Raw genomic sequence first — 57,285 nt, forward strand, 5'->3', positions numbered from 1 at the left:
CCAAGGAAGAAAAGGCAGAGGAAAAGAAGGAAGAGCCCAAGGCTGAGGAGAAGAAGGAAGCGTCGAAGGCAGAAGAGAAGAAGCCTGCTGCTTCCCAGTCCTCCGAGCCGAAGACTTCTGAGACTTCCACCAAGGTCAACAACGGCGATAACGTCCCGTACGTGACCCCGCTGGTGCGCAAGCTGGCTGAGAAGCACGGCGTTGACCTGTCCACCGTCTCCGGCACTGGCGTCGGCGGCCGCATCCGCAAGCAGGACGTCCTGGCCGCTGCTGGCGAGGGCGAGGCACCGGCTTCCTCCGCTAGCGCTTCCTCCAGCAACCCGCGTGCTCGCTGGTCCACCAAGTCCGTGGATCCGGAAAAGCAGGAGCTCATCGGCACCACCCAGAAGGTCAACCGTATCCGCGAGATCACGGCGTCCAAGATGGTTGAGGCCCTCCAGATCTCCGCTCAGCTGACCCACGTCCAGGAAGTCGATATGACCGCCATCTGGGATATGCGCAAGCAGTCCAAGCAGGCGTTCATTGACAAGTACGAGGCCAACCTCTCCTTCCTGCCGTTCATCGTGAAGGCAACCGTCGAGGCTCTGGTCTCCCACCCGAACGTCAACGCGTCCTACAACCCGGAGACCAAGGAGATGACCTACCACGCTGACGTCAACGTGGCCATCGCCGTAGATACTCCGCGCGGCCTGCTGACCCCGGTCATCCACAAGGCTCAGGAGCTGACGCTGCCGGAGATTGCCCAGAAGATCGCCGAGCTGGCTGACAAGGCACGCAACAACAAGCTCAAGCCGAACGATCTGACCGGTGCAACCTTCACCGTGACCAACATCGGCTCCGAGGGCGCCCTGCTGGATACCCCGATTCTGGTTCCGCCGCAGGCCGGCATCCTGGGCACCGCCGCTATTACCAAGCGCGCGGTCGTCGTCACCGAGGACGGCCAGGACGCGATTGCTATCCGCCAGATGTGCTACCTGCCGTTCACCTACGACCACCAGGTGGTCGACGGTGCCGACGCTGGTCGCTTCATCACGACCATCAAGGACCGCCTCGAGACCGCTGATTTCGAAGCCGACCTTGACCTCTAAGTCTTTACAAGACTCCAACTCTTAAGAGGCTGCTCCCCCGCCACTGCGGCGGGGGAGCTTCGTCGTTGTGCGCGCTGATTCTCTCCTCCAACGCCGCACAGCGGCCCAGGGCGGCCCAGCGACAAGCGCTCTCATGCCAGCACCCCGCCTACCTGACGAAAGTTGCCGCAGATGCTGCGGCGAGTTCAATAACTTTGGCAGATAGGCGCCTTCCGAGCCCCGCTGCTCCATTTCCATGCCTAGCTGTGACTCAGCACACTAGACTGTGGCGCATGGTTTCTCAGAAGTGGTTCCGCGTCGCTTTAGGCATGTTCCTCGTCGCGTGCGGCGCCAATCTTTTCGCCCCTATGGTCGTGGTCTACCAAGTCACCACGGATCTGGGAGTTCTGCAGACGACCTTCCTCTTTGGCATTTATGCCCTCGGCATCATGGTGGCTCTCTTCATTGGCGGCCCACTCTCGGATTCACTGGGGCGCCGCGCCGTCATGCGCCCAGCCGTCCTCACCACCACTGCTGGCTCACTGGTCTTCCTCGCTGGCGCAGGCGGTGCCTTCCTCCCCTTGTTGATTGGCCGCCTATGTGCCGGGGCTGCGGTGGGACTGGCCATGTCTTCCGGCGCTGCGTGGATCAAGGAGCTCAGCACCCACCTCAGCGTGGGCGCCAAGCGTTCCTCCATTGCGTTGTCAGCTGGTTTCGCATCCGCGCCTGGCGCTGCCGGTATCGCCGCAGAGTTCCTCCCCTGGCCCACCGTCCTTCCTTATCTCTTGCACATCGGCCTAGCGCTCGTCGTGGTCCCACTCGTGTGGACGGTGCCCGAAAAGCAAACAAGAACACCGCGGACGCAGCGGCGCACCTTCATACCGATAAGCCTGATTACTCCTAGCTACCTACCCGTCGTGGCCTACGCGCCGTGGGTCTTCGGCTCCGCCACCACCGCTTTCGTGTTCCTGCCCGCACAGCTCAGCGAGCATCTGCGCCACCCCATTCTCATCGCCGGATTGTGTGCTCTCCTCACCATGGGCAGCGGCGTGGTGATCCAACAGCTGGCGGGGCGTATCCGGGTTAACGCTTTCCACGGCATGGTGCTTGCCGCACTAGGAATGGTGCTGTGCCTCGGCGTGCTCGTCGCAGCGGAGTATAGCTGGGCGGTATTCCTCCTGCCCCTCGCAGCCATCATCATGGGTAGCTCCTATGGAATTGGCATGCTGAGCGGGCTCGCAGAAACCCAAGCCATCGCCGACCCAGCGGAACTCGGTGCAGCGACGGGGGTGTTTTATTCGCTTACGTATCTGGGTTTCTTCGCCCCCTTCATCCTCTCCCTTTTGGGCCCTATCACAGGCTATTCCACCGCCTTCATCATTGGACTCGCGGTCGCGGCATTAACTGCCGTGGCGCTACATCTCCGAATCAGGGGTACCCGGGGTTAATGTCATGGCATACGCCTTATACTTGGGGGCAGTTTAGGTCACACAAACTAACGCCACGAAGGAGATTCACCATATGGATTTCATCTCTCGTCACCTCGGCCCGGATGCAGCCGAGCGTGAGACGATGCTCAAGGCAGTGGGCTATGACAGCGTGGACGCGCTGGTCGATGCCGCCTTGCCTACCTCTATCCGCGCCACTGAGGCGCTGAACCTTCCGGAGGCCTTGAGCGAAGATGACGCGCAGGCGAAGCTGCGCGAGTACGCCTCCCAGAACGTCGTGCTGAAGTCCTTCTATGGCCAGGGTTACTCCGATACCCTCACCCCAGCGGTCATTCGCCGCGGTCTGCTGGAAGATGCCGGCTGGTACACCGCCTACACGCCCTACCAGCCGGAGATTTCGCAGGGTCGTCTCGAAGCCCTGCTGAACTTCCAGACCATGATTGAGTCCCTGACCGGCCTTCCTATCGCCAACGCCTCGCTTCTCGACGAAGCCTCTGCCACCGCCGAAGCCGTCGGCCTGATGGCCCGAGCGGTCAAGAAGGGCCGCCGCGTGCTGTTGGATTCGCGCTTGCACCCGCAGGTGCTGGCCGTGGCCGCCGAGCGCGCCCGGGCCATCGAGCTGGAGGTCGAGATTGCTGATGTCCGCGATGGCATCGTCGGCGAAGACCTCGTCGGTGCAGTTCTGGCCTACACGGGAACCGAGGGCGATATCGTCGACCCTCGCGCCGCCATCGAGGAGCTGCACACCCGCGGCGCCCTAGCTGCCGTCGTGGCTGACCCGCTGTCGCTGCTCCTTCTGGAAGCCCCGGGGTCGATGGGGGCAGATGTTGTCCTCGGCTCCTCGCAGCGCTTCGGTGTCCCACTCTTCTTCGGCGGCCCGCACGCAGCCTTCATGTCCGTCACGGATAAGCTCAAGCGCCAGCTGCCGGGCCGCATCGTGGGCGTGTCCAAGGACGCTGCCGGCCGCCCCGCTTACCGCCTGGCGCTGCAGACCCGCGAGCAGCACATCCGCCGCGAGCGCGCCACCTCCAATATCTGTACTGCCCAGGCCCTCCTGGCCAACGTGGCCTCCATGTACGCGGTCTACCATGGCCCGAAGGGGCTGAAGGAAATTGCCCAGCGCGTGCATGACCGCGCTTCTGCTTTCGCCGCGGCAGTCACCGGCGCAGGCAAGGAGATTGTCTCCCGCGACTTCTTCGACACCGTCACCGTCACCGGCGTGGATGCCGCCGCTATCAAGACCCAGCTGCAGGAACAGGGCTACCTGGTGCGCGTCATCGGAGCGGATAATGTTTCTGTTTCCTTCGGCGAGTCCGCCACCCTTGAGGACGTCAACACCTTGGCCGCTGCCTTCGACGCCGCGGACTCCGCTGCGGCGACCGCCGCCTCTTTCGAGATTCCGTCCTCCGTCCAGCGCTCCGAGGAGCCGCTGCAGCACGAGATCTTCAACTCCATCCACTCCGAGACCCAGATGCTGCGCTACCTGCGCACCCTGGCGGATAAGGACTTAGCACTCGACCGCACGATGATCCCGCTGGGCTCGTGCACGATGAAGCTCAACCCCACCTCCGCCATGGAACCCATCTCTTGGCCGGAGTTCGCGGGCATTCACCCCTATGCCCCGGAGGAAACCACCGCTGGCTGGCGCGCGCTGATCGACGAGCTCGAGTCCTGGCTCGCCGAAATCACCGGCTACGCGCAGGTTTCCATCCAGCCAAATGCTGGTTCCCAAGGCGAGCTGGCAGGCCTGTTGGCCATCCGCCGCTACCACGTGGCCAACGGCGACCATGGCCGCGATGTCATCCTCATCCCTGCCTCGGCACACGGCACCAACGCCGCGTCGGCGACGTTGGCCAACCTGCGCGTTGTAGTGGTCAAGACCGCTGACGACGGCTCCATTGATGTTGCTGACCTCGACGCCAAGCTCGAGCAGCACGGCGAGCACGTCGCCGGCATCATGATTACCTACCCCTCCACCCACGGCGTCTTCGACCCGGAAGTACGCGAGGTCTGCGACAAGGTCCACGCAGCCGGCGGCCAGGTCTACATCGACGGCGCGAACATGAACGCGCTGGCCGGTTGGGCCCGTCCGGGTGCTTTCGGTGGCGATGTCTCCCACCTCAACCTGCACAAGACTTTCACCATCCCGCACGGCGGAGGTGGCCCGGGCGTGGGCCCGGTGGGCGTCGCCAAGCACTTGGTACCTTTCCTGCCGACGGATGCCAACGATCCCCAGCTGGATCCTGCGCAGCCGGCTGTGGAGGGCACCGGCGTGCCGTCCACAGCATCGCGCTACGGCTCGGCCGGCGTGCTGCCAATTTCCTGGTCTTATCTGGCCATGGTGGGCTCGCAAGGGCTCACGGAGGCCACGAGCCATGCCATCCTCGGCGCGAACTACCTGGCGCAGAGCCTGAAGGATTCCTTCCCCGTTCTCTACACGGGTAATGCCGGCCTGGTGGCGCATGAATGCATCTTTGACCTGCGCGAGCTGACCGACGCCTCCGACGTCACCGCCGCTGATGTGGCCAAGCGCCTCGTGGACTACGGCTTCCACGCGCCGACCCTGTCCTTCCCGGTGGCCGGCACCCTCATGGTGGAGCCGACCGAGTCCGAGGACCTAGGTGAGCTGGACCGCTTCATCGAAGCCATGCGTTCCATCCGCGCCGAAATCCAGGAGATCATCGACGGCAAGGTGGCCTACGAGGACTCCGTCATCCACCACGCGCCGTTCAACGCCGAATCCGTCGCTGCCGACGAGTGGAACTATGCCTTTAGCCGCCAGCAGGCTGCCTACCCGGTGACCTCCCTGCGCGCTAATAAGTACTTCCCGCCGGTACGCCGCATCGACGAGGCTTACGGTGACCGCAACCTGGTGTGCACCTGCCCGCCGCCAGAGGCTTTTGACTACTCCGACGACAACCAGGAGGTTTAATCAATGACTGACTACCTGCACTCCCCGTTGCATGCCGAGCACGAGAAGCTCGGCGCTACCTTCACGCCCTTCGGGCCGTGGGAGATGCCGCTGAAGTATGACAACGAGCTTGAGGAGCACCGCGCGGTGCGTAATGCCGCTGGTCTCTTCGACCTCTCCCACATGGGTGAAATCTGGGTCAACGGCTCAGACGCCGCCGAGTTCTTGTCCTACTGCTTCATCTCCAACCTCGCCACCCTCAAGGAGGGCAAGGCAAAGTACTCCATGATCTGTGCTGAGGATGGTGGCATCATCGATGACCTCATCACCTACCGCTTGGAGGAAACCAAGTTCCTCGTCGTGCCCAATGCCGGCAACGCCGACACCGTGTGGGAGGCGCTTAACCAGCGCGCCGAGGGCTTCGACGTGGACCTGAAGAACGAGTCCCGCGACGTGGCCATGATTGCTGTCCAGGGCCCGAAGGCGCTGGAGATCCTCGTCCCTTTGGTAGAGGACACCAAGCAGCAGGCCGTGATGGACCTGCCCTACTACGCCGCGATGACCGGCAAGGTGGCCCGTAAGTATGCCTTCATCTGCCGCACCGGCTACACCGGCGAGGATGGTTTCGAGCTCATCGTCTACAACTCCGATGCCCCGGAGCTGTGGGAAGAGCTGCTCAAGGCCGGCGAGGAATACGGCATCAAGCCCTGCGGCTTGGCAGCGCGCGACTCCCTGCGCTTGGAGGCTGGCATGCCGCTCTACGGCAACGAGCTCACCCGCGATATCACCCCAGTGGAGGCCGGAATGTCCCGCGCCTTTGCCAAGAAGGAGCAGGACTTCGTAGGCGCTGAGGTGCTGCGCCAGCGCGCTGAGGAGGGCCCGCAGGCCGTTATCACCGGACTTGTCTCCTCCCAGCGCCGCGCCGCCCGTGCCGGCTCCGAGGTCTACGTGGGTGAGAACAAGGTGGGCACGGTGACATCTGGTCAGCCCTCCCCCACCCTGGGGCACCCGGTAGCACTCGCGCTCATCGATACCGCCGCTGGACTCGAGCCGGGTGCGGCCGTCGAGGTGGATATCCGCGGCAAGCGCTACCCCTTCGAAGTCTCCGCGCTGCCCTTCTACAAGCGCGATAAGTAAACTCCACTACTGAAGTCAACTACCGAAAGGACACCCCTTCTCATGGCTAATCTTCCTTCCGATTTCTCCTACTCCGAGGACCACGAGTGGATTAACGCCACCGCTGACTCCGTCGTTGGTTCTACCGTCCGTATCGGCATCACCTCCGTGGCCACCGACCGCCTGGGGGAGGTCGTCTTCGCTGAGCTGCCTGCCGTGGGCGATACCGTCGAGCACGGCGAGACCTGCGGCGAGGTCGAGTCCACCAAGTCCGTGTCTGACCTCTACTCCCCGGTCACCGGCACCGTGACCGCCGTCAATGAGGGCGTGCACGATGACTACGCAGTCATCAACAACGATCCCTTCGGTGAGGGCTGGCTCTTCGAGGTAGAGGTCACCGAGGCCGGCGAGCTGATGACCGCCGACGAGTACGCCTCCGCCAACGGCGTTGACTAAAACAACGCTTGAGCAGCGCAGACTCAGCCCCTTTCGGGCTGATATCTCGCGGGGTTTAGGATCGGGTTCATGACTGCTCCCCGCGAACCTTTCTTTCCCGCGGATCGCTCCATCCGCGCGTCCGATAAGCCACTGGAGATCCGCCGCTTGGGCCGCATGGGCTACCAAGAGGCCTGGGATCTGCAGGCTGAGCTCGCGGCGGCGCGGGCGGCGGGTACGCAGGGTGATGTCATCCTCGTGGTGGAGCACCCCAACGTCTACACCGCCGGCAAGCGCACGCAGCCGGAGGATATGCCTGATAATGGCCTGCCGGTCATTGATGTCGACCGGGGAGGACGCATCACCTGGCACGGTGAGGGCCAGTTGGTGGTCTACCCCATTATCAAGCTGGCCGAGCCGGTAGACGTTGTCGATTACGTCCGCCGCCTTGAGGAGGCCATCATCCAAGCCGTCCGCGAACTCGGTGTGAGCACCGCTGGGCGCATCGATGGACGCTCTGGCGTATGGGTTCCTTCCACCACCCAGGCTGCCGACCCAGCCGCCCCGAAGCGCGACCGTAAGCTCGGTGCGTTGGGTATTCGTGTGACCCGCGGCGTGACCATGCACGGCCTAGCGCTCAACTGCACCAACACCTTGGAGTACTACGAGCACATCGTGGCCTGTGGCATCGATGATGCGGATGTGTCCACGCTGTCGCTGGAGCTGGGCCGCCCGGTGACTATGGAGGAGGCAGAAGCGCCGCTTCTCGATGCCCTCCTCAAAGCCCTTTCCGGCGAACTCACCGTGGCCGACCACACCTTTGCCTCGGCCCCTGATCCCATCAAAGTGGCCAACGAGAAGGCCCGCCAAGCCCGCAAAGCCGCGCAAGAAAAGTAGCGGCTACCCTCGGTGGAATAAAGCAACCACCCGCGGGGCTTGTATTAGAAAGAACTAGTTCAACACCTAAAGTGAGGTTTCGTGACTGTTAAGCCTGAAGGACGCAAGATGCTCCGCATTGAGAAGAAGAATGCGGAGTCTCCCATCGAACAGAAGCCGCGTTGGATCCGCAACCAGGTTCGCACCGGCCCTGGGTATGAGGACATGAAATCTCGCGTGTCTGGTGCTTCCCTGCACACCGTGTGTCAGGAGGCTGGCTGCCCCAATATTCATGAATGCTGGGAATCGCGTGAGGCTACCTTCCTCATCGGCGGCGACAAGTGCACTCGCCGCTGTGATTTCTGCGATATCGCTACTGGCAAGCCGGCGGAATTGGACCGCGACGAGCCGCGTCGTGTGGCAGAGAGCATCCAAGAAATGGATCTCAACTACACCACAATTACGGGTGTTACCCGCGATGATCTGCCCGACGAGGGCGCCTGGCTCTACGCCGAGGTGGTGCGCAAGATTCATGAGCTCAACCCGCACACGGGCGTGGAGAACCTCACCCCGGACTTCTCAGGTAAGCCGGACCTGCTCCAGGAGGTCTTTGAGGCCCGCCCCGAGGTCTTCGCTCACAACCTGGAAACCGTGCCGCGCATCTTCAAGCGCATCCGCCCGGCCTTCCGCTATGAGCGTTCGCTCGACGTCATCCGCCAGGCCCACGACTTTGGTTTGATCACCAAGTCCAACCTCATCCTGGGTATGGGCGAAACCGCCGAAGAAATCGAGGAAGCACTGCGCGACCTGCGCTCGGCAGGCTGCGACATCATCACGATTACCCAGTACCTGCGCCCTGGTCCGCGTTTCCACCCGATCGAGCGCTGGGTGCGCCCGGAGGAGTTCGTGGAGCACTCCAAGCTGGCCAAGGAGCTGGGATTCGGCGGCGTCATGTCTGGCCCGCTGGTCCGCTCCTCCTACCGTGCTGGCCGCCTCTACGTGCAAGCCATGGAGGCACGCGGTCTCGAGCTTCCGGAGAACCTGAAGCACCTGGCGGAGACTTCCCAGGGCGCTACCGCCCAAGAAGCTTCCACTCTGCTGGAGAAGTACGGCCCCTCCGAGGAGACCCCAGTGACGACCCGCATGGTCAAGACCCCAGCCGGTGCAGCGAACCGGAACTCGGCGGCGTCCACCATTCGCTAGTTCGATTCTCTTTTTCACCCTCTGACCTCTAAAGTAGGAGCCATGGCTAACGACGACAAGGCATCGCTCAAGGAAGCGAAGAAGCAAGAGCGGGCAGCCAAGCGCGCCCAGCGCAAGCAGCACTGGTCACAGATGTGGCAAGCGTTCAACATGCAGCGCAAGCAGGACAAGGCTCTCATCCCCATCATGCTGGCTGCATTCTTGGGTGTGGGCTTGCTCTTCTTCCTTATCGGCCTGCTCTTCAACGGCCAGTGGTTCATGCTCATCATCGGCTTGGGCCTTGGCGCAATGCTCGCTATGTTCCTGTTCACTCGCCGCCTCGAGCGCGACATGTACAAGAAGGTGGAGGACCAACCTGGTGTCGCCGGTTGGGCTTTGGAGCAACAGCTGCGCAACACCGTGGGCGTGGTGTGGAAGGTCAAGCCGGGCGTGGCGGCGACCCGCCAGCAGGATCTGGTGCACCGCGTGATTGGTAACTCGGGCGTCATCTTCGTCGTCGAAGGTGACCGCAAGCGCGTCGCCCCTACTCTCAACCGTTTGAAGAAGCGCGTTGACCGCCTAGCTGGCGGCGTGCCGGTCTACGAGGTCTTCGTGGGCAGCGGTGAGGATGAGGTGCCGGTGTCCAAGCTGCGCACTCACATCATGAAGCTGCCGCGCAACTACAATAAAAACGAGACCTACGAGAACATTCGCCGCATCGAGGCCATGGATGATCTGCCGGGTACTACTCCGGGTCTGCCGAAGGGCCCGATGCCCCGCCAGGCTCAGAACATGGCGGGCATGAACCGCCGCATGCGCCGCATGCAGGAGCGCAAGGGCGGCAAATAAACCACCTCGTTCCATACCAAAGGGGGTCCCTTCCGAGATTCTCGGAAGGGACCCCCTTTTTCATTGGCTTTAAGGACGTCCCTGGGCCTTGTTCCCTGCATTGGCCACAGCAAAATCTTCTGCTCAGCAAGCACCTTCTACTTGGCATCTCCCAAAAGGCATCTACAGCCCTGAAAACGCCATTTGCACAGCCTAAATGGCGTTTTTAATCCTAAAAACGCCATACAACAGATGCCTTTTGTCAGGTGCCATTTGCCAGATACCGTTCACTGAAAGCCATCCGCTCCCATACCCTGCGCGAAGCTTGTAGTGGATACGACCGGCTGGCGCTGAACAAGCTTTAGGCCATGATGACGGCGGTGCCGGTGGCGCGGTCGTGGAGGCCGCGGCCGTCGGCATCGACCATCGCTGCGGGGAAGAGCACAGCAGTCAGCAGCGTGCGGACCGCGGCCCGCCACAAACCGACAGAGGTACCCGGCACGTCGAGGCGGGCCACGCCCATACCCAGCATGGCCATTCCCGGGGTGCGAGCGAAGAGCCATCCGCACACGATGCCCATGACTACCCACACTGCATAACCCAAGAAGGCTGGGCCGCCGAGCGAATCCGTAAAGAGCTCAAGAAGATTGGCAATGATCATCGCCAAGATCCAGTCAATGAGCACGCCAAGAGTGCGCCGCATTACAGAAGCCAGGGCACCTGGCCCCTCCTTGGGCAAGCCCATTGTTTGCCCAGGCCACTGCCCGTGCTCAAAGCCGTCGTTGTTATCTGCCATGTTCACCAATCTAGCCGTCGGCTCCGCGAAGCAGAAAATTTACATCTAGGTGCCCCAGGCACCCCAGTGAAGCAGCCAATACCTGTAAACTAGTCGGGAGTACTACACGTCAACCAACAGGAGACCACCGTGTCCTTTGAGACAATCCAGGACGTCATCACATTCATCAAGGAAGAGGACGTCAAGTTCGTTGACATCCGGTTTACGGACGTCCCCGGCACTGAGCACCACTTCTCTATTCCGGCCGAGGAGTTTACTGAAGACGCAGCCGCCGAAGGCCTCGCTTTTGATGGTTCATCCATCCGTGGATTCACCACCATCGATGAGTCCGATATGACGCTGCTGCCGGATCCGAAAACCGCCTTCGTGGATCCTTTCCGCACCGCGAAGACCTTGAACATCAAGTTCTTCGTCCACGACCCGTTCACCCTGGAGCCTTTCAGCCGCGACCCGCGCAACATCGCGCGCAAGGCTGAGGAGTACCTCGCCTCGACTGGTATTGCGGATACCTGTAACTTCGGCGCCGAGGCTGAGTTCTACATCTTCGACTCCGTTCGCTACGGCACCGACGTACATAATGGCTTCTACGAGGTTGATACCGATGAGGGCTGGTGGAACCGCGGTTCTGAGACCAACTTCGATGGCACCCCGAACACCGGTTTCAAGACTCGTGTGAAGGGCGGCTACTTCCCTACGGCACCCGTCGACAAGCACGGCGAGGTCCGCGATGCCATGGTGGAGCAGCTGCAGAAGGCCGGCTTTGTTATCGAGCGCTTCCACCACGAGGTGGGCAGCGGCCAGAACGAGATCAACTACCGCTTCAACTCCCTGCTGCACGCGGCTGATGATATTCAGACCTTCAAGTACATCATCAAGAACACCGCTGAGCAGTTCGGTAAGTCCGTAACCTTTATGCCGAAGCCACTGGCCGGCGATAATGGTTCCGGTATGCACGCCCACATGTCCCTGTGGCAGGACGGCAAGCCGCTCTTCCACGATGAGGCTGGCTACGCCGGTCTGTCTGATATGGCTCGCTACTACATCGGCGGCATCTTGACCCACGCACCGGCTGTGCTGGCGTTCACTAACCCCACTCTGAACTCCTACCACCGTCTGGTTCCGGGCTTTGAGGCACCGATTAACCTGGTGTACTCGCAGCGCAACCGCTCGGCTGCTATCCGTATCCCGATTACCGGTTCTAACCCGAAGGCCAAGCGCATTGAGTTCCGCGCGCCGGATCCGTCGGGCAACCCCTACTTCGGCTTCGCTGCCATGATGATGGCAGGCCTCGACGGCATCAAGAACCGCATTGAGCCGCACGCTCCGGTGGATAAGGACCTCTACGAGCTGCCGCCGGCAGAAGCTGCGTCCATCCCGCAGGCGCCGACCTCCCTGGAGGCCTCCATCGCAGCGCTTGAGGAGGACAACGAGTTCCTCACTGAGGGCGATGTCTTCTCCGAGGATCTCATCGAGACCTACATCAACTACAAGCGTGAGAACGAAATCGCACCGGTCCGCCTGCGCCCGACTCCGCAGGAATTTGAGATGTACTACGACTGCTAAAGGATATGTGGGTATCTGCCCCATTCTTTTAGCACTCAGTGCAAAGACACAACCCACGGTGTCCTTCACGGATTCCGTGGGTTGTGTCATGTTGAGCCCAGCGCGCGGAAACCCAATGGCACAGCTTCTGAAACTAACTACAGGGGCTACCGGCTACGCAGGCTAATGTTCCACCGACTAATGAAGGCGCCCTAATTCAGCGAAGATACCCGAATTAAAGTTGAAAGCCCGCTCTGCCTCCGAGAGCATAGCTTCACGCTGTTCAACGTTTAGCTCCAGGCTATCCACGCGCTCGCGGTATCCCGTACGATAAGGCGGGATTTTTCCAATCGAAGTGAAGTCATAGAAGTTCAGTGCCTCAGGAGGAACTCCGTAATGGGCTCCCAAACGCGCTGCAATCACCTGCCCACCGGAAATATCACCGAGATAGCGCACGTAGTGATGGGCTACCACTTCTACTGGCTTGCCCACAATTTCTTCTAAGCGCGCGCTATAAGTCCTCGTCGCTGGAAGAATGCGAATCTCCTCACGCCAGGTTTCGCCGACGAGCACCTTTAGATCTACCTCCAGAGCTTGACGACGTTCCAGCCGTGGATCCGCTACCGCACCGGCAATGGGAGTAGTCGCCACGCTGCGAACGGCGTTCTCGAGAGCTCCATATACAAACCACAATTGGCCGGCCAAATCAGCCACGGCTGACTTGTCGAGCTCCCCTGACAACAGACGCTGCATGAATGCCGAATTCTCCGCATTCTCATGCGCACGCGCAGTCGCCTCACGCAACGCAACGGACAAAGGTTTATTGAGAGTGGTACTCACTGTTCTTCTCCACGGTGTTATTTAAAAACTACAAATCAGTTGAGGTTAGAAAAACTCAAAATCGAAAATTAAGGGGATTAGGCCGACGTGGGTGTGCGGCGCCAATTCTTATCGGCACCCCACACCCGTTACGTCGCTCTTGAACTGTCAGCGGTGTGCTTTAGCGCTTATCGCTGAAAGAAGGCACGGGCACTGTCAAAAGCACCGGACTTAACAAATGCTTGCCACAGAATTGCGATCATGCTGCCGATAGCCGCAATGCCTAGGAAGTAGTTCCAGAAGTTGGTGGTCTTCGAGCTAGAAGAGGAGCTCTCACCCGAGCTAAGGTTCTTATCTTCCGAAGGCGTCTGGGGCTTCGGCTTCTCCCCCTCGGACGGAACCTGGGGATTCGGCTTCTCCCCGTCGGACGGATCCTTGCCATTGTCCTTCTTCTGGCCACAGCCCGGGGCGAGCTTGAGGGTCAGCTGCGCGCTATCCACCTCGGGGTTGTAGTCATGGCTGTACATACCCATGAACAGGAAGTCAACGCCCTCGACGTCACCAGAATCGTTCGTTCCGGGCTGCCGCTCGTACATAACGTCGGAAGCCGAAAGCGTGAGAGTATCCCCGTCCTTGTTCCACTGTGCCTTACCGTGACCGAATGCCCCTTCACCTGTGCGCTTGTTGGCCTCAACGCGGTCCTCCGGGGTGTACTGCGTCATGTGCTTGCCTTCAACAAAGTAGGCCTCGTAGCCGGAGCCGAGCTGGGCCTTATCGCCTTCGGTCTGCACGAATGGGTTGGTCATCTTGGAGTACAGTGCTCCGTGGTGGCCAGTGAACGTAATCGAAGAATCTTTAGCCTTGATCTTCGATGCAGTCACATTTCCTGCCTCGTCCACCGAGACTGTGGACGCTTCCGGATCGACTTCGAAACCGAAGGTGAAATCACCGCCCGTAGGGTCTCCGTTTTCCTTCACCGCTCCGGTCGTCTCCCAGCCACCGTTAGCAATTCGTCCCTTGATGTAGGAGCGCCAGGAGTGCTTGACACCCCAATTGAAATTGCCGGATTCGATGGTGCAGGATTCTGCTTCTGCCGCGGTAGCCTGCGGCACGGTAATCGCCGTCGCTGCGATAGCGGTCACCAGGATTTTTTTAAACATGGAAGTCCTCCAGTTGATGCGAGAAAAGTGGATTGATTGTGGGCGTGGCGCGCTGCGGTTGCACCTGCAGCTCGTTGACGGAGATTGGCCAGCCGTACACCTCAGACAAGGTGGCGCCGGTAAAAACCTCCGCCACGCGCCCTTGAGCTGCGATCCCCCCGCATGAGACGCACACGATGTGATCGCAATATGCAGCTGCCGCGTTCAGGTCATGGAGCACCACAACTGCGGTTACTCCTGCCTCACGGGACAGGGCTTTTACAGAGCCCAGGAGCTGTTCTTGGTGGCGGATGTCGAGGGCCGCTGTCGGTTCATCCAACAGAACTATCGGTGCATTCTGCGCAAGGACACGTGCAAAGGCCACCCGCGCGCGTTCACCACCGGAAAGCGTGCTGATATCTCTTCCTGCAAGATGAGCAACGCCCGCTGTTTCGAGGGCGGCTTCGATAAACTGATCGTCGAGTTTGGCCTGGGGCGTTCCGCCCCACGGGCGTCGCCCCATCGCTACGACATCGCGTACCAGAAATTCGAAGGACACCGCGACATCCTGAAGCATCACCGCACGTTGACGTGCAAGCTCACGGGGTGGGGCTTTAGGCGACAGACCACCGATGCGAATTTCACCGGAGAAGTCGATATCACCCGCGACCGCACCGAGGACCGTTGACTTCCCTGCACCATTCGGGCCAATCAGACCGGTAACCTCGCCTGGTTGGGCTTTAAAGGTCACGCTGTCAACGAGGGTATGTCCATCCACGTGGACAGTGAGGTTGTCTACGCTCAGCATCAGTGCACCCCCTTTCGCATCATGCGCCGCAACAAGACAAAGAAGGTCGGTCCACCAACGAGAGCGGTAAAAATACCGATTGGGAGGTCTGCAAAGGGAATCAAGGTTCGTGCTGCCACATCCGCAAAGCCGATGAGCACCGCGCCGCCTAGGGCGGATGCAGGAATAAGGATATGGTTTTGCGGTCCCACGATGCTGCGCAACAAATGGGGAACGATGAGCCCGACAAAGCCGATGAGACCAGCGAAGGAGACAGCCGCTGCGGTAAGCACTGCGGATGTCACAATTGCCACTATGCGCAACATAGGCACATCTACTCCAGTGTGTGCAGCGGCGCGTTCGCCCAGCGCAAGAATGTCAAGCTGCCTTCCTAAACACAGGGCTACCGCAAGACCAACGAGGACGACGGGAAGAACTACCCATACGTGCTTCCACTGGGAGCCGTTGAAGGAACCCATCTGCCAGAAAATGATGGCTTCCCGGTTGGCGGTCGGTGCTAGGTACACCATGAAGGAGATGATGGCATTGCACACGGCATTAATGGCGATACCCGTGAGGATCAGGTTAACCACCGTGACGCGGCCATTGTGGCGTGCAAGCTGGTAGATGATGAAGGTAACTAGTAACGCACTTAAGAAAGCCAACGCTGGCGCAGTGAAAGTTCCCGCGAAGGTGAGGTTGAAGACGATCGCTACAGCCGCCCCCACACCTGCACCGGAGGTCACACCGATGATGGATGGCTCCGCCAAAGGATTGGCAAAGATGGCTTGCATCAATGTGCCCGCGACGCCTAGAGCAGCACCTACGAGTAGCCCCAGAACTAACCGCGGTAGGCGAATACTCCAGACCACGCTGGCTGTGAGGGACTCTTGGCTCGGCCCAAAAGCGAGAATCGGGAACAGATCCGAAAGCGAGATGTAGTACTGTCCGAGGACGATCGAGATGAGCCCTGCTAGAACAGCAAGCACTGCTAAAAGTATGAAAACTGATATCCGCTGAGTACGGCGCCGTGTGAAGACGTCGCTATGCATTATCTGGGTCATAGACAGCCTTTGCGAGTTTGACCAACGTCTGACCGGTCATAGGGCCGAAGGCCAAGGATTGACCGTCGGGGATGGTGACGATGCGCTGCTTTTGGCCAGCGATGGTCTGAGCCACACCAGGGCGTTCCAGCAGACCGTCAATTCCCCCTGTGGATTTCAATCCATCGGTCATCATGATGATGACCTCCGGGTTGATGCGGGCCAGCGCTTCTGCATTAGCAGGTTCGGCATAAGAAAGGTGGTTCTCCGCAGCGAGGTCGACTCCTCCAATTCCTTCGATGAGGTCCTGGGCACCGGTCCCCTCCCCCATGATGAAGAACACGCCGCCGTTTCCACGGGCGTAGAGGAAGGCCATACGCATTGGTTCCTCAGGGGCAATGGTCTTAATGGCTTCCTTCGACTCATCAATTTCCTTGATGGAGCGCTCCGCCAGCTTGCGTGCTTCATCTGGGAGCCCCAGGGTGTCACCCAGCGTGATGATGTCTTCGCCCACCGAGTCAATGGTCCGCTGCGGTTCCATGACCACAGTTGTCACACCTGCTTCACGGATCTGATCGATCGCATCACGGGGCCCAATGGAGTGGTCCACGATAACGAGCGTCGGATTAAGCTCTAGAACTGCTTCAACATTGATATTGTGGCCGCCTTCAGTCACGACGGGACGGTCCGCCAGATTCGGCTCAGTGGAAGAGACGGTGCGACCAACGATATTGTCCGCGAGCCCCAAACCGCTCAGCGTTTTGGTATAGGTCCCGTAAATATCCAGCGCTAGAATCCGCGAGACGTCCGTGACGGTGACGTCATAACCATCGGCGTCAGTAAGTTCCACTGGAAGTGCAGGCTGGACTTTAGAGCTTACGGGCTCGATATCGGCGAAGTCACTGACCTCGGTAACACCTTCGAAGGAGCGCGGGTCGGAGAGGTCCTGCGGGTCCGGTAGCTGGTCTGTATAGCTTCCTTGCACGCCACAGGCAGTCAAGCCCACGATGCACAGAAGCGGGATAAGGAAACGTAGGAGTAGTTTCACGGCCATCTTTCTAGGAGTTGTTCATAATGAGGCGGCTGGTGGAGCCTCCGGCGATAATGAGCCCGGCGATGAACAGGAGGAGGTAGGTAACTGGGTCATCTGTGGTGCCGTTCGCGGAGCTCGCGGACTTGATCTGGAATTTCTTTGAGCCATCTTCATAGCCCTGCGAGGAGTCACTGGCTAGTGCGTTTTCCACAGCGTCGGAATTGACGCCACCGTTGCTCTTCGCCCCAGAGCCGGCACTATCTCCCGCGCTGGACGAGCCTCCGCTGCTAGTGCTGCCGTTAGCGTCGTTGCAATCAGCGTTTCCGCCCAGGCTGGCGTTGAAACTTAGCGGATCGAGCTGGGTTCCAGGCTCATAGAATTCGGCGAATGCCTTGGAGCCAACGTCAGTCAGGGATACTGTTGCTTCACCCGATACGGCATCTGTTCCCACATCCAGAGACGTGAAATTCAAGTCGGCGATGGCGGTGCGTCCGAAGTCCTTCTTCTCGCCTTCCATGTTGGAGGAGCGCACGTCGCCGATTAGTTTTCCGGTTTTACCGTTGAAGGAGATTTCTAGGTTCGCAATATTGAGGTCGAGCTTGCCGTGGTGGCCGGTGAACTGGATGCTTCCGCCGTAGCGCACGGAACCCGCGCCGTCCTTAACTGCGCCTGAGTTGCCGGAAAACTGGAATCTACTATTGCTGTATCCGACTCCCGAGAGTTCCCATTTTCCTTGCGCAATGGAGCCGGTGATATAGGACTGGAATGACTTCTTCACTCCCCACTGCGCCGTAGCTTGGGTCACACCGGTGGCTTGGCAGGTTTCGTTGGCTGCACCGGATGCTCCAGACGAAGAGTCCGCCGAGCCCGTCGCACCCGTAGCGCCGGAGTTCGACGCGCCAGCTGTTGATGCTCCACTACTGTTTCCGCTGCCAGCTGCCACTGTTTCTGGAAGGTCGTTGCCGCTGAGGCCCGAAGTAGTGGTGCTACCAGTGGTGGAGGTTCCAGATGATGCGCTAGCCGACGCTCCGGAAGCCGCCGAGTTGGTGTCGCCCCGCTTCTTGAATGAGTCCAACTCATCCAAGAAAGCCTGAGTATTGCCCATAAACGTGGTGATACCGTTCATGGTGTCATTGGTTTCGGACAAAATAGCCATGGCTTCCTTGTTGAAGCCCGTAAAGGTGCCGGTAATAGAGTTCAGCTTCCGTTTCGAGCCAGATCCATTGCCGCCTGAGCCGCCAGAACCAGAGCAGGATCCATCCAACGCAATGGTGCCTGAGGAAGGATCGAGTTTTTCACCCTGCTCATAGAAGCCCGTGAAAAGCTTGACTCCCCCGGCACTAAGGGACGTGGTTCCTGCCAGGTTCACTGCCGAGCCGTTGTCTTTGACAGGCTCCTGCAGATTAATGGTGGCGATGACCTCATCGTCGCCTTGAATCTGGGCCCCGCGGGTGTAGTTGCTTCGGTTCAGTTCATAAGAAACGTAGTCAACCGTCACTTTTGCTTGGTCACCGGAAGCAATGACCTTGAAGTCCGACATTGTCATGTCGAGAACCCCGTCATGTCCTGTGAAGTTCAGCGTGCCTTGGAACGGGATGGTGACTGTACCGCCAGAGGCCGTGGGCGCGCCGGCTTGGAACACAAACGCACCGTTGCCTTTTTCATCACCGCTAAAGCCGATACCGCTGGCGCCCCAGCCGCCGCGGGCGATATTGCCCTTGATGTAGCTTCGGAAGGATTGCTTGATCCCCCAGTTCCACGTGCAGGAAGTCTCTGCGTGGGCTACTGGGACAGTGTTAAAAAATGGAACGGCACCGAGAGCGAGGGGAGCTGCGATTATCACACCGCATGCTGAGCGCCAGAGATTGCGAATCATGTTGAGAACCTTGTTTCATCCAGATAAAGCTATAGGCTAGGCTTACCTTGGTTAGGTAATCCTGGCCTAAAGTAACAGGTTTGTCAACAAATCAACCAAACGGGAGAAAACAGCATGCACAGCCACCCCCACACAGCTATCTTCAGGAGCATCTACCCAGACGTAGATCCGACCCAAAAGTTCCCCCCTACCTTGTCGGAACGCGTGGCTTTAGCATTCGCCGTCGGCGTTTTCATGTTCGGCGGAGTGAAGGGAGACCTACTCATCGCTGGCGCAGGGCTGGTGTTTGTTGTCGGCTGCGTTTGGGCGCTTTCCCGAAAAACTCCCCGGCGCATCCGTACCGAAGCGCGTAGCCGGTTCCCCCAAGAACCATGGGCGGAAAACCCTAGCCCCCTTATCCCCGCTTTATGGCTCGTGCTCGGTGTACTCGCTGTAACCGCATGGTGGTTTACCCCAGATGAGTTTCTCACATGGAGCGCTTCCGCAGTGGCTATCCTGGCAGCCGTTGTAACGTGGTACATGCCGGCTATACAGGCCCGACGCGCGGATGTGCCTGAAGGACCTGACTCAAACCTATAACAAACCCAAGCTTCCGTAACCCCGCGAGCCCGATCCTCAAAGCTAGCAGGCATATACGGGCAGGTTGCCCACCCCACAAGAGACCGATTCCGCAAAGTTCAGCACAGCAATAGGACAGTAGTTGGTGGATGCAGCTACCATGCCAGCTGTGACTGAGAAATTCCGCCAACTGCCACCGCCCGGCCCCGCGTGGGGCGGCAGCCTCATGGGCACCTCCATCGTCTCCCGGCTGCTCGTTGAGGAAGGCATGCTAACAGGTTCTGCTATCTTCGCAGCACTGTCCTGCGTCATCCTCCTCGTGCTGACAGTAGGTTTCGCGGTCTACCGCCAGCCCAGCTTTGCCCGGACCTCCATGGCGGAATGGTCCATGTACTTCATCGGCATCCTGGCGCTCGGCGCAGCACTGTCGGGTTTGACGGATATCGGAACATTCCGTCTAGTGGGCTTTTGGATAGGCGGCCCCGTCACCGTCATCACCTGGGCTATTCAGCTCACCCGCTTCGACGGCCAGCCGCGGTTTACCTGGGGCCTGCCGCTGGTCGGCCCCATGATTTCCTCCTCCGTAGCCGGCTTCCTCGCCTTGGACTATGGCCATGCATACCACGTCATGGGCACGGTTCTTTTTGTCATGTCGCTTTCTACGGCGGTCCCCATCTTCATCCGCGTGTACTGGGCCGCCTGGCAGGGCAAGGTCAATCTCACCGGCGCCAACTCCGCGACGGCCTGGGTTCCGCTGGGCGTGGTGGGCCAATCCACCACCGCGATGCAGATTCTCTACCCCGGCACTTTCTCTGTCTATTACGGGCTGACCGCCATGGTGATCGCCATTCCCCTCGCGCTCTATGCCATGGTCACCTTCTACCCCAACGTGGCTCGCTGGGTGGACTACTCGCCCGCGTGGTGGGCGTGCACCTTTCCGCCGGGAACGGTCAGTATGGGCGGGCACCAGGTAGCGCTGGTGAATGGCTCTGAGCTCCTAGACCTCATCGCGCTCAGCATCCCGGTACTCCTCATCACGCACTGGTCTGCCTGCTCCTGCCGCTTCATTAGCTGGCTCATCGAAGGCCGGCGCGCACAGCGAAGCGGGGCCAGCCCAGTCTCGGACTAGCCCCGCCACGCGAAAATCTGGATGCTTAGGAAGCCTTAGTTCTCGGTCTTCTCAAACTGAATGACCTGGCCCTGGCTGCCCAGCGCAAAGGTATTGCCCTCTACGGGGATGACCACTGGCTTGGCGGAGAGGATGGCGTTGAGCGCATCGGCATCAGCCATCTCATCCGGGCCGCAGGCACGCATCGTAGAATTCAGGTTCTCCACCACGATGGCATCGGTCTGATCCAGCGTGTAGCTACCACCACCGGAATTGCAGCCATCGTTGAAGTTCAGCGTGCCATCCTCATTGAAGGTCACGGAGATATCCGGGTTCTTCTTTGCGGTGAAAGTACCGTTGAGAACCTTCTGGGCCTCGTCAGCCGGCAGCTTCTCCTGCAGGCCGTCAACGTCTTCGTACTTCTCAATCAAGCCAGAGCCTTCCGGTGCTTCCGAATCCTTGGAGGAGGAGAAGGAGTCACCGAACAGACGCGAGCTCAGCTCCTGAATCTGGCTGTTCTTCACGGAGTCGACGGAGGACATCTCTTGCGCACCGGCGGTACCGGCACCCAGGACGCCGCCGGCGAGAGCGACGAACGCGGTTGCAGTGGTTACTTTCTTCAGTGTGCGTGAAATCATGGCCCCGAAGCTATCGAGCATCACCGGCAGCATCAACCCATATCATGCGTTTCTGATGATATTTTACGGCAACTCCAACACTCTAAACCCACAGGCAAGCTCCTCAGAAAACGGCACTGCGCTGGGGTTTAAGTGCGCTTAACGTAGCCCATCCGCGGGCGGAAGCCCTGCGGGTGCTTCATCTGCGCCACTGCATCCCCGATGATCATGCGGTGGCGGGCACTGACGGACGTCGGCATCTGCGCCACGGAGAACCACTGCGCGTCAAGGTTCTCTTCGTCGGAGACCACCGGCTCCGCATCATCCGGCACGGAAACGCGAATGGCGGTATCCATGAACATGCATTTGTCCCCATTGGGGTAGACCACGGGGCCCACCTGCCCCACCCCAAGAAGCGCTTCGATGCGCCCGTCAAGACCAATCTCTTCTTTAACTTCACGCAGTGCGGTCGCCGTAATCTCCTCACCTGGCTCACAGATACCGGAGATAGGACCCCACGCACCAGTATCGGCACGCTGAGCAAGCAGGACCGATGGCAGCTCCCAGATCGCGGAGCCGGTAGGCACGGCCCGCACAATAACCGCGGTCACGCCGGGTAAAAAGAGCTGCTCGTGGCCGATTTTCTCACGCAGGGACACAATATAATCAGGAGTGGGCATGGGCTTTATCTTAGCGTCTTAGAGCTGCGCCAGAATCTCCGGCAGGAGCGCCTCAATGTCAGAGGCGGGAGTAAAAGACATCTCTGCCTCCGAGCCGTGAGCACAACTCTCACTACCCGCGGCCGCTTCCGTCGTACCGGACAGAACTCCCACAATCACGCCTTCATAGGGGCTGCCCGGCGCGCCAAAGACCGGTGCGCCGGAATCACCGTGTGTGGAGCAGACGTGGGCGCGCGCAGAGATAGTATCCACAGTGCGCTCACCAAACTGGAGTTTCCCGTTCCCCTCTCCGTGTGTGAGCGGGCCGCAGGTCTGACCGGTGATGCGCCCCAGCTTGCACACCTCATCGGGAAGTTCCTCCTGCTCGGCCGCGACCACGCTGGTGGGCATGTCCTGGGGAACATAGAACTCAGCCTGCCGCGTTATCTCCACCAAGGCGAAATCAAGCTGGTGCGTGTCCGGTGCGCTGAGGTCGGAGTAGATGATGCTGCCAACGGGCTCGGCCGGGTATATAAATTCCCCGTCCGCGGCACCCGCCCACACCGTATCCCCGGGCTCACCGCAGTGGGAGGCGGTAACGGCGATGGTGCGGCCGTCGTCAAGCACAAAGCTCCATGCCACTGTGCAGAGGTTGAAGTCGAAGGCTTCGCCGGGAACGGGCTGCATGCTAGAGATATCCAATGCTGCCCCCGGCGGCACCGGAGACGCACCCGGAGTGTGTGTTTGCGGCGGGGGCGGCTCAATAGTGGCGTTCTCGGAGGTGTTCGAGGCGGCCTCGGGAACGGGCTCAACGCCCGTGTGCACCGTGCACCCAGCCGTCGCCAGAGCTGCTGTGCTGAATGCCCCAAGCAGGAGAAACCTAGGCATCCTCTTCTGGTGCAGCCTCACCCGCGTTCGCCTTATTCTCCTTATTTTCCTTCTCCATCTCCGCGACCTGCTTCATGTCACGGATGAACTTTTCTGGGTCAAATTCGGTGAAATACTCCGGGCCCGAGAACTGTTCCTGTGCCATGGGCTTAAACCTCCGTGCTCTTGATGTACTGCGTGATGTAATCCTTCACCGCCGCGGCATCGTTTGGCAGGTCGGTGACGTGACGCTCGGCTTCAAGGATTTCGGCGAAACGCTCCGGCACCTCCGGCTCGCTGCCAATGGCTTCCTTGATGGTCTCCGCAAACTTCACCGGCAGGGCGGTCTCCAGACAGATGATTGGGGTATCGACCCCATACTCTTCCTGTACCGCGCGGGCAACCTTGATGCCGTCGGCCGTGTGCGGATCCACCAGCACGTCGTAGCGCTCGTGGACATCCTTAATGGTGGCGAGGCGGTCCGCGTGGGTGGAGGAACCGGACAAGAAACCGTACTCCGCGTGGGCGGCGTCGAGCGCCTGCTTGTCGACGTTAAACCCGCCTTCCTTCACCTTTGTCCCGAAAAGCTCCTTAATCTGTGCGGCATCGCGGCCCAGCAGATCAAAAGCGAAGCGCTCAAAGTTGGAGGCGCGGGAAATATCCATCGACGGCGAGGAGGTTTTGTACGTCTGCTCCGAGGAACGCGGGCGGTAGCTGCCGGTGCGGAAGAACTCATCGAGCACGTCGTTTTCATTGGTCGCGACGATGAGTTTGTCGATGGGCAGGCCCATCTGGCGGGCGATGTGGCCGGCGCAGATATCCCCAAAGTTGCCAGTCGGGACGCTGAAGGAGACCTTCTCGGTGTTTTCCGTGGTGATCTTGAGGTAGCAATTGATGTAGTAGACCACCTGCGCCATGAGGCGAGCCCAGTTAATGGAGTTGACCGCGCCGATGCGGTTCTCTGCCTTGAAGTTGGCATCGGCCGAGACCGCCTTGACCACGTCCTGGCAATCATCAAACACGCCATCGAGGGCGATATTGCAGATATTCGGATCATCCAGGCCGAACATCTGGGCCTGCTGGAAGGGAGTCATGCGCCCAGCCGGGGTCAGCATGAAGACACGGATGCCCTTGCGCCCGCGCATGGCGTACTCCGCCGAGGAACCGGTATCGCCAGAGGTAGCGCCCAGAATATTGAGGGTTTCGCCGCGACGGGCCAGCTCGTATTCGAAGAGCTCGCCCAACATCTGCATGGCCATGTCCTTGAAGGCGGCCGTCGGCCCCTCAGAGAGGTGGCCAATGTAAAGGCCCTCCCCCAGTTCGCTGACGGGGACGATCTCCTCGTGGTCAAACTTGGGGTAAGTGTAGGCGCGCTGGGCAATTCCTTCGAGGTCTTCTCCGGGAATATCATCCACAAAAAGCTTGAGCACTTCGGCGGCCAAGGCCGCGTAGCCACCCTCCGCCAAGGTCTGGCGCCAGTTAGTCAGAGTGGCGTCATCGATGCGGGGGTAAGTTTCCGGCAGGTAGAGGCCGCCATCGGGGGCCAGACCGCCGAGGAGGATATCCGTAAAGGAGGCGGGCTGGCGGTCGGTATCGCGGGTCGAAATGTACTTCACCCCCTGCATCTTAGTTGGTGCCGCGTAAAGTATCAGCCATGTCGGTCCCTCATCCTCGCAATGTAATTACCACTAAGGCTCTCTCCGTGTGGGTAGCTGCGGTGTTGGTCTACATCGTGGCAATTACCGGCCGCACATCTTTTGGCGTAGCGGGGCTTGAAGCCATCGATCGCTTCGACGTCGATGCCTCCCGCATTGCTGTTTTCACCTCTGTGCAGCTGGGTATTTATTCACTGGCACAGATCCCTACGGGCATGCTCATTGATAGGTTCGGACCCCGCCGCTTGCTGGTCATTGGCTCCGTCATCATGGGCATAGGCCAGGTGGTCCTCGGTTTCACCAGTAATTATTGGGTAGCCATCGCCGCCCGGCTGCTCATTGGCGCGGGCGATGCCACCGCCTTCCTCTCCGTGATGCGCATCCTGCCCTATTGGTTCCCGCTGCACCGGACCCCCATGTTCACCCAGGTCACCTCGTCGCTGGGGCAGCTGGGTCAGTTCATGTCTGCCTTGCCTTTTGCCATTCTGCTGGGCTGGGGCGGGTGGACCATGGCCTTCGTTACCTTGGGTGCGGTGGGCATTCTCATCGCCGTTGCGGCCGCGGTGGCGGTTGCGGATTCCCCAGAATCACTCGGCATCGTGCCCAAGCCAAAGGAAAAACCGAACGCGAAGCCGGAGAGCACTGCCGCACTGTTATCTACCGTTTTCCTCTCCCCCGTAGCCTGGCAGGCATTCTTCATTCACTGGATTGGTCTGGGGGCCACCAACGTGTTTGTCATGCTGTGGGGAGTGCCCCTGATGACCGCGGGCATGGATTTTTCTAAGACTAGCGCCGGCTGGGTCCTGACGTGGTTTAGCGTGTGCATGGTGCTGGTTGGTCCCTTGCACGGCCGGTTATCCTCCCGAGCTCGGGGTTTCCGTCCCTGGCTGGCCTTGGGGTTTGTGGCTATCCACTGCGCGGTGTGGGTCCTGTTCTTCCTCTTTGGCGGCAGCTACCTCTCACTGTTCATCCTCATCAGCGTGGTGTCCCTGTGCACACCGGTGGCAAATTATGGATTCGACATTGTCCGTGAAAACCTGGATCGCCGCGTCGTCGCGACGGCGACGGGTCTGGGAAACATGGGCGGCTTCATTGCCACGGTCATCGGCGCCCAGCTCGTCGGCATGGTTCTCGATCACTTGGGCAATGGGCCGGACTATCCCTTCTATGACTTCCGGCTTGCTGCCTGGGCTGTCTTTGGCGTGTGGTGCATTGGCATCGTGGGTGTTCTCATCACCCACATCCTGCGCAGCCGGGGCGGGGAGGAAGGGCCGCACGCCAGAATCGTGCAAGTGGGTTAGTAAAGGGCTGAATTACTGAAAGGCCAAGGCGCTCAACGGCGCCTCAAGGGGCAGCCCATTGGCCACTTCAAAGACCCCGATCCCGCCGCCGATGGGGACGAGAACGGCGATGCTCACCCCCACTGCGGTCCTGAGCAGCTCGCGTAATTTTCGTCGTTTCTCCACCTCAACGCACCAACCTTTATCGTTTCGTTATCTGTGCGTGTGAGCTTAAGAGCTACGGCTGCAAGGCAAATCCTCATTGACTGCGCATCACCTGCCAGTCCCTGTGGGCTCCATGGCAGCGCACTCAACGAGAGTGGCGGGCAGACTTATTCTGCGGGGGTCGACTCTACGTAGATCGGACCTTCCACCGGGGCGACAACACCGGCATCGAAGGCGGCGAGGACACCTTTCGCATCATCTTTCGTGATGGCGCCTGCCTCGACGGCCTTCTCCAAATCAGCCTCAAGCATCTGACGGGAGCGGTACCTATCCGACGCCACCGACAGAAGTCCGCGTGGCACTGACTCCGATGGAATCCCCAGTGCTTCCGCCAGTGAGACAATGCGATCCTTTTCAGCCGGGTCAAGCTCGGCGCCTACCGACGGATCTTGTGGGACGCCGCCGTCGACCACCTGCTCCACCGTCAATGCCCCCTCCGGCACTTGGTACCGCTCCGTAGCCCACCAGCCCGCGCCGACGGCGGTGATGACTGCCACCACCACGAGGACCCATACGGCGATAATCTGCTTGGACTTCACGGCCACAATTTTAGACTTCTCTCACATTCGCGGCTTAATCCGCGCGGGGACCAAAGGTACCAAAAGAATTTCCATGGGGCGGGTGCGGCGAATCGAGGCGCTCGGACAGCGCATCGATGATGGAGCGGATGGTGGACTCCGCCACGGAGCGATCCAGGCTGTTGCGGCGCGTGCCCTCAGGCTTCGGCTCAGTCGAGACAACGCGCGGCTTGTCGACGTCCAACCGCATCACCGTCCCCTCCACGCTCAGCGCAGCGGCGGGGTCGCACCCAGCCGCGCGGGCAGCGGAGAGGAAGGCATCGAGATCAGCAAGAGTGGCATCGTTGAGGTCGAGGGACAGGTTCAGGCTCATGGTGTGCTCCTTTGTGCGGCGCGGGGATAATGACTGTTCACTGCCACCTAAGGCTATCGGCTGATCACCTGATAGAACAGGGGCTTGCTCCAAAGTCAGGGAAAGATCCGGGTGAGCTCAGGGTGCGGGTCAGGGGCGGAGCAACTGCCTTCTGCTAGTCATGCTCGAAGGATTCTGCTTCACCCCAGAACACCTCATCCACTATCTTCCGCGCGTGCCTGGTCACTTTGAGGTAATGCTCCAGGAATTGCTGATTACGCTCGGGCTCCCACCCGGCCGCGCCGGCCACCTGCGCCAGCTGCGGGCCCGGTGCCGGAAGCTGGTCCACGCGCTTGCCGCGCACCAGCACGAGCGCATTGCGGGCATCGGTGGCCAAGAGCCAAGCCTCCCGCAACTCCTGCACTTGCTCGACAGGGATAACCTCATTGTCCTCGAGGGCATCGAGCACCCGCAGCGTGGACGGATCATGCAGCGCCGGAACCTCGTGGGCGTGCATCATCTGGAGCAGCTGAACGGTCCATTCGATATCCGTTAGCCCGCCGCGCCCCAGCTTGGTGTGGGTATTGCGGTCAGCACCGCGCGGGAGGCGTTCGTTATCAACACGCGCCTTCATTCGGCGGATATCACGAATCGTCTTCTCACTCACGCCCTTCGGCGGATAGCGGAAGGCATCCACCATGGTGAGGAAACGTGAACCGACTTCCTCATCTCCTGCCACGAAGGCCGCGCGGAGCAAAGCCTGCATCTCCCAAGGCTCACCCCACTGCGAGTAATAGCGCTCATAGGATTCGATCGAGCGCACGACCGCTCCCGAGCGCCCCTCTGGCCGCAGGCCCAAGTCCACGTCCAAGGGCGGATCCCCGGAAGGCTTTGCCAGACGGCGACGCAGTTTCTCAATGATGCCGATGGCCCATGGCAGAGCTTCTTCTTCGGCATTATCTCCTGTTGGCTCCGCCACCACGATGACATCGGCATCTGAACCAAAGCCCAGCTCCATACCACCGAGCCGCCCCATGCCAATCACGGCGATGCGGGCTGGTGGTTCGGCATCCTCATGGCTCAGCCTCCACGCCCTGACCTCGGCGCGCAGCGCGGCTTCCAACACAGCATTCCAGATGGTGGACAGTTCAAAACACACTTGTTGAACCGGCAAGAAGCCCAATAAATCAGCAGCGGCAATCCGCGCTAGCTCTGCGCGGCGAAGGGATCTGGCAACCGATACTGCCTTGTCTGGGTCCGCGTGGCGCTTGGTGGAATTAATCAAGGCGGAAGACACTTGCTCGGGCTTGGTTTCCAGCAGCTTGGGCCCTGCCGCGCCATCGGAGAGCTGCTTGACGACGTCCGGGGCGCGAATGATGAGCTCCGCCGTGAAGGGCGAGGTGCCCAGAATCTTCATGAGGCGTTGGCCGACAACGCCTTCGTCACGAAGCATGCGCAAAAACCACGTCCGGTCATAAGCTGCCTCAGAAAGCTTGCGGTAATTCAGTAGGCCCATATCTGGGTCAGCGGTATTGGAGAGCCACTCCATCAGCGTCGGCAGCAGAATGGCCTGGATGCGTGCCTTGCGCGATTGCCCCGCGGCGAGGGAGGTGAGGTGCTCAAAAGCTCGGTCTGGGTGGCGATAGCCCAGTGCCGCCAGCTGCAAGAGCGCGGCTTCGCGGGAGAGCTTGAGTTCATCCGCCGACATCGAGGCCACGGAATTGAGCAGTGGGCGGTAGAACAAGCGCGAGTGGAGCTCAGAGATAAGCAGGCGAATCTTCCGCAGCTGGGTATTCATCTGGTCCGCTGCCGACTGATGCCCCTGTGGGTGAAAGCCTGAATTGATGGCCAGCCACGTGAGCGCCTTGTTGTCGTCCTTCTCCGGCAAAGTGTGGGTACGGCGGAAACGCTCCAACTGGAGGCGGTGCTCGAGCAAACGCAGAAACTCGTAGGCCTCGATGAGCTGGGTGCCGTCTTCACGTCCGACATACCCGGCGCGCACGAGCGCTGCCAGTGCATCAACCGTAGCGAGTGTGCGCAGCGATTCATCCGAGCGCCCATGCACCAACTGCAGCAACTGGACGGCGAACTCCACGTCACGCAGGCCGCCCTCCCCCAGCTTGAGCTCTCGAAGGCGCATCTTTTCGGGGACATTATCCAGCACGCGGCGGCGCATAGCTTGAACGTCTTCCACGAAGGACTCCCGCTGCGCCGCCGTCCACACCATCGGCCCGATCTGTTCCAGGTAGTCCGTGCCTAAGGGCAGATAGCCGGTTTGCGGCCGTGCCTTCAGCAGCGCTTGGAACTCCCAGGTTTCTGCCCACCGCTTGTAATAGGCCACGTGTGAATCCAGCGTTCGAACCAAGGCACCGGATTTACCTTCCGGGCGCAGGTTGGCGTCAACCTCGAAGAAGCAGGCCGAGCCAATCCGGTTGAACTCCGACGCTAGGCGGGTGATCCGTGGTGTCGCCTCGGAGCCTACGAAGACCACGTCCACATCGGAGATGTAGTTCAATTCGCCCGCGCCGCACTTGCCCATCGCGATGACGGCCAGCTGCGCATCGAGTGCTTCATCCCCATAGACCACCCGGACCGCGCCGGCGAGTGCTGCCGTCAAGGCGGCATCTGCGAGGGCTGTGGTCAGCCTAGTGACCTCCCGGAAACCAACTCGCGGCTGGGGGCGTGACTGGCCCTTTCGCGAGTGAAATGTACCTGCGAGGTCATGGGCGGCAATGCGCATCATCAGCGTTCGGTAGGCCACTTTGAGTGATGCTTTGTGGTCCCCCGGTGCTGCCCGGTAGGTGCCGGGAGACGTCAGGTCGGGGCTCGCGGTGTCAGGCTGGTCTGGTTGCTCAACGTATGTCGCAGGTTCCGCCCCGACCTCTGTGAGCAGCGTGTGCAGCATTTCGGTAGGAGTCGGCAGCGCCCGCTGCAGCTCGTGCCAGGTTTCTGGGTGTGCAGCGAGATGATCACCGAATGCCGAAGAGCCGCCCAGCAGGGCGATGAGCCGCACCCGGAATGTTTCGTCCTCGCGCATCGCCGGGCCAATCTCAGGCGCCCCCTCGACGATCCTCATCAACGTGTTGAGGGCCATATCGGGATCGCCTGCTCCGGCCAGTGTCCACAACAGTTCTAGGGACTCCGGATTATCCCACCCGAGGCGGGATAGATCCTCCGCAGCAGTTGGCCGGGTCAGACCAAGAGTAGCTGGGGACGGTACTGATGCTGGACGCATACTTCTCCTAGAAATTCAGGTTGTTGCGCAATTCGAATGCGGTGATCTGCTGCTGGTATTCGTGCCACTCATCCCACTTTGAGCGCAGGAAGTACTCAAAGACGTGTTCACCGAGGACCTCCGCCATAAACTCGGAGCGCTCGAATTCACGGAGAGCTTGATCCAGGCTGCTCGGCAAATCCTTGTACCCCATCGCGCGGCGCTCGCGGCGGGTCAGCTGGTGGACGTCATCCTCGGCCGGATCCCCTAGCTCATAGCCTTCTCTGATTCCGCGCAAACCAGCGGCAAGGAGCACCGCGTAACCCAGGTAAGGGTTCATCGCTGAATCCAGCGAGCGGATTTCAACTCGGCGCGACATTTCCTTGGAAAGGCGGTAGGTGGGAACTCGCACCAGCGCAGAACGATTAGAGATTCCCCACGTCACTGACCCTGGAGCCTCGCTGCCAAACATCAGGCGCTTATAGGAGTTAGTCCACTGGTTGGTGATGGCCGTCATCTCCACTGCGTGTTCAAGAATGCCGGCGATGAACTGCCGTCCTGTGCTGGACAGCGAAATCTCATCATCGGGGTCATGGAAGGCGTTGGAATCTCCCTCAAAAAGGCTCAAGTGCGTATGCATGCCCGAGCCTGAGCGGTCCTCGAAAGGCTTGGGCATGAACGTCGCGTGCACACCTTGCTGGGAGGCAACCTCTTTGATGAGGTAGCGGAAGGTCATGATGTGGTCCGCCATGGACAACACGTCAGCATGGCGGAGGTCGATCTCCTGCTGGCCAGGTGAGGTCTCATGGTGGCTGAACTCCGTGGCGATGCCCATTGATTCCAACGCGTACATTGACCGGCGCCGGAAGCTCGGGGCGTTATCATGCGTGGCTTGGTCGAAATAGCCTCCGTTATCAGTGGCAATGAGCTTGTTGATATCGCGGGCGTCTTCAAGGAGATAAAACTCAATCTCAGGAGAAGCTTTACACGTGAATCCTTCATTGGCCGCCTCGGTGACCTGACGGCGCAAGATGTGACGCGGGTCCACCAAGGAAGGTTGCCCATCGGGCTGGGTAATGTCGCAGAACATGCGCGCCGAAAGGAGCTCGGGTTCCTCCTTGTCAAAGGGCATGATCTGGAAAGTTGAAGGGTCCGGCATTGCGATGGTGTCCGCCTCCGAAATGCGGGAGAACCCTTCCACGGAAGAGCCGTCGAAGCCAACACCTTCCTCGAAGGCGGATTCCAACTCTGAGGGGCTCATTACCACCGATTTCAGCGCCCCCAAGATGTCAGTGAACCAGAGGCGAATGAAGCGGATATCGCGTTCTTCAACTGTACGAAGGACGAATTCGTGTTGGCTGTTCATGCTTTAAACCCTACCGCCGCGCGCCGAAGCCACGGAGAAAGTTTCTTCTTTTGCCCCCCGCACTGCGAATTGTTAGCCCAGTTGGCAAGAGTATCTCGGGGGCAAATTTTTTCGACTCTTCCGACCCCTGTCTGCATCACGTGCTTGAATGGCCCCACAACCGAACAGATGTACCCATAAAGAATGATGAGGAACAGCCATGAACACACACCACGCAACCCTGAGTCAACGAGGAATCGAGCTCATTAGCCAAGCAGCCCAGCAAGGATGGTCGCCTAAGGACCTGCTCCACGTCGTGGGTAGCTTTTGCCACCCACTCATTTATCGCGCCGCCCCTCATGTTCCCGCACAGATTAGTTCCACTGCGCTGCGCAAGGAATGGTTGAGCATCACTCCGCCTGCCTCAATGACCATGTCTGCTGATGACCTCATGCAACTTATTGAAGCAATCAGCTTCCTGCCGCCCCTTCGGGACGTTGAAGTGCTAGCGGCCCAACGAACCGACTCTCGGGCATCCCGCGACAGCAAGGAAGATAGGATCCGCGCCAAAATCTCTCATCTTTTGCGAAAAGCAGAATCCACTCCCTATGAAGAAGAAGCCAGCGCGCTCATCGCCAAAGCGCAGAGCCTGCAACAACGGCACCGCCTCGAGGAGACACTGACTAGTTCCTCGGACACGGTGGTATCCACACGCATCCATATCAGCGCTCCCTATATCAACCACAAAACCACTCTGCTCAGCGTCATTGCGGATCGGAACGGATGCACCGCCCTCCGGCTGCATCCCAAAGGGATTGTCACCGTCATAGGCGCTGAAGAGGACGTTCACCACGTCACTGATCTTTTCGCCTCACTTCTACGGCAATGTGAATGGCATATGCACCACGGCGAGCACGCCAAGAGTGCGCGTCAGCTTGGCAATGTGGCGTCCTTCCGCCGAAGCTTCATTCTGTCTTATGCCACCCGCATCGGCGAGCTGCTTGAGGAAGCCAACACGACACTAGCCTCCCACGATGCAGAAGAGGAAGGTTCGGCATCAAACGGCTCCAGCACTCGACAAGACGAAGTGACCTTGGCTCAGCAATCGCTATCGGCAGTCGAAGAACGCCGCCGCAACGCCGAAGCAGTGACTGATCGAATCTTCCCCAATGCGCGCACCGTGTCCCTGGCGGTGAGAAGCCACGCAGGAGTATCCGCCGGCGCATCAGCTGCAGAAAAGTCCCACTTGGGAGGTGATTCCTCGGGGCTTAACGGACGCCGCCAACTCACCCGCTAAGGACGATTAATGGCAGGCACATTTGTGTTACTAGCCAGGTAACCTAGAAGGCGGTACCGAGGTTTGATGCCTCCTTTTTATCAATTCGCTCCCCGACGAAGGTGTGTACATGTCTCCAAAGACGTTCCTTGAAATCGAAGCCAAGTTCGCCGTGGATGAGACCACCCCCATGCCGGATCTCACCCACCTCGATGAGGTTTCCCGTGTTGCAGAAACCCGCCACCACTCGTTGTCCGCGATTTACTACGACACCGAGGACCTCCGCCTTACCCACGCGAAGATCACGCTGCGACGTCGCACCGGCGGAAATGATGATGGCTGGCACATCAAGATCCCCGGTGCGGAAGGTCGCACTGAGATCCGCGCGGAACTCGGTGAGCCCATCGACGGCAAATACGAGGTTCCGGACGAGTTGCTCCACCAGGTCCGATCGGTAGTGCGCAACCAGCCTCTTGAGCCGATCGCACAGGTGGATAACAACCGCACCGAGTTGCTCCTCGTTGACGCAGACGAGCAACCAGTTGCTGAGTTCTGCGATGACCATGTCACCGCGTTCTCCTTCCTGCCGGGTGGTTCGCAGAACACGTGGCGCGAGTGGGAAGTAGAGCTCGCCGGGGACCTGCCAGGAAGCAAAGCAGGCAGCAAACTGCTGCGGCACGCCACGTCCCTATTGATCGGTTCTGGAGCTCGGGTTTCCTCCTCGCCGTCCAAGCTGAAGTCTGCATTGGGAGACTCCATCAACAACGTCGAGCTGCCTCCGGCCCTCGCCGCGTCCACTGTGGAGCCGGGCTCCCCCGCGGCGGCAGTCGTGGAGGCACTGAAGGCTAATCGGGACAAGCTCGTCGAATTCGATCCGCGGGTTCGCCGGGATGAGTGGGATTCGGTGCACCAAATGCGTGTGGCTACCCGTGAATTGCGCAGCCACTTGCAGACCTTCCACGGCATTGTGGTGGGCCCTGAGATCAAGCGCATCGAGTCAGATCTCAAGGAGCTTGCGGCCATGCTGGGCGTTGCCCGTGATGCCGAGGTCGTGGAAGAACGTTGGCAGAATCTTCTCGCTTCCGAGGACTCCGATGTTCTCGATGACGCTACCCGCGAGCACATTGCGCATGACATGGGCCGTGCCTACCGCCGTGCGCATCGCCGAGTCATCGCCGCGCTCGATTCGGACCAATACCTAGCTCTGCTCGATGCACTGGACGCTTTCCTCGCCAACCCGCCGGTTGCCGGGGAAGACACCTCCGCTGACTCAGACAGCTCATCCGCGGATAGCGGAGCGGAAGACTCTGAAAGCGCCGAGTCGGCATCCACTGATTCCGCTCAGGAACAAGAAGCAGCACAAGACTACGAGCCGAAGCACGCCAAGTCTGATGAGGAAGCCGAGCCCCACGATCTCGACACGGTGATGGCCCTGCACCTCAAGCAGGCTTATGACAAGCTGGTCAAGCGCCACAAGAAGGCCGTCTCCAATTGGGATAACACCGAGCTGACGCTGCACGAGCGTGAGGAGTATTTCCACGATATGCGCAAGGCAGCGAAGAAGCTGCGCTATGCCGCGGAAGCTGCTGGGTCCGCTACCACGCTGAAGACGAAGAACCTCTACAAGGCCTGCAAGCAGATGCAATCTGTCTTGGGAGACTTCCAGGATTCGGTGACCTCCCGCGATAAGCTGCTCGAGTTGGCAGAAAGCGCACGCCGCCGTGGTGAGGACACCTTCGGCTATGGCCTTCTCTACCAGCGTGAGCGCATCATCGGATTGGAAGCACTCAACGCCTACTCGGATAGCTTCAAGGCCATCAAGTCTGCCTTCAAACCGCTGCGCAAGAAACTGCGCTAGCCGGCGGGGCTTTCCACCGCTAGTCTTCCTGCGCTGCGAGGCAACAAGCAGAAGCGGCCCACACCTTCGCTCCCGTGCGGTGGTGTGGGCCGCTTCTGTTGAGCGGACTTCTTAAGTGGGTTTCTTAATCAGCCGTGCCGTTCTCGGCGGTGTGGTGCTTTAGTAATCGTCCTCGGCGGCGTCCTCAGCATCAGCTGCAGCGGTGCGTGCTTGCGCGATTTCGATGGCGTGCTCAGCCTCCTCACGGGAATCATAAGGTCCCATGCGGTTCTCCCAACCGGACACCTTGCCCTGGGATACCTCACCGGTGGACGGGTCATAGAACCACTTGTTATCGGCCTCAGCCATAATTTTCTCCATTCTCTTCATCTCTCACTCAGTGCACCCCACACTACAGACCGCCTACGTACCATGCCCGTTAGAATAGATAGGTCACTTAGTCCTGCTGCTACTTCTTTGGCAGGATATCGCCACCAGCAAAGGAGAACCTTCCCGATGCCCCTGTGGACTGCCCCTTCGACCCCGGCCGTCGACCGCGTTCGCGCCGCACACCGCGAGAACGTGGGCGCTGAATCAGCACACGTCGCCAGCGCCCCCGCCACTTGGGCACTCATTGGCGAGCACATCGACCACTACGGCGGCATTGCCATCATGGGGCTTGCAGATATCCGCGCGGCAGCAGCTGTCAGCCCCCGCAGCGACGGACTCGTCAAGGTTCACCTCGAGCACACCAATGGAGAGACCGTTAAAGACGAGATCTCCCTCGAACAGGTTTCTGCCCTCGCTGCACAACAGCAACCCGGCGTGGATTCTGAAGGCCAGCCCATCGAGCCCCCAGCACCCGAAGGCGCTATCGCGGCGCGCCTCGGCGGCATCATCTACACCATGATCAACCGCCAGCTTCTTACCCGCGAGACAGCTGGTGCCGATATCACCGTGGTCAACGACATCCCCGATTCAACTGGACTCGGCGCCGCCGCAGCGATCGACATCGCCACCGCTTTGGCGTTGCTCGGCACCGCGGATGATCTGCATGATGCCCCGCTGCGCGCCCGCATCGCAGAGGTCTGTTCCCAAGCGGTTGGCACCTTCGCGCGATTCCCTGCACTGCGCGCTCGTCACTCCGCTGCCCTGCGCGGCGCAGGTGATTCCATCACCATCATCGACTACGCCGATGGCTCCGTGACCCAGGCACCCCACATGATCAACAAGGACATTGCAGCCTTCGCCTTGGCCGTGCCCGGAGACGTGGATTCCGCTGAGGCCGTGACGGAGATTCGCGCCCGCGAGCGGTTCATCGACGCCGCCTGCCGCGCCTTCGGCACGCCGTCGCTGCGCTTGTTGCCGGATGCGCCCCAGCGCGTCCTTGAGTGGCTGGCCGCGGTCCACAAGGTGCACGGCACCGAGAACCAGCCGACCATCGCCGAAGCCACGGCATGGCTGACCTTCTACTCGGAGGAAACTGAGCGCGCCGAAGGCATTGCTCGTGCTTTGCGTTCCCGCCGCGGCACCGAGCTCTTCCCGCTGCTCACACAGTCGCAGTCTGCCTTGGCCACCGTCTATGGTTTCAACTCCGCAGAAAAACTCGCGCAGCTGGCCACCGCCCGCGGTGCCGTCGCCTCACGCTCTGCTCACGCCGGCACATCCTCCGCCGTCATCGCCTACGTGCCGAGCGCTAGGGCCACAAACTTCGCGGCCGACTTGGCCGAGGACGGCCTGATGGTCATTCCGCTTTCTGCCGGAAGCCCTGCAATCACCGAGGACTAATCTGCCGGCCAGGCAAAGAGCACATCGCGCTCCGCAACGTCGGCCTTCACCAAGGACACCATCGTCTCCTTACCGGTCTCTGGGTGGCCTACGGCCTGCCCAATCACCGGTGGGTCCAGCACGAAGAGCCGTGCTTTCTCGCGCTTTGGCCCACCATCAACCACGACGGCCTCGAAGTTGGTGCCAACCCACGGCGTCAAGACGGTCGCCTCCGTGAGGTTCAAGCACGCCTTATCCACCTGGGAGGCCAACTGCGATGTTGAGCGCATCGTGGACATGACATCCCCGGCGCGCTCGCGCACCCACTGCGGAACCTCGTAGCCACCGCTCAGCGCCAAGCAGACCTCCGTGGCGAAGCGGTCGACAAGCCTCCGCAGCGGGGCGGTCACGTGCGCATAGTAGCCGCCGATTCCCGCGTGCACGTCCGCTTGGCCATCTTCGAGCCACACGTAGTCCGCACCCCGCAAAAGCCGCTGGGCCTCACGCATCACCGCCATCCCGCGCGGTGAATCCGCATCCACGGAATGGAGGAATTCCGAGATGCTGCGCTCCCCCAGCTCGAAGCCCAGCGCCTCCGCTTCCGAGCGAAAAGCTGCCTCGGCCTCCGGGGTGGCCGCAGATAGGGTGCGCAGGAAACCAACTCCGTGTTCTTCCATCAACCGCCCCGCACACATTCCGGTAAGCAAGGAAATCTCCGAGTTATAGTCCATCACCTCGTGACGCGGCTCCATCACCAGCTCGTAGTGCCCTTCTTCCCCATCGCTGCTTTCAGATACGCGCTGCGAAGGAAGGCGCAGGTTGATTGCCTCGCGGCGCAGTGAGGAGGCCTGGCGCAGCTTGCCTACCTCCGGCAGTAAGGCGATAGAGGAATGCAGAGTGCCATTCTCCAAGTCCTTATGGACCTGGTCATAGTCCAGCCGCGCGCAGCTGCGCACGAGTGCGCGCTCCACCGAGAAGTCCTCCACCTCACCCGCGGAGTCAAGGTTGAAGGTCCAGAGGACGGCGGGGCGGTCGACGTCGGCAAGCAGCGAAGCTCTGTCCTCAGACAGCTCCGGCGGGTGCAGCCGCGCTGGCTCATCAGGCAGGTAGATGGTTTGGCCGCGCTTGAGGGACTCGGTCTCGAGTGCGGAGCCCGGTTCAATGAAAGCGGCAACATCCGCGATGGCATAGAGCACGCGGTAGCCGCCATCGCGCGCCTCAATGAAGACGGCCTGGTCCAGATCCTTGGAGCCGGCCGGGTCAATGGTCACCAACGGGATGTCCCGGGCATCGCGGCGCTGCTCGGCATAGCGGTCCTGCGCGGACGCGGCCTGTGCGGTGACCTCCTCTGGGAAGTCGGTCGGAACAGAAAACTCCTCAGCGATGGGCCGAAAGTCCAAGGGCGCGGCATACAGTTTCATGCCGCCCCATTGTTCCAAAAATAAAAGTGTAGGGCGCGAATGAGCCAACCTATAAGCCGGATTCTGTGCCGCGCGCGTGGCGCGGTGGCAAACATCCATCCAGGCCAACCGTTGCCAGTTGACTCAAGCAGCTACCTTCAGGCTTCGGCGAGCAACCTACTAACGCCTGATCGGGCCCGCTAGCGTGGCGGGCCGTGATGCCTTGCTCCCAGTGGGGTTTACCCAGCCATCGCCATCGCTGACGGTGCTGGTGCGCTCTTACCGCACCCTTTCCCCCTTACCGCTTACCCCACGCCGCGCCGGAGCGAAGCGAAGGGCGCGGCGGTCTACTTTCTGTTGCACTTTCCCGCGGGTCACCCCGGGTTGCTGTTAGCAACCACCGTGCTCTGTGGAGTCCGGACTTTCCTCGGCCCGCGCCTAGTCCCATAACGGAACCGGTTCGACGGAACGCGTTTGCCCGGTCGGCTCATTCGCGCCTGTTAGTTTATCGCAGCGCGCCCAGATGCCCCACATCGTTGAAACGGTGCAGGGTGCTGCCGCCGTCGAAGAATTCAACCTCACTCACAGAAGCCAGCTCTAAGAAGAGGTGGTTGGGTGTTTGCGGTCCGGAATCAAGCGCCTGGCGCACGAAGGACTTGATGGGGTTGACGTGGGAAACCACGAGAACGGTCTGCCCCGCGTAGCGCTGCTGCAACTTACGGCGCGCAGCACTGACGCGGCGGTGCACGGCGCGCAGGGACTCCCCGCCCGGGCAGGCCACGGACGTATCCTTCAGCCAGCGCGCGTGAAGCTCGGGGTCGGCGGCGTCGGCTTCAGCAAAGGTCTTGCCCTCCCAGCGTCCAAAGTCCACCTCAATGAGGTCCTCGACGGTTTCCACACGCAGGTCACGGCCCTTAACCACGGCCGCGGCCGTCTGCTGGCAGCGGCGCAACGGCGAGCACACCACGGCATCGATGTGGGTATCGGCCAAGGCTTGGGCAGCGGCGAGCGCTTGCTTCTTGCCCAACTCAGTCAACTCGGGGTTCGCGAGCCCGGAGTATTGCTTGGCGGCGGACATCGCCGTCTGCCCGTGGCGCAGCAGGATGAAGCGGGTGGCCGGGCCACACTCGGGGCGCCAGTCGGCCGCGGTTGAGGACGCCGTGCTTGGCGACGTCTCCCCTGCCTCCCCACTGCCCGCAGCATCGAGAGCAGCGTCCGCTTCAGTGGCGTCGCCGGCACCCATGTCGAGGATGCCCACGGGCTCGCCCTTCGCGGCGGCATCCATGGCCACGTTGGACAGCTCATCGGCCACCGAGTTCTTGGCGCGCGGTACCCACTCGAGGCTGAAGCGCGGAATCTGGTTGAGCAGGCGGCGCGCCTCGATGGCGAGCTTTTGCATGTCCGGGTGCTTGATCTTCCAGCGCCCGTTCATCTGCTCCACCACGAGCTTGGAGTCCATATAGAACTCCACCTCGTCTGCGCCCAGTTCCACCGCGGCCTCCAGGCCGCGCAGCAGCCCGTGGTATTCGGCCACGTTATTGGTGGACTTCTGCCCCACCACGTAGGCGATTTCCTTCAGCAGCTGCGAGCGGTCCGCGTTGTAGACCGCGGTTCCGGAGCCGGCAATCCCGGGGTTGCCCCGGGATCCGCCATCAGCAAAGATGACTAGCTTCATGAGGCTGGGCGCACCAGGTAGGAGCCGCAATCGGAGCACTGCGGAAGCTCATCGGCCGCCGCGTTGCGCACCGCGTTCTGCTCAGCAGGCGGCAAGACGATGAAGCAACCGCCGCAAGCGCGGCCGGTAAAGGCAGCCGCACCCACGCCGTTTTCTTCGCGCACGGTCTCGTACTCCTCCAGGACATCCGCGGGCAGTTGCTCGCGGAGCTCGCCGATGCGCACCTGCGGATCCGGTCGGTTCGCCGCAGCCTCCTGGGCGGCCTCAGCTGCCCGCTTGAGTACTTCGAGCTTGCGCTCGGAATCGGAGACCTTTGCGCCGTGGACATCCAGGTTGGCGCGCAGTGCATGGATTTCGTTATGGGCTTCCTGCAGCTCGCTCATGAGATCCGCGATACGGGACTTGGCCGCGTAGAGATCGTGCTCCAAGTCCTTGCGGGTCTCCGGGTCGGTCGCGGCGCCCAGCTGTGCCTTGTCATCGCGCTCGCGCTGGCGCAGCTTGCGCTCATCAGCCTGGATGCGCAGGATCTCCATCTCCATATCGTCGACGGCGAGCTGGGCGGAGCCGGAGGCGTCGACAAGCCGGGCGTGTGCAGCCTGAGCCTTCTCGTATTCTTCTTGCTCCGGGATGGTGGTAGTTCCACCATGCGCCTGGGAGCGCTCGAGGGTAGCCAGCTCCAGCAGGATGTTCTGCAAGTCCTGTGGCAGTTTCATTTAGTTCTCCTTATGCGCAGAAATCGTCCATGGGTCGGTGCGGACATCGATGATCTCGGTGTTCACGCGCAATGCGTCCTCCACAATATCGCGCGCCTGGGCAGTCCAGGGAAACTCGCTGGCCCAGTGAGCGGTATCCACCACGGCTGGGCCCTCCGGCTCCGCCAGGTGCGCGGCGCGCAGGTGCTCATCTACCGGGTGGTGGCGCAAATCGGAGGTGACGTAGACGTCCACTCCGAGCGCGGCCGCCTGGTCCAAGAAGGAATCCCCCGAGCCGCTGGAGACGGCCACGCGCTTGACCATGCGTTCCGGGTCGCCGGCCGCGCGCACTCCCCATTCAGTTTCCGGAAGGGCATCGGCCACGCGCTGAGTGAATTCGCGCAGCGTTATCGGCTCTTCCAGCTCGCCTACGCGCCCTAGCCCCAAGGCCTCGTCGAGGTTTTCATAGGGCTCCACCGGAACGATGGGGCGGCCGGGCGTGATACCGACGAGCTCAGCCAGCTTGTCGTTGACACCCGGGCGTGCTTTATCCGCGTTGGTGTGCGCGGCCAACAGGGCCACGCCGTTGCTGATAAGAGTGTGAATGACCTTGCCCTTCGGTGTATCCGCCGCCACCGAGGTCACCCCACGCAGAAGCAGCGGGTGATGCACCACGAGCATCTGCGCGCCAAGTTCCACAGCTTTGTCTGCCACCTCCTGGGTGCAGTCCAGAGCGAAAGCCACGGTGCTCACCTCATCCGTGGGGTCGCCACATACCAGGCCAACGGCATCCCAGGGCTCGGCCAGCTGCGGCGGGTAGGCTTCGTGGATAACGCGGCGGATTTCGCCAACGGTCGTGTGTTCTGCCATCTCCTATGCTCCTTATACGGCTTGAGGTTTCACGTCAGTCGCGTTGCTGCTATATCCTAGCTTTCGTTCGCCAGCGCACCCCTCTAGCTTAAGGAGCCTTTGCATGACGCCCCCGGAGAACAACAACCAGCTCCACATCGTCTTCGTGTGCACGGGCAACATTTGCCGCTCACCCATGGCGGAAATCATTACCCGCGATGCCATGGAGACCGACATGCTCGATCTTCTCGCGCGCGTGGACTCCTGCGGCCTCGGCGGCTGGCACGTGGGCCAGGGCGCGGATGAGCGCGCCGTTGCTGAGCTGCGCCGCGGCGGCCACGATGGCGCCGGCCACCAGGCTGCCCAGCTGGGCGAAGAGCACATGGACGCGGATCTCTTCGTGGCCATGGACACCGGCCACCGCGACGCCCTCTTGGACCGCGGCATCCCACAGGAGAAGGTGCGTCTCATGCGCAGCTTCGATCCGAATTCCCCGGAGGGCGCCAGCGTAGAGGATCCTTTCTACGGCACGGAGGAGGATTTCGCCCGCACCCGCGAGGAGATTGATGCCGCCGTTCCCGGCCTACTCGAGTGGATTAAGACGAACCACGGCTAGATAATTCTTTGCGGCTACTAGACTGATCATCATGCTCAAGACATTCCTCAAGCCTGGATGGGTGCTCTTTCTCATCTTCATCGTCGCTTTTTCCTATTTCTCTTTCACGGTGCTGGCACCGTGGCAGCTGAATAAAGACGACCAGATTGTGGAGCGCAATCACCTCATTGAGGAAGCTTATGAAGCCGACCCCCAACCGGCTACCGAGGTCTTTTCGGCGGATGGTTCCTTGCACAAGGAGTGGGAACGCGCGGAGCTGACCGGCCACTACCTTCCGGAGGATGAGGTCCTCTTGCGTCTGCGCCCGGTGGAGTCCGCCCCGGGCTTCCAGTCACTGGTCCCCTTTGAAACCGAATCCGGTGAGACCTTCCTGGTCAACCGCGGCTGGGTGCCCACGGATGAGGGCAATTCCGTGCCCCAAATCGATCCGGCCCCCAACGACAAAGTCACCATCGTGGGCATGGCGCGCTACAACGAGCGCGAGCACTCCTCCTCCCCCATTGAGGAGCAGGGATACACCCAGGTCTACTCCATCAATACGGAGCAGATAGCAGAGCTTGTCGACGTCCCCCTCGCCCACGACTACCTCCAACTCTCCCCCGAGCAACCCGGTGAGCTGAATGCGCTGCCGGTGCCGAAGCTGGACCGCGGCAATCACCTCTCCTACGGCTACCAGTGGATCGCCTTCGGCGTGATGGCGCCGCTGGGCTTCGCGTACTTCGTGTGGTCAGAGATTCGGGAGCGCCGACGCGCCCGCGAGGAGGAAGCCCTGATGGCTGAGGCCACTGCGGCAGCTATTGGCACAGGCGCCGGCTCCCCCGATGCGGCCGCGGACGCCGATATCTCTGAGCACGAGGAGCCTTCCGGCGAGCACTCTGATGCTACGACGCCTGCGGCTGCCACGCAGCCTTCGCGCCGCTCCCGCTCACGCTATGGCTCCGCCAAGCCGGACTTCTACGAGAAGATCCGTGAGCGCGGTCAGGAGCGCTACTAGCCTCGGCCCCCAAAGGGGACGATCATGAACGCGATTACACGGACGCGAGAAGCGACCGAAACCGAGATTTCCGACAGTATTCTTGAAGCCGCTGGCTGCACCGCTGAGAACTGCCTTCTCAACTGGGACGAAGACATGGGCCTGACCCCGGAAAGTAGACGCGTCGGGGGGGAGGTTAGGCCCGATCGACACTCCCCACTAGAGCAAAAAGCATCTTTCGCCCAAGCGCAAAGGCTTCCTTCTCATTCACGCCCGACGCTACTAAATACGGGTCAGTGCGGATACCGATGCACCTTCCTGTGCTCGAACCAGGCCCAAATCAAAGAAGCCAAGAACAACAGTGGCGTAACCCACGCCAGACGATGCCACCAATGTGCTCCAAAGTATGATTCATCAGCACTTAGTCCTGCTAGATAATTGATTACAAGCGTTGCGATGAACAGCACTACAACGACAGTAACGCTCCACCAGTAAGCCGCGCTTTTCTGTTTACGCATCAATGCCATCCTCCTCAATACATGTTTGCTGTTTTAGCGCGGGTTTGTGTGGTTAGTCTTCTCCCCCACCCGGATTACATCGTTCGGCTATTGTTCTAGGAAGCTTCACTTTTGAGGTATACCCTAACCAAACACTAATTCCGGAACCATACCAAGTGTTCGCTAGGGTTAAACCCTGACCACCCCCCGAACGCCAACACACCCGACTCAAAGCAGCCGGAGCAGTCCTCATCTGCACCGACCACCAAAGCGGCCTTCGCCCTAGAGCACCCGCGGGCGCCCTCCGAGCACGACGAAACCCCTCTCCGGCTTAACGGAAAGGGGTTTCATTTTGTGCGGCCTGAGGGGATCGAACCCCCGACCTACTGGGTGTAAACCAGTTGCTCTTCCAGCTGAGCTAAAGCCGCAGTGCACTTGGTGTGCTCGAACAAGATTAGCCCATAGGCACCCGCAGCAACAAATCGGGGTATGATTCGCCGCTGCGAATGTCGCCTGAGCAGGTATATCCTGCGATTATTCCTTAGGGCTTCTTGGTGTAGCCACGGGCCACAAGGCACGAACCCTGCCACTCGCCGAGGCGCTCGGCCTTGGTCTGCACCAGACCGGCCAGCTGTGCGGATTCGGAGATCTCACCGGGCTCGAGGTTGCCCGGCTTTCCAGCACCCGGGGTCAGCAGCCAGATACGGCCGGAATCGCCCAGGGGACGGGTGGCATCCACCAGCCCATCGACCAAGTCGCCGTCCTCCGCGCGCCACCACAGCAGCACGAGATCACACAGTTCGTCGGTCTCCTCCTCGAGGAAGTCCTCCCCCAACACGTCCTCGATGGACTCAGAAATCGTGGAGTCACAGTCCTCGTCCCAGCCAAGTTCCAGGGCAATCTGGCCCTCCTCGATACCGAGCTTGGCTGCAAATCCCGTCACTCGCTGAGTTCCTTCCGATGAAGTCGTTGATGTCATGCAGAGTATTTTAACGTCTACGGTGCACTTTTTCGCGTCGAACCGCCCCCGATCTTGCCCAGAGGTGGACATTTCCCCCATAAAACCACCCGTGGGGGCCTCCGAGTGACCCACCTTGAAAGGGGCGCGTATCCTAGAGAAAGATCTTTGTACTACGAACCAGGAGGATTTAATGGCCGACTTGGACGCCCACAACGGCGACTCCAACTTCCCCATCGTTCGCGATGGCGTGGCAGCATACCTGCATGACTCCGACCCAGAGGAGACCCGCGAGTGGATGGACTCCCTCGACGGTCTTCTCGATTCTTCCGATCCGGAGCGCGCACGCTACCTCATGCTGCGTCTTCTCGAGCGCGCTACCGCAAAGCGCGTGCCGTTGCCGTCCCTGACGTCCTCGGATTTTGTCAACACCATCCCCACCTCCCTGGAGCCGGAGTTTCCGGGCGATGAGGAGTTGGAGAAGCGCTACCGCCGCTGGATCCGCTGGAACGCGGCCATCATGGTGCACCGCGCACAGCGCCCGGGTATCGGCGTCGGCGGACACATCTCTACTTACGCGGGCGCTGCCCCGCTGTACGAGGTGGGCCTGAACCACTTCTTCAAGGGCAAGGATGATCCCTCCGGCGGTGACCAGGTCTTCTTCCAGGGTCACGCTTCCCCGGGTGTCTACGCCCGCGCCTTCATGGAGGGCCGCCTGAGCGAGGAGGACCTCGATGGCTTCCGCCAAGAGCACTCCCGCGGTGAGGGCAATGGCCTGCCTTCTTACCCGCACCCGCGTCTGATGCCGGACTTCTGGGAATTCCCCACTGTGTCCATGGGCCTTGGCCCCATCAACGCCATCTACCAGGCACGCTTCAACAAGTACCTGGAGAAGCGCGGAATTAAGGACACCTCCAAGCAGCACGTGTGGGCCTTCCTGGGTGACGGTGAGATGGATGAGCCGGAGTCCCGCGGTCTGCTGCAGATGGCCTCCCTCTACGAGCTGGATAACCTGACCTTCGTGGTCAACTGCAACCTGCAGCGTCTCGACGGCCCGGTGCGCGGTAACACCCAGATCATTCAGGAGCTGGAGTCCTTCTTCCGCGGTGCCGGCTGGTCCGTCATCAAGATTGTCTGGGGCCGCGGCTGGGACAAGCTGCTGGAAGCCGATAAGGACGGCGCCCTGGTCAACATCATGAACACCACGTCTGATGGTGACTACCAGACCTTCAAGGCTAACGACGGCGCCTACGTGCGCGAGCACTTCTTCGGCCGCGATGAGCGCACGCTCAAGCTGGTGGAGGACATGTCCGATGATGAGATTTGGGCACTGCGCCGCGGCGGCCACGACTACCGCAAGATCTACGCCGCATACGACAAGGCGCTGAGCTACGCAGGCACCGGCCGCCCGACGGTCATCCTGGCCCACACCATTAAGGGCTACGGCTTGGGCCACAACTTCGAGGGCCGCAATGCGACCCACCAGATGAAGAAGCTGACGCTGGAGGATCTGAAGCTTTTCCGCGATAAGCAGGGCATCCCGATCAGCGACGAGCAGCTCGAGGCAGATCCGTACCTGCCGCCGTACTACCACCCGGGCAAGGATGCTCCGGAGATCAAGTACATGCTGGAGCGTCGTAAAGAGCTGGGCGGCTTCCTGCCGGAGCGCCGTGAGAACTTCGAGACTCTCACCGCCCCGGATCTGTCCAAGCTACGCTCGGTTCGCAAGGGTTCCGGCAAGCAGGACGTTGCCACGACCATGGCTCTGGTGCGTACCTTCAAGGAGCTCATGCGTGACAAGGAGCTGGGCAAGCGCGTCGTTCCGATCATTCCGGATGAGGCCCGCACCTTCGGTATGGACTCCTGGTTCCCGACTCTCAAGATCTGGAACCCGCGCGGCCAAAACTACGTCCCGGTGGATCATGACCTCATGCTCTCCTACCGCGAGGCTGCCGACGGCCAGATTCTGCACGAGGGTATTTCTGAGGCTGGTGCTGCAGCGTCCTTCACCGCAGCAGCGACGTCCTACGCCACCCAGGGCGAGGCGATGATTCCGCTGTACATCTTCTACTCGATGTTCGGCTTCCAGCGCACCGGCGATGCCTTCTGGGCTGCTGGTGACCAGCTGGGCCGCGGCTTCATCATCGGCGCTACCGCCGGCCGCACCACCCTGACCGGTGAGGGCCTGCAGCACATGGATGGCCACTCCCCGATCTTGGCGTCGACCAACCCGGCTGTGGAGGTCTACGACCCGGCCTTCGGCTACGAGATTGCACACCTGGTCCCACGCGGTATCGAGCGCATGTACGGCGAGGACAACGAGCCGATCATGTACTACATCACCGTGTACAACGAGCCGGTCAAGCAGCCTGCCGAGCCGGAGAACCTCGACGTCGAGGGCCTGCACAAGGGCATCTACCACTACAACACCGCCGAGTCCGGCTCCATCCCGGCCAACATCCTGGCTTCCGGTGTGGGCATGTACGAGGCCCTGCGCGCACAGGAAATCCTGGCTGAGAACTACGACGTCAAGGCTTCGCTGTTCTCCGTCACTTCCTGGGTCAAGCTGGCTCGCGACGGCGCCGCCCGTAACCAGGAAGCACTGCGCAAGGGCGTTGAGCCGACCGAGGCATTCGCCACCTCCCAGCTCAAGGGCTTCGAGGGACCGTTCGTCGGTGTCTCCGACTTCGCCACGGACCTGCAGGAGCAGATCCGCCCCTACGTCCCGGGTGACTACATCGTCCTAGGCGCAGACGGCTTCGGCTTCTCTGATACCCGCGAGGGCGCCCGCCGCTACTTCAACACCGACGCCGAGTCCATCGTCGTCGGCGTTCTCGAGGGCCTGGCCCGCGAGGGCAAGGTGGAGCGCAGCACCGTGGAGAAGGCAGCTCGCGAGCTGAAGCTCGATGACCCGACGGCCACCACCTCCACGTCCTCCGATGAGGACTAAGTCTGACGAGGAATAAGGCTTAGAGCGTCAAAGCCCCAAGCCCTCCAGCCCCTTCTGCCCCACCTCGGGCAGGAGGGGCATTCTTTTTACCTAAACCGAGGGGCGGCAACTGTCGTTGTTGCCAAAGTTCTGGCCAGATCTTGAATCAGAGGCAATAACTTTGGCAGAACGGGCAGTTCAACCACCACAGGAGGCCCAGCCAACGGCAATTAAAGGCTCAACTGCCATCTGCAAACGCCGCAGCCACCGAAACAAGCGAGGCTAGCTGCCGAGCACGCGATCGAGCACCCGCCCCAAAGCCTTGGAAACCTCGCTGGGCTCTTCCAAAATCACCATGTGGCCAGCGCCGTCGATGACGGTCAGGGTGGAGTCCGGCCAGTGGCGGGCAATGACCTCTGATTGGCGGTGCGGGGTCACAATGTCATGCTCGCCCACCACGATCTCCCCCGGCACGCTGCGCAACCGGGCCGTAGCACCAAATTCGGAGTGCTCCACCAAGTCATCGAAGAAGCCCGCGTAACTCGACATCGGGGTATCCAGCAGCATCGCCACGTGGAACTGCAGCTTGTCCATCTGCGGGAAGCCCTGCAGCAACGCTGCAAAGGCCGGGGCGATGAGTGCCGCTGCCTCGAAGCGCACGCGGTTGAGCCGATTCGGCAGCTTCAGGCAGGCGCGGTAGACCATGCCCAGCGTCTTCGATTCCAAGACACGCGCCACGCCCTCGGCTGCAAAGCGCTGCATCGAGGTGGCCACCAGCGCCATTCCCTCGACGCGCTCAAAGACATCCCGCGGTGCGCGGCGCAAAAGATTCAGCGCAATCATCCCGCCCATCGAATGCCCGAGGAGCACCAAGGGCCCCTCGGCGGCGCGCTCGGCAATGACGGCCAGCACATCATCGGCCGCGCCCCGAACCGTGCACTGCGCGGGGGCGACGTGGGTGGATTGGCCGTGGCCGCGGACGTCGACAAGCAAGCAGCGCACCGATGGGTAGTTGTTGCGCACGTCGTTGACCTGGGAGTAGAAGCTCTCAGCCGACAGGCAGTAGCCATGGATGAAGACCGCGGTGACCTCCGCATCCTGCGGGCCCACCTCATACCACGCCACGCGCACGCCGTCGTTATCCACGAAACCGGAGTCAGTCACCCCAGTCAGGCCCGGCTCTGTCGTGAGATCATGCAGCTCGTTGTGGACGGTATGCTCGACAGCGCGCATGCGGGGGCGGGCCCGGCGCGACCAGCTGCGGGCGATGGCGGAGGAACGTGCTCGAATAACCATGACATTTCAATACTAGACTGGGCCCCATGGCTAATGACCTTTCAGCGCAACTCCAAGCCCGCTTCGGCTCCACACCGGCAGAAGAGCAGGACTCTGCACCCGCCGGGGACGCATACAGCGAGCTCACCCGCCTCATCACTAAGGTGACCGGCGTGGAGGAAGGCCTGGAGCGCGAAGCGAATTTGGAGGACCTGGGGGTTGAATCACTCGAGCGCATCGAATTAGCCGTGCGCCTCGAGGAAGCCTGCGGGGTCCGCCTCAACGAAGAAACCATGCTCTCCGTCACCACGGTGGGCGAGCTTGCCGAGTACTTGGAGGAACACTCGTGATTTCTTATCTTTCGGACATGGACGGCGTCCTCATCAAAGAAGGGGAGATGATTCCCGGCGCGGATAAATTCATCCAGGCGCTGAAGGATAACAACATCGAGTACATGGTGCTGACCAACAACTCGATGTCCACCCCTCGGGACCTGTCCGCACGTCTGAAGAACACCGGCCTGGACATCCCGGCGGAGCGCATCTGGACCTCGGCGACGGCCACGGCGGCCTTCCTCTCCAACCAAGCGGGGCTGTCCACGGCTTATGTCGTGGGCGAGTCTGGCCTGACCACCGCGCTGCACGAGGCCGGTTGGATTCTCAATGACCGTGACGCGGACTTCGTGGTCTTGGGTGAGACCCGCACTTATTCTTTTGAAGCCATCACCACGGCTATCAATCTCATCCGCAACGGCGCGCGGTTCATTGCCACAAACCCGGATGTTACGGGCCCGGCACCGCAGGGCGTACTCCCGGCCACGGGTGCAGTCGCAGCACTCATCACCGCAGCTACCAACCGCGAGCCCTACTACGTGGGCAAGCCGAACCCGGTCATGATGCGCAGTGCGTTGAACAACATCGGCGCGCACTCGGAGAATACCGTCATGATCGGTGACCGCATGGATACCGACGTCAAGTCTGGTCTGGAGGCCGGCATGCGCAGCATCCTGGTGCGCTCAGGTATCAGCGATGACCGCATCATCGAGCGCTATCCTTTCCGCCCGACGCGCATCATTGACTCCGTGGCGGACCTGCCGGAGCGCATCTTCGATCCCTTCGAGGACTAGGGCTTAGACCGCACGCTTGACGACGCCCCGAAACCCATACTCCCCCGCCAGCATCTCCACCGCACGCCCCAGCGCTTCCAATTCGCTAGGCGTTCCGGTGAGCACTTGCTGGCAGCCGATTCCGGTGCAACCGGCGTTGGCGGCGGCCGCGCTACCGAGAGCGCGGCCGCTCATCGGATCCCATACTGAATCGCGGCGCCAGCGGGTGCACCATTGGGCGGTGAGTGGATCATCGCCGGGCACAATGAATTCGCTTTCACTGCGAATACAGCGCGCCATGGCGCGCTCGATGGCAGGGCGCAGGCTGCGCGGCATGCCTGAAATCTCCAGCACGGCAGTGCAGACCTCACCGCAGGCGCGGTTGGGCCAACTATCCGCCGGGCTGCCAAGTGGGGTGGCTGAAGCGGCCGGCGCGGCGGCACCGGCTAGCTGCGGGTGAACGCGTTGATTCACTCCTTAAACTCCTTTGACGTGCGAGTGATGGCACGCCGGCATACGCCGACGCAAGACGAGCTTCGTCTTCCCCTACGAACTTGTCTTCATCACGTCACTCGCGCCGAGGCGCGAACACCGCCTGGTGCGGCCTCAGTATGTGGCCACGCGGTGCGTCGTTGTGTGCCCACAATTTTCCCCCGCCACTTGGGCCACAACAACCCTCAACCTGCACTTAAGCCCCCCACAGTCTCAACAAGAACTTGAGACTTCCATCCGAAAATTCGCCCCACCAATCACTTAAGCCACAGAAGAAAACGCGCGCAACACGCGCGCGTTGTCGCCACAGTCACCCCTGCTACCCCCGTCGCCGCATGCGTGGCCAGGTGCGACGAGCTTCAACGTTGCCGCGCAATCGTGACTAGCGCGCCTGGCACTCCTGCCAGATGGCCGTGTTGCTCTCTGCCCACAGCGGCTTACACCACTCGCCGAAATCACGGTCAGTGAGCGCAACCATGGCCCAGTCACCAGCCACCCACAGGTAGGTACCGCTCATGCCGAAGTGCCCCACGGCATCGGCAGGCAAGCCACCCATCCACTGCTGCTTCTCGCCGTGGATTTCAAAACCCAGCCCCCACGTGCAGTCCTTGAAGCTGCCATAGCCGGGCACAATACCCCGCAGTCCGGGGAACTGAACGCTGCGCATCTCCTCCACAGTCGACGGATCGAGCAGGCTGGGCGAAGATACCTCGGCAGCAAAGGCAGCGAGGTCCTCCACAGTGGAGACCAGTCCGTGTCCGGCTGAGCCCTCCATGGAGGTGGCCCGCATCCCCAGCGGGGTGCACACGCCCTCAGTGAGGTACTCGGCGAAGGGAATCTCGGTGGCCTTCTCCACCTCTTCGGCAGCCCACTCATAGCCGGCCGAGGAGTAGATGCGGCGTTCCCCTACGGGTTTCTGCGGCTCGCGAGAATCAAAGCCCACACCCGAGGCATGAGCTAAAAGATGGCGCAACGTGGAGCCTTCCGGACCCGCGGGCTGGTCCAACTCCACTGCCCCTTCTTCCACGGCCACCATCACCCCATAGGCGGCCACCAGCTTGGTCACGGAGGCCACCGGGAAGCGGCGGGAGGTATCCCCCAGCTGGTCTACCACCTCGCCGCGGTGCAGCAAGGCGGCGGCAACGGTATCGACTGGCCAGGACTCAAGAGAAGAAAAAGCGCTCATGCGCTCCAGCTTAACGGGGCTTAACGAGGATCGCGCTCACAGCCTACGCCATCACCATCGCGGTCGAACTTGGAGCGGAAACCCGGCTCACCCGCATAGATGGGGCGGCCCAGCGCGTTCCACACATCAGCGCAGCGGGTGAAGGACGCCGGTGCCGGCTTCGGCGCCGGTGCGGGAGCAGGCGCTGGTGCAGGCTTCGGGGCGGGAGCCGGTGCTGGAGCTGGTTTCGGTGCGGGTGCGGGAGCCGGCGCAGGCTGTGGGGCCGGAGCAGGTGCCGGTGCGGGCTGCGGTGCCGGCGGCGACGGAATCACGCCCGGAAGCGGATTCGGGATGATGCGCTGCTGCACGGCCCAGTACACGCCACCCGCAATAGCTGCGAGGATGGCTGCGGAAATGCCCACGCCAAGAGCAATCTTTTCACCCTGGGAAGACTGCTGAAATTCGGCGTCATCTTCCGCGCTGGAAGAGTCAGAGCTCTGGTCAGAGGATTCAGCATCCTGGCTAGAAGATACAGCATCCTGATCAGAAGACAGATCGGCACCAGCATCAGCAGCAGAAGAGTCACTGGCAGGAGCCCCAACTCCCGGGGCGGCGGTCTCCGCCTGTGCGGGAACAACAGCGGAAAGACAGAGAGAAACAGAGACAGAGGCGGCGAGAACCGCGCGAGAGAACTTGGTCATAAACCTAAGTTATATCCCGTGGTTCTTCCCCGCAGGAAATTGCGCATCGAGATGGAGCTGGAATGCCCCCGGCCAATACTTCGTTAACGGATGCCCCCGCCATGGCGATACACAAGGTGTAGCGCATTGCGCCGCTGCACTTCCCTATCACTCATATCTCTTATGCGCCCTCTCCAAGCGTTTCCCGGCAGCACATCCTCAGCGCTGCCCCTGAGAACAGCACTGTATTGCTGTCTCTCGGCAACACTCTCCCAACTCTGCCGGGCTTTGCAGGACCTACATCAAGGTTGAAGGCTCCGCAGCACCCTCCGTGGCGTTCGCGGTGGGCTGCTCATTCACGGTTGGTGCGGCCGTTTCGGAGTACTGTTCCTCGACCGGAGCTTGGGATTCAGGAGTTTGCGGATCCGCCGGCACATACGTGGCCTCACTGTCCGGAGTTCTATCGGTCGGCGTCACCGCTTCACCGGCATCCGTCGGTTCTTGGTCCGTGGAATCAGTAGACGGTGCGCCCTGCGGCGTGGTGTTCGGCGCAACCGATGGCTCAGACGGTTCCGCGGACTCGGAAGCTGCTTCTGAATCCCCCATCCAGCGCGAAGGCGAAAGCCACCCAGCATCCACCCCATCCGGATTAGCGGAGGAAAGCAGCAGCAGGCCCACCACGCCGAGGCCTGCGATGAGCCCCGTGGTAGAGGCACGCACGCGCCCGCCGAGTGTCCAGAAGTACTGCCACTTGTTCCCCGGCTTATCTGCGCGCCAGATGCCGCGCTGATAGTCGTCCTCCTCTTCCTCCTCGGGTTCGGCCGAATACGCCGGACGGCCGGGGCCGTCATCCATGTTCTCCTGCGGCTCCTCAGCGGCATCGGCCACAGCTTCCGTGGCGATGACCTCCGTCTGCGCCTCAGCCGCGCTATCCGACGTCGCGCTGTGCTGCGAGGTCGAAGCGGCTCCTGTCGCCGGCATGACGGTGGTGGGGGTGCTGGCATCAAGGGTGTTGGTATCGGGGGCGTCGTCAAGCACCTGCGGGGCATCGCCCGGCAAGCCCTCTGCCGTGGGCATCTTATATAGATCCCAGAAGGAGGACAGCAGGGCTGAGCGGATAGCGCGCTCCACCGCCCACTGGCGGGCGGGGTTCACCTGCACCAAGACGCGGTACTGCACCTGCCAGGGTTGGCCAGCCGCAGTGGGCGCTGTAAGCCCGGTCGCGGGCAGGACGTCGAGCTCGCCGGCCACATCCGCGCGGATATCCGGGGTATCAAGCGCGTGCTGTGAAATCTTTTCCACCTGTTCGGTGATCTCCGGCAAGGACTCGCCCTCGTGGACCGGGATGGCAATATCCACCACCGCACGGGACCACTCTTGGGAGAAGTTCGTGACCACGCCCGCAGAACCATTGGGCACCATGACGACTTCGCCGGTGGGCGTGCGCACAGTCGTCGTACGCAGAGTCAGCGATACAACGGTGCCTTCCACGCCCGTCACACCGTCGAAGCTGACGTAGTCACCCACACCGAACTGCTTTTCCGACAGGATAAAGAAGCCCGCGAGGAAATCACCGATGATGGACTGCGCACCGAAACCGACGGCGGCCGAGACGACGGTTGCCGGAATCGCCGCGCCAAGGGGCGGCACCCCAAGGTTGGACAGCGCAGCCAGTACAAGCAGGAAGTATGCCACCGCCTGCGCCACGTACACCAGCGCCCCGGCGAGGGCTAGGCGCGCTTTGGTGGATTCTTGATTCTCATCCAGACGGGACTCAATAACCCGCACAGCCAGCCGGCCGATACGCGGGATGAGAATGCCCAACAGAAGCATTCCCAACAGCGGCAAACCATGATCTACGATGGCCTGCCAGATGGCGAACATGTAGTACTTCAGCATTCCGCCGAGGTTACTCTTTCAGCCTGACAGAACCCTTGGAGTCTTAAGCGCGGTGGATGAGATAGTAGTTCGGGGTGGGCTTCCACGTGAAGCCGGCGGGGACGATGTCTGCGCCGTAAGCGGTATAAGCCTTCGTGGTCCACAGCGGGATGGCCGGCATCTTTTCCAGCAGCAAGCTCTGCGCTTCGGTGTAGTACTTCTGGGCTTCCTCGTGGTCTTGTACCTGGCCAGCCTTTTCCAGCAACTTATCGTATTCACGGCTGCTAAAGCCGGACTCGTTTTCTGAGGAGAAAGAGGCATACAAGGGAACCAAGAAGGTCGATTCCTCCGGGAACTCCGCCTGCCAGATCGTGCGGAAGGCCCCTGTGATGTGGCGGGCAGTAACCTCTTTGCGCAGCTCCTTCAAGGTCGCGAACTCTTGGCCCTCCGCGGGAATACCGAGGGCATCCGTCAGCTGTTTCGCCACCGCGTCAATCCACGTCTTGTGGCCGCCATCGGCGTTATAGCCAATGCTGAATGTGCCTTCGAAGGGCTTCAGCTTTTCGGCTTCTTCCCACAGCTCGCGGGCCTTGTCCGGCTGGTAGGTCAGCACGTCGGCTCCCTCCGGGACGGGCGGGGCGGATCCAAAGAGCGGCGCGACGAAGCTAGTAGCAGGAAGCACCCTGTCGTGGAAGACGTCCCGAGCAATTTCTTCTCGGTCCACCGCCATGGACAAAGCGCGGCGGCGCAGGCGCCCCGCCTCACCGCGGAAATTCGCGTCATTGGCGGGGATGGTGATTTCCATGATGGAGCCACCTGGCGTAGTCAGCGCACGCTCCCCCAGTTCCTTTTCGAAGCTGCCGAGTTTCTCCGACGGGATGCGCGTGAGCACGTCCAGCCGGCCTTCGACGAGATCCTTATAAGCCTGCTCCTCCGAGGAGTAGACAACGAACTTAATGCCCTCATTCTGCGGGGTGCGCGGGCCTGTATAGCGCGGGTTTGGCACGAGGGTCACTGCCTTCTCACGCTCCCAAGAGGCCAGCATGTACGGTCCGCTGCCGATGGGCTCCATTCCGCGCTCGCTCAACTTGTCTTGGTCTTCGGAGCGCATGGGGAAAAAGACCGAATAACCCAGCCTCTCCAAGAACCCCGCCGTGGGGCGTGAGAGCTCAATGCGGAAGGACTTCTGCCCCGTGACTGTCAGACCGCGCATGGTTTTCTTGCCGTCATGAAAGCCCAGAATCGGTTCAAAATGGTGTGCCGAGAGCAGCGACTGGCTTACCGCGGTGTTCCATGTTTCGACGAAGTCCTTAGCGGTGACGTTGGAGCCATCGGAGAACACCGCGTCCTCACGAATCACCACATCATAGGTGGTGTCATCGACCTGGGTGATGGATTCTGCCATGTCATAGTGGGTATCACCGTCTTCATCCAGATACATTAATCCCGAATACACCAGGTTGATGATGGTCTGTCCCGGCACATCGTTGGAATCAGCCGGGATGAGGGAGCGCTGCGGCTCTGAAATATCAGTGGTGATGAGGTCTAAGCCTGAGGTATCAACGCTGCCAGGCTGCGAAGCACAGCCCACCACCGCGGGTGCCACTGCCCCCGACACTGCCAGCATCCCCAGCAGACCCAGAAAAGAACGCCTCGACGTCACGCGTTCATCACCTCACTTTCACCCATACTTTAAAGCATCTAATCGTCTCGCTTTTCATAGCGACGCATGAGCCTTTCCACCAGTTCATCGGTGAGCTGGTCATCAGCCAAAATGCGATCCAGAAGCTCGCGCGGTGAGGGCTCATCGGCGCTCGGGGTCTCATAGGAGTCACCGCTTAAGTCCACGCCGAAGTCGGAGGTTTCTGTCTCCGCAGTGGCAGGCTCAATCATCTCTGACATCTCCGCGACTTCCTCATTGAAAGAATCGAGGAATTCGTTAGCATCGAGAGCCGCTTCCGCGCGCCGCTTGCCGGCTCGTACCTCGCGCTCAATACGGCGTTGCAGTGCCTTTTCCATTTGGTTGTGGCGCCAGGAGCGCAGCTTCGTGGGCTCTAGGCGACGCCCCACGGCCCTACCCTTACTCTCCGCCTTACGCGCCATCACCATGACGTAGGCTGCGGTGTCATTAACCGGCGCCCACTCTTGGCGGGCAGGTACGCGCCACCCGGCCCAAATACCCAGCATCGTCATCACGAAGGAGACGACCGGCCCCAGGATGATTCCCCAGGCCAGGTAGCCGGCCGAGTCCGCGCCAAGGACCACCAAGGCGCAGGCCACCGCCGGGATCACGGTGGGGGTGTTATCGCCGAAGACGGCCGGCTCGCGGCCCATGGCGATATCACGAATCATGGATCCGCCCGTGGCCGTGAACACGCCCATCATGATGCAGGGAATCAACGGCAGGCCATAGGCAATGGCCTTGAGCGCGCCTGTCGACGCCCACAGCGCCGAGACCACCGCATCCCCATGGGACTGCACATAGTCCCACGTCTTGCCTTTGAAGTAGACGAAGCGGGCGATGATGGCTCCAGTAAACGCCAGGTAGAGGTACTCCGGCTGGCTCATCGCGGCGACGGTGCCGCGGTTGATGAGCACGTCACGGATCATGCCGCCACCGAGGGAGGAGAACATCGCGATGAAGAAGAAACCTACGATGTCATAGCCACGCTGGCGGGCCATGGTTCCACCAATCATGCCCATGAGGAGGACACCAATGATGTCGGACCAGTAGTACAGCGACTCAATCAATGGGTCCATCTCGACAACGCTCATGGTGGTCATCGTATCGGGTGCTGAGCAATCTCTCGCATTGAGGAGCTATTCCTTGGAATGCGCCGCCTGGCTGGCAGGCCACGAAGGCTTAGAAAAGGAGCTAATGCTCGTAGAGCTCGTTGTAGGCTTTCTCAATCCAAATGACGTAAAACACTGCCCCGTCTTTCCAGCCCGCAAACGGGAGATTCCCTTTATGGCGGTAAACCCGGAATCTCTCGACATCCTGAAACTGCCGAGGAATCTGAGGAATAATCGCGCTTGCCGGAATAAACTCTGAGCCGAGTCCGTGCTTGGGATGCTGTGCCAGCTCTTTCCATGAAAGCACTGACCGTTTGTGCCATTTTTCTAGAAACTCTGCGCGCATCGAATCATCTAGTTCTTCGAATCCCCACCCCTTCTGCAGGAATCGCGTTGACAGGAGCGGATAGTCAGCCCGCGAGCTACGAAGAGCATCCACGACGCTTGAGGCTGGGGCGCTCCTCACCCCTCTGGTTGGCCTACTCCCCCGTCGTTTACTTTTCTTGCTCACAGCTAGCAGAAATAGTTCTTCAGATCGGCATCCGTTATTTCCAACCCGCGTTTGCCTTCGACGAAGTTCTTCTTCCAAGGAGATTCGGTGTGGGTTTTATTCCGCAATGCCCATGCGGAATAAGGACCATATTTGTCCCACACTTCAATCAAATCCCGCTCAACGTCGCGGTAATTATCCCAGTCGAAATCATCCGAGATGAACTCATCGGGGTCGATGGGAAGCTTTCCGTAGTGCTTAACGTCATGGTAGACATCTACGACTACTGGGCCATGTGCCCATGCTTCCATTCGTTCAGGAAAAAGCGGCAGACCATCAGAATTGCGCATATGCAGCCCCTTGGCGTAGTAAAGAAGCTTTTGAAGCTTGAGCTGCGTAATTTCTGCATCGTCAGTTTCATCAGCCCACGCCACGAACCATTCAGCTATTTGCCGCGCCGTATATTGTTCCATGTCTGCCCTCCTTCCAGTTCCTGCCAAGAGTACAACAGGCCCGAGACACGGCACCATCCCAACGCTCGAAAATGTAAAACGCCCTCAAAAAAGGACAGTCTCAGGCCAAAAGGACAGCACAAAGGCAGTGAGCGATGAAAGCTTGCGTTGTGGGGCCACCGGGGCTCGA

General features: G+C 60.8%; 50 protein-coding genes, 2 tRNA genes and 1 other RNA gene (1 of these 53 only partly in view). 19 read left to right on the forward strand and 34 right to left on the reverse strand.

What is annotated here, in order from left to right; genetic code table 11:
* The 8 genes from sucB to HMPREF3147_RS10725 form a co-directional block, all read left to right on the forward strand.
* The coding region (gene sucB, locus HMPREF3147_RS10690; RefSeq protein WP_070447384.1) for a 2-oxoglutarate dehydrogenase, E2 component, dihydrolipoamide succinyltransferase at positions 1-1,088 on the forward strand (1,088 nt) is incomplete at its 5' end.
* A 272-nt stretch (positions 1,089-1,360) separates the two neighbouring features.
* Positions 1,361-2,515 carry an MFS transporter gene (locus HMPREF3147_RS10695; protein WP_070447387.1) on the forward strand — a complete coding sequence of 385 codons (1,155 nt, stop codon included), beginning with the start codon at positions 1,361-1,363 and terminating at the stop codon, positions 2,513-2,515.
* A 73-nt stretch (positions 2,516-2,588) separates the two neighbouring features.
* On the forward strand, positions 2,589-5,447 hold the full coding sequence (gene gcvP / locus HMPREF3147_RS10700; protein WP_070447392.1) for an aminomethyl-transferring glycine dehydrogenase: 2,859 nt from the start codon (positions 2,589-2,591) through the stop codon (positions 5,445-5,447).
* 3 nt (positions 5,448-5,450) lie between these two features.
* Positions 5,451-6,563, forward strand: coding sequence for a glycine cleavage system aminomethyltransferase GcvT (gene gcvT / locus HMPREF3147_RS10705; protein ID WP_070447397.1), 1,113 nt, complete (start codon positions 5,451-5,453; stop codon positions 6,561-6,563).
* Between the two features lie 42 nt (positions 6,564-6,605).
* Positions 6,606-6,998: a glycine cleavage system protein GcvH gene (gcvH, locus tag HMPREF3147_RS10710; protein ID WP_010190598.1), complete on the forward strand. Its 393-nt coding sequence runs from the start codon at positions 6,606-6,608 to the stop codon at positions 6,996-6,998.
* A 69-nt stretch (positions 6,999-7,067) separates the two neighbouring features.
* Positions 7,068-7,874, forward strand: coding sequence for a lipoyl(octanoyl) transferase LipB (lipB, locus tag HMPREF3147_RS10715; protein WP_070447400.1), 807 nt, complete (start codon positions 7,068-7,070; stop codon positions 7,872-7,874).
* 108 nt (positions 7,875-7,982) lie between these two features.
* Positions 7,983-9,056, forward strand: a complete 1,074-nt coding sequence (lipA, locus tag HMPREF3147_RS10720; RefSeq protein ID WP_070447403.1) for a lipoyl synthase — start codon at positions 7,983-7,985, stop codon at positions 9,054-9,056.
* A 42-nt stretch (positions 9,057-9,098) separates the two neighbouring features.
* Positions 9,099-9,884: a DUF4191 domain-containing protein gene (locus HMPREF3147_RS10725; protein WP_070447406.1), complete on the forward strand. Its 786-nt coding sequence runs from the start codon at positions 9,099-9,101 to the stop codon at positions 9,882-9,884.
* A 340-nt stretch (positions 9,885-10,224) separates the two neighbouring features.
* On the opposite strand, the gene HMPREF3147_RS10730 is transcribed toward HMPREF3147_RS10725, so the two are convergent.
* Positions 10,225-10,659 carry an RDD family protein gene (locus tag HMPREF3147_RS10730; protein ID WP_070447409.1) on the reverse strand — a complete coding sequence of 145 codons (435 nt, stop codon included), beginning with the start codon at positions 10,657-10,659 and terminating at the stop codon, positions 10,225-10,227.
* Between the two features lie 129 nt (positions 10,660-10,788).
* Here HMPREF3147_RS10730 and glnA point away from each other — a divergent pair, with 129 nt between their 5' ends.
* Positions 10,789-12,222: a type I glutamate--ammonia ligase gene (gene glnA / locus HMPREF3147_RS10735; protein ID WP_070447412.1), complete on the forward strand. Its 1,434-nt coding sequence runs from the start codon at positions 10,789-10,791 to the stop codon at positions 12,220-12,222.
* A gap of 177 nt (positions 12,223-12,399) precedes the next feature.
* Here the strand turns inward: glnA and HMPREF3147_RS10740 are convergent, their stop codons facing one another.
* From HMPREF3147_RS10740 to HMPREF3147_RS10765, 6 genes are all read right to left on the reverse strand, one after another.
* Positions 12,400-13,041, reverse strand: coding sequence for a biliverdin-producing heme oxygenase (locus HMPREF3147_RS10740; RefSeq protein ID WP_070447415.1), 642 nt, complete (start codon positions 13,039-13,041; stop codon positions 12,400-12,402).
* Positions 13,042-13,208: 167 nt separating this feature from the next.
* The gene (locus HMPREF3147_RS10745) at positions 13,209-14,180 is read right to left on the reverse strand and encodes an HtaA domain-containing protein (protein WP_070447417.1); all 972 of its coding nucleotides are present in this window, start codon (positions 14,178-14,180) and stop codon (positions 13,209-13,211) included.
* A complete protein-coding gene (locus tag HMPREF3147_RS10750) occupies positions 14,173-14,967 on the reverse strand; it encodes an ABC transporter ATP-binding protein (RefSeq protein WP_070447420.1) in 795 nt (264 codons plus the stop codon). The genes HMPREF3147_RS10745 and HMPREF3147_RS10750 overlap by 8 nt, the downstream gene beginning before the upstream one ends.
* Positions 14,967-16,010, reverse strand: coding sequence for a FecCD family ABC transporter permease (locus tag HMPREF3147_RS10755; RefSeq protein ID WP_070447423.1), 1,044 nt, complete (start codon positions 16,008-16,010; stop codon positions 14,967-14,969). Before HMPREF3147_RS10755 ends, HMPREF3147_RS10750 begins: the two co-directional genes overlap by 1 nt.
* Positions 15,991-17,037 (reverse strand): heme/hemin ABC transporter substrate-binding protein, encoded by a 1,047-nt coding sequence (locus HMPREF3147_RS10760; RefSeq protein ID WP_070447541.1) that lies wholly within the window; start codon positions 17,035-17,037, stop codon positions 15,991-15,993. Before HMPREF3147_RS10760 ends, HMPREF3147_RS10755 begins: the two co-directional genes overlap by 20 nt.
* Before the next feature lie 10 nt (positions 17,038-17,047).
* Positions 17,048-18,898, reverse strand: a complete 1,851-nt coding sequence (locus tag HMPREF3147_RS10765) for an HtaA domain-containing protein (protein ID WP_070447426.1) — start codon at positions 18,896-18,898, stop codon at positions 17,048-17,050.
* Positions 18,899-19,616: 718 nt separating this feature from the next.
* Here HMPREF3147_RS10765 and HMPREF3147_RS10775 point away from each other — a divergent pair.
* Positions 19,617-20,585 carry a TDT family transporter gene (locus HMPREF3147_RS10775; protein WP_083276495.1) on the forward strand — a complete coding sequence of 323 codons (969 nt, stop codon included), beginning with the start codon at positions 19,617-19,619 and terminating at the stop codon, positions 20,583-20,585.
* Positions 20,586-20,620: 35 nt separating this feature from the next.
* Here the strand turns inward: HMPREF3147_RS10775 and HMPREF3147_RS10780 are convergent, their stop codons facing one another.
* The 5 genes from HMPREF3147_RS10780 to thrC form a co-directional block, all read right to left on the reverse strand.
* Positions 20,621-21,202: an META domain-containing protein gene (locus HMPREF3147_RS10780; RefSeq protein WP_246815776.1), complete on the reverse strand. Its 582-nt coding sequence runs from the start codon at positions 21,200-21,202 to the stop codon at positions 20,621-20,623.
* Between the two features lie 128 nt (positions 21,203-21,330).
* Positions 21,331-21,861 carry an NUDIX hydrolase gene (locus tag HMPREF3147_RS10785; protein ID WP_010190620.1) on the reverse strand — a complete coding sequence of 177 codons (531 nt, stop codon included), beginning with the start codon at positions 21,859-21,861 and terminating at the stop codon, positions 21,331-21,333.
* Positions 21,862-21,879: 18 nt separating this feature from the next.
* Positions 21,880-22,728 carry a trypsin-like serine protease gene (locus HMPREF3147_RS10790; protein WP_246815777.1) on the reverse strand — a complete coding sequence of 283 codons (849 nt, stop codon included), beginning with the start codon at positions 22,726-22,728 and terminating at the stop codon, positions 21,880-21,882.
* The gene (locus HMPREF3147_RS12880; protein ID WP_168160911.1) at positions 22,721-22,873 is read right to left on the reverse strand and encodes a hypothetical protein; all 153 of its coding nucleotides are present in this window, start codon (positions 22,871-22,873) and stop codon (positions 22,721-22,723) included. Before HMPREF3147_RS12880 ends, HMPREF3147_RS10790 begins: the two co-directional genes overlap by 8 nt.
* Positions 22,874-22,877: 4 nt before the next feature.
* The gene (thrC, locus tag HMPREF3147_RS10795; RefSeq protein ID WP_070447434.1) at positions 22,878-24,323 is read right to left on the reverse strand and encodes a threonine synthase; all 1,446 of its coding nucleotides are present in this window, start codon (positions 24,321-24,323) and stop codon (positions 22,878-22,880) included.
* Between the two features lie 38 nt (positions 24,324-24,361).
* Here thrC and HMPREF3147_RS10800 point away from each other — a divergent pair, with 38 nt between their 5' ends.
* Entirely contained in the window at positions 24,362-25,663 is a 1,302-nt protein-coding gene (locus HMPREF3147_RS10800; RefSeq protein ID WP_070447437.1) for an MFS transporter, read from the forward strand.
* Between the two features lie 311 nt (positions 25,664-25,974).
* Here the strand turns inward: HMPREF3147_RS10800 and HMPREF3147_RS10805 are convergent, their stop codons facing one another.
* The 4 genes from HMPREF3147_RS10805 to HMPREF3147_RS10820 form a co-directional block, all read right to left on the reverse strand.
* On the reverse strand, positions 25,975-26,406 hold the full coding sequence (locus tag HMPREF3147_RS10805) for a hypothetical protein (RefSeq protein ID WP_236659246.1): 432 nt from the start codon (positions 26,404-26,406) through the stop codon (positions 25,975-25,977).
* Positions 26,407-26,440: 34 nt separating this feature from the next.
* On the reverse strand, positions 26,441-26,758 hold the full coding sequence (locus HMPREF3147_RS10810; protein WP_070447443.1) for a hypothetical protein: 318 nt from the start codon (positions 26,756-26,758) through the stop codon (positions 26,441-26,443).
* 154 nt (positions 26,759-26,912) lie between these two features.
* Positions 26,913-29,972, reverse strand: coding sequence for a bifunctional [glutamine synthetase] adenylyltransferase/[glutamine synthetase]-adenylyl-L-tyrosine phosphorylase (locus tag HMPREF3147_RS10815; RefSeq protein WP_070447446.1), 3,060 nt, complete (start codon positions 29,970-29,972; stop codon positions 26,913-26,915).
* Between the two features lie 7 nt (positions 29,973-29,979).
* On the reverse strand, positions 29,980-31,317 hold the full coding sequence (locus HMPREF3147_RS10820) for a glutamine synthetase family protein (RefSeq protein ID WP_070447455.1): 1,338 nt from the start codon (positions 31,315-31,317) through the stop codon (positions 29,980-29,982).
* 199 nt (positions 31,318-31,516) lie between these two features.
* Between HMPREF3147_RS10820 and HMPREF3147_RS10825 the strand changes: the two genes are divergently transcribed.
* Positions 31,517-32,593 carry a DUF2786 domain-containing protein gene (locus tag HMPREF3147_RS10825; RefSeq protein WP_070447458.1) on the forward strand — a complete coding sequence of 359 codons (1,077 nt, stop codon included), beginning with the start codon at positions 31,517-31,519 and terminating at the stop codon, positions 32,591-32,593.
* Positions 32,594-32,702: 109 nt separating this feature from the next.
* A complete protein-coding gene (locus HMPREF3147_RS10830) occupies positions 32,703-34,430 on the forward strand; it encodes a CYTH and CHAD domain-containing protein (RefSeq protein WP_070447460.1) in 1,728 nt (575 codons plus the stop codon).
* A gap of 159 nt (positions 34,431-34,589) precedes the next feature.
* Here the strand turns inward: HMPREF3147_RS10830 and HMPREF3147_RS10835 are convergent, their stop codons facing one another.
* Positions 34,590-34,778: a hypothetical protein gene (locus tag HMPREF3147_RS10835; protein WP_070447463.1), complete on the reverse strand. Its 189-nt coding sequence runs from the start codon at positions 34,776-34,778 to the stop codon at positions 34,590-34,592.
* Positions 34,779-34,925: 147 nt separating this feature from the next.
* On the opposite strand from HMPREF3147_RS10835, the gene HMPREF3147_RS10840 reads away from it, so the two are divergent.
* Positions 34,926-36,197, forward strand: a complete 1,272-nt coding sequence (locus HMPREF3147_RS10840) for a galactokinase family protein (protein WP_070447466.1) — start codon at positions 34,926-34,928, stop codon at positions 36,195-36,197.
* Here HMPREF3147_RS10840 and HMPREF3147_RS10845 read toward each other — a convergent pair.
* The 5 genes from HMPREF3147_RS10845 to HMPREF3147_RS10865 form a co-directional block, all read right to left on the reverse strand.
* Positions 36,194-37,597 (reverse strand): RNB domain-containing ribonuclease, encoded by a 1,404-nt coding sequence (locus HMPREF3147_RS10845; protein WP_070447469.1) that lies wholly within the window; start codon positions 37,595-37,597, stop codon positions 36,194-36,196. The genes HMPREF3147_RS10840 and HMPREF3147_RS10845 overlap by 4 nt on opposite strands.
* 36 nt (positions 37,598-37,633) lie before the next feature.
* Positions 37,634-38,066, reverse strand: an RNA gene (gene rnpB, locus HMPREF3147_RS10850) — RNase P RNA component class A.
* Between the two features lie 15 nt (positions 38,067-38,081).
* The gene (locus HMPREF3147_RS10855) at positions 38,082-39,251 is read right to left on the reverse strand and encodes a bifunctional RNase H/acid phosphatase (protein ID WP_070447471.1); all 1,170 of its coding nucleotides are present in this window, start codon (positions 39,249-39,251) and stop codon (positions 38,082-38,084) included.
* Positions 39,248-39,964: a zinc ribbon domain-containing protein gene (locus tag HMPREF3147_RS10860; protein ID WP_070447474.1), complete on the reverse strand. Its 717-nt coding sequence runs from the start codon at positions 39,962-39,964 to the stop codon at positions 39,248-39,250. The genes HMPREF3147_RS10855 and HMPREF3147_RS10860 overlap by 4 nt, the downstream gene beginning before the upstream one ends.
* Entirely contained in the window at positions 39,965-40,813 is an 849-nt protein-coding gene (locus HMPREF3147_RS10865) for a Nif3-like dinuclear metal center hexameric protein (protein WP_070447477.1), read from the reverse strand.
* A gap of 103 nt (positions 40,814-40,916) precedes the next feature.
* Here HMPREF3147_RS10865 and HMPREF3147_RS10870 point away from each other — a divergent pair, with 103 nt between their 5' ends.
* Together HMPREF3147_RS10870 and HMPREF3147_RS10875 are read left to right on the forward strand one after the other, a co-directional pair.
* Positions 40,917-41,408 (forward strand): low molecular weight protein-tyrosine-phosphatase, encoded by a 492-nt coding sequence (locus HMPREF3147_RS10870; protein ID WP_070447480.1) that lies wholly within the window; start codon positions 40,917-40,919, stop codon positions 41,406-41,408.
* A 31-nt stretch (positions 41,409-41,439) separates the two neighbouring features.
* On the forward strand, positions 41,440-42,402 hold the full coding sequence (locus HMPREF3147_RS10875) for an SURF1 family cytochrome oxidase biogenesis protein (protein WP_070447482.1): 963 nt from the start codon (positions 41,440-41,442) through the stop codon (positions 42,400-42,402).
* A gap of 831 nt (positions 42,403-43,233) precedes the next feature.
* Here HMPREF3147_RS10875 and HMPREF3147_RS10880 read toward each other — a convergent pair.
* Together HMPREF3147_RS10880 and HMPREF3147_RS10885 are read right to left on the reverse strand one after the other, a co-directional pair.
* Positions 43,234-43,306 (reverse strand) — tRNA-Val (locus HMPREF3147_RS10880).
* 113 nt (positions 43,307-43,419) lie between these two features.
* The gene (locus HMPREF3147_RS10885) at positions 43,420-43,857 is read right to left on the reverse strand and encodes a DUF3052 domain-containing protein (protein WP_046647091.1); all 438 of its coding nucleotides are present in this window, start codon (positions 43,855-43,857) and stop codon (positions 43,420-43,422) included.
* Between the two features lie 172 nt (positions 43,858-44,029).
* Here HMPREF3147_RS10885 and aceE point away from each other — a divergent pair, with 172 nt between their 5' ends.
* Positions 44,030-46,786: a pyruvate dehydrogenase (acetyl-transferring), homodimeric type gene (aceE, locus tag HMPREF3147_RS10890; protein WP_070447484.1), complete on the forward strand. Its 2,757-nt coding sequence runs from the start codon at positions 44,030-44,032 to the stop codon at positions 46,784-46,786.
* 261 nt (positions 46,787-47,047) lie between these two features.
* Here the strand turns inward: aceE and HMPREF3147_RS10895 are convergent, their stop codons facing one another.
* On the reverse strand, positions 47,048-48,061 hold the full coding sequence (locus HMPREF3147_RS10895; RefSeq protein ID WP_070447487.1) for an alpha/beta fold hydrolase: 1,014 nt from the start codon (positions 48,059-48,061) through the stop codon (positions 47,048-47,050).
* Between the two features lie 26 nt (positions 48,062-48,087).
* Between HMPREF3147_RS10895 and HMPREF3147_RS10900 the strand changes: the two genes are divergently transcribed.
* Together HMPREF3147_RS10900 and HMPREF3147_RS10905 are read left to right on the forward strand one after the other, a co-directional pair.
* Positions 48,088-48,390: an acyl carrier protein gene (locus HMPREF3147_RS10900; protein ID WP_070447489.1), complete on the forward strand. Its 303-nt coding sequence runs from the start codon at positions 48,088-48,090 to the stop codon at positions 48,388-48,390.
* On the forward strand, positions 48,387-49,166 hold the full coding sequence (locus HMPREF3147_RS10905; RefSeq protein ID WP_070447492.1) for an HAD-IIA family hydrolase: 780 nt from the start codon (positions 48,387-48,389) through the stop codon (positions 49,164-49,166). The genes HMPREF3147_RS10900 and HMPREF3147_RS10905 overlap by 4 nt, the downstream gene beginning before the upstream one ends.
* A 3-nt stretch (positions 49,167-49,169) precedes the next feature.
* Here HMPREF3147_RS10905 and HMPREF3147_RS10910 read toward each other — a convergent pair whose 3' ends face one another.
* The 9 genes from HMPREF3147_RS10910 to HMPREF3147_RS10950 form a co-directional block, all read right to left on the reverse strand.
* On the reverse strand, positions 49,170-49,619 hold the full coding sequence (locus tag HMPREF3147_RS10910; RefSeq protein ID WP_070447495.1) for a hypothetical protein: 450 nt from the start codon (positions 49,617-49,619) through the stop codon (positions 49,170-49,172).
* Between the two features lie 400 nt (positions 49,620-50,019).
* Positions 50,020-50,823, reverse strand: coding sequence for a serine hydrolase domain-containing protein (locus tag HMPREF3147_RS10915; protein WP_070447498.1), 804 nt, complete (start codon positions 50,821-50,823; stop codon positions 50,020-50,022).
* Positions 50,824-50,843: 20 nt separating this feature from the next.
* Positions 50,844-51,503, reverse strand: a complete 660-nt coding sequence (locus HMPREF3147_RS10920) for an excalibur calcium-binding domain-containing protein (RefSeq protein ID WP_070447501.1) — start codon at positions 51,501-51,503, stop codon at positions 50,844-50,846.
* Positions 51,504-51,779: 276 nt separating this feature from the next.
* The gene (locus HMPREF3147_RS10925; RefSeq protein WP_070447504.1) at positions 51,780-53,381 is read right to left on the reverse strand and encodes a mechanosensitive ion channel domain-containing protein; all 1,602 of its coding nucleotides are present in this window, start codon (positions 53,379-53,381) and stop codon (positions 51,780-51,782) included.
* Positions 53,382-53,424: 43 nt separating this feature from the next.
* Positions 53,425-55,023 carry an ABC transporter substrate-binding protein gene (locus HMPREF3147_RS10930; protein ID WP_083276491.1) on the reverse strand — a complete coding sequence of 533 codons (1,599 nt, stop codon included), beginning with the start codon at positions 55,021-55,023 and terminating at the stop codon, positions 53,425-53,427.
* Between the two features lie 38 nt (positions 55,024-55,061).
* Positions 55,062-56,135, reverse strand: coding sequence for a trimeric intracellular cation channel family protein (locus HMPREF3147_RS10935; protein ID WP_070447555.1), 1,074 nt, complete (start codon positions 56,133-56,135; stop codon positions 55,062-55,064).
* Positions 56,136-56,235: 100 nt separating this feature from the next.
* A complete protein-coding gene (locus HMPREF3147_RS10940; protein WP_083276493.1) occupies positions 56,236-56,592 on the reverse strand; it encodes a hypothetical protein in 357 nt (118 codons plus the stop codon).
* A 74-nt stretch (positions 56,593-56,666) separates the two neighbouring features.
* Positions 56,667-57,116: a Panacea domain-containing protein gene (locus tag HMPREF3147_RS10945; protein ID WP_070447511.1), complete on the reverse strand. Its 450-nt coding sequence runs from the start codon at positions 57,114-57,116 to the stop codon at positions 56,667-56,669.
* A 150-nt stretch (positions 57,117-57,266) separates the two neighbouring features.
* Positions 57,267-57,285, reverse strand: a tRNA-Ile gene (locus HMPREF3147_RS10950); it runs 55 nt beyond the window's last position.

Source organism: Corynebacterium sp. HMSC05D03 (assembly GCF_001807205.1).
Taxonomy (GTDB): Bacteria; Actinomycetota; Actinomycetes; order Mycobacteriales; family Mycobacteriaceae; genus Corynebacterium; species Corynebacterium aurimucosum.

Excerpts from the sequence above, each read along its gene's own strand:
- HMPREF3147_RS10695 (WP_070447387.1), top strand. The coding sequence starts at position 1,361 with ATGGTTTCTCAGAAGTGGTTCCGCGTCGCTTTAGGCATGTTCCTCGTC.
- gcvP (WP_070447392.1), top strand. The coding sequence starts at position 2,589 with ATGGATTTCATCTCTCGTCACCTCGGCCCGGATGCAGCCGAGCGTGAG.
- gcvT (WP_070447397.1), top strand. The coding sequence starts at position 5,451 with ATGACTGACTACCTGCACTCCCCGTTGCATGCCGAGCACGAGAAGCTC.
- gcvH (WP_010190598.1), top strand. The coding sequence starts at position 6,606 with ATGGCTAATCTTCCTTCCGATTTCTCCTACTCCGAGGACCACGAGTGG.
- lipB (WP_070447400.1), top strand. The coding sequence starts at position 7,068 with ATGACTGCTCCCCGCGAACCTTTCTTTCCCGCGGATCGCTCCATCCGC.
- lipA (WP_070447403.1), top strand. The coding sequence starts at position 7,983 with ATGCTCCGCATTGAGAAGAAGAATGCGGAGTCTCCCATCGAACAGAAG.
- HMPREF3147_RS10725 (WP_070447406.1), top strand. The coding sequence starts at position 9,099 with ATGGCTAACGACGACAAGGCATCGCTCAAGGAAGCGAAGAAGCAAGAG.
- HMPREF3147_RS10730 (WP_070447409.1), bottom strand. The coding sequence starts at position 10,659 with ATGGCAGATAACAACGACGGCTTTGAGCACGGGCAGTGGCCTGGGCAA.
- HMPREF3147_RS10745 (WP_070447417.1), bottom strand. The coding sequence starts at position 14,180 with ATGTTTAAAAAAATCCTGGTGACCGCTATCGCAGCGACGGCGATTACC.
- HMPREF3147_RS10750 (WP_070447420.1), bottom strand. The coding sequence starts at position 14,967 with ATGCTGAGCGTAGACAACCTCACTGTCCACGTGGATGGACATACCCTC.
- HMPREF3147_RS10755 (WP_070447423.1), bottom strand. The coding sequence starts at position 16,010 with ATGACCCAGATAATGCATAGCGACGTCTTCACACGGCGCCGTACTCAG.
- HMPREF3147_RS10765 (WP_070447426.1), bottom strand. The coding sequence starts at position 18,898 with ATGATTCGCAATCTCTGGCGCTCAGCATGCGGTGTGATAATCGCAGCT.
- HMPREF3147_RS10775 (WP_083276495.1), top strand. The coding sequence starts at position 19,617 with ATGCCAGCTGTGACTGAGAAATTCCGCCAACTGCCACCGCCCGGCCCC.
- HMPREF3147_RS10780 (WP_246815776.1), bottom strand. The coding sequence starts at position 21,202 with ATGATTTCACGCACACTGAAGAAAGTAACCACTGCAACCGCGTTCGTC.
- HMPREF3147_RS10785 (WP_010190620.1), bottom strand. The coding sequence starts at position 21,861 with ATGCCCACTCCTGATTATATTGTGTCCCTGCGTGAGAAAATCGGCCAC.
- HMPREF3147_RS10790 (WP_246815777.1), bottom strand. The coding sequence starts at position 22,728 with ATGCCTAGGTTTCTCCTGCTTGGGGCATTCAGCACAGCAGCTCTGGCG.
- HMPREF3147_RS12880 (WP_168160911.1), bottom strand. The coding sequence starts at position 22,873 with ATGGCACAGGAACAGTTCTCGGGCCCGGAGTATTTCACCGAATTTGAC.
- HMPREF3147_RS10800 (WP_070447437.1), top strand. The coding sequence starts at position 24,362 with ATGTCGGTCCCTCATCCTCGCAATGTAATTACCACTAAGGCTCTCTCC.
- HMPREF3147_RS10810 (WP_070447443.1), bottom strand. The coding sequence starts at position 26,758 with ATGAGCCTGAACCTGTCCCTCGACCTCAACGATGCCACTCTTGCTGAT.
- HMPREF3147_RS10815 (WP_070447446.1), bottom strand. The coding sequence starts at position 29,972 with ATGCGTCCAGCATCAGTACCGTCCCCAGCTACTCTTGGTCTGACCCGG.
- HMPREF3147_RS10820 (WP_070447455.1), bottom strand. The coding sequence starts at position 31,317 with ATGAACAGCCAACACGAATTCGTCCTTCGTACAGTTGAAGAACGCGAT.
- HMPREF3147_RS10825 (WP_070447458.1), top strand. The coding sequence starts at position 31,517 with ATGAACACACACCACGCAACCCTGAGTCAACGAGGAATCGAGCTCATT.
- HMPREF3147_RS10830 (WP_070447460.1), top strand. The coding sequence starts at position 32,703 with ATGTCTCCAAAGACGTTCCTTGAAATCGAAGCCAAGTTCGCCGTGGAT.
- HMPREF3147_RS10835 (WP_070447463.1), bottom strand. The coding sequence starts at position 34,778 with ATGGCTGAGGCCGATAACAAGTGGTTCTATGACCCGTCCACCGGTGAG.
- HMPREF3147_RS10840 (WP_070447466.1), top strand. The coding sequence starts at position 34,926 with ATGCCCCTGTGGACTGCCCCTTCGACCCCGGCCGTCGACCGCGTTCGC.
- HMPREF3147_RS10845 (WP_070447469.1), bottom strand. The coding sequence starts at position 37,597 with ATGAAACTGTATGCCGCGCCCTTGGACTTTCGGCCCATCGCTGAGGAG.
- HMPREF3147_RS10855 (WP_070447471.1), bottom strand. The coding sequence starts at position 39,251 with ATGAAGCTAGTCATCTTTGCTGATGGCGGATCCCGGGGCAACCCCGGG.
- HMPREF3147_RS10860 (WP_070447474.1), bottom strand. The coding sequence starts at position 39,964 with ATGAAACTGCCACAGGACTTGCAGAACATCCTGCTGGAGCTGGCTACC.
- HMPREF3147_RS10865 (WP_070447477.1), bottom strand. The coding sequence starts at position 40,813 with ATGGCAGAACACACGACCGTTGGCGAAATCCGCCGCGTTATCCACGAA.
- HMPREF3147_RS10870 (WP_070447480.1), top strand. The coding sequence starts at position 40,917 with ATGACGCCCCCGGAGAACAACAACCAGCTCCACATCGTCTTCGTGTGC.
- HMPREF3147_RS10875 (WP_070447482.1), top strand. The coding sequence starts at position 41,440 with ATGCTCAAGACATTCCTCAAGCCTGGATGGGTGCTCTTTCTCATCTTC.
- HMPREF3147_RS10885 (WP_046647091.1), bottom strand. The coding sequence starts at position 43,857 with ATGACATCAACGACTTCATCGGAAGGAACTCAGCGAGTGACGGGATTT.
- aceE (WP_070447484.1), top strand. The coding sequence starts at position 44,030 with ATGGCCGACTTGGACGCCCACAACGGCGACTCCAACTTCCCCATCGTT.
- HMPREF3147_RS10895 (WP_070447487.1), bottom strand. The coding sequence starts at position 48,061 with ATGGTTATTCGAGCACGTTCCTCCGCCATCGCCCGCAGCTGGTCGCGC.
- HMPREF3147_RS10900 (WP_070447489.1), top strand. The coding sequence starts at position 48,088 with ATGGCTAATGACCTTTCAGCGCAACTCCAAGCCCGCTTCGGCTCCACA.
- HMPREF3147_RS10915 (WP_070447498.1), bottom strand. The coding sequence starts at position 50,823 with ATGAGCGCTTTTTCTTCTCTTGAGTCCTGGCCAGTCGATACCGTTGCC.
- HMPREF3147_RS10920 (WP_070447501.1), bottom strand. The coding sequence starts at position 51,503 with ATGACCAAGTTCTCTCGCGCGGTTCTCGCCGCCTCTGTCTCTGTTTCT.
- HMPREF3147_RS10925 (WP_070447504.1), bottom strand. The coding sequence starts at position 53,381 with ATGCTGAAGTACTACATGTTCGCCATCTGGCAGGCCATCGTAGATCAT.
- HMPREF3147_RS10935 (WP_070447555.1), bottom strand. The coding sequence starts at position 56,135 with ATGAGCGTTGTCGAGATGGACCCATTGATTGAGTCGCTGTACTACTGG.
- HMPREF3147_RS10945 (WP_070447511.1), bottom strand. The coding sequence starts at position 57,116 with ATGGAACAATATACGGCGCGGCAAATAGCTGAATGGTTCGTGGCGTGG.